The sequence below is a fragment of the Caenispirillum bisanense genome (genome assembly GCF_039523075.1).
Classification (GTDB): Bacteria; Pseudomonadota; Alphaproteobacteria; order Rhodospirillales; family Rhodospirillaceae; genus Caenispirillum; species Caenispirillum bisanense.
Window position 1 is genome coordinate 1 of record NZ_BAAAEP010000008.1, and the last position, 52,665, is coordinate 52,665.

Below are 52,665 nucleotides of genomic sequence, written 5' to 3' on the forward strand. Positions count from 1 at the left end.
CGGGCGCGGGCCGGCCGGCGGCGGCGGTGGCGGCGCCGAGCCGGACTCGCCGCCCAGGCGCTGGGCCGCACGCTCCACCAGCGAGGCACGCCGCGGCGGGCGATTGTCGCCGGGGCCCGAGGAGGTCGGTTCGATCAGAGAAGTCATGCCAATCCCCTGGAGGTCTGCGGCCTGGGCCGGGTGATCACTGGATGCGGTCGACAATGGTCTTCACCTTGCCGGCGACGCCTTCCTTGACGACGGTGGGCATGGCGTTGGGCAGGCCGACGCGCATTTCCACCACCATCAGGCCGACGAACACCGCGACCAGCGCCCCGGCGACACCGCCGAAGGAGCCCAGCCGCAACATGCGCTGGTGGGCCGTCTCGTGCCGCACCAGCGACACGCTGCCGAGCACCGGCAGCCCGACCACCTGGGCCAGGCGGGTGGTGCTGACGAAGTTGGACTGCAGGCTGGCCAGCAGCACCGCCAGACCAAGCGCCAGGCCAAGGCCGAGCACGAAGACCACGCCCAGCAGCATGGGGCGCTTGATGCCGGTCGGCAGCACCGGCACCTGCGGCGCGTCGATGACGCGGAACTGCACCTTGTCGGCGTTGACCTCGCGGCTTTCGGAAATGTTGGCGGTCTCGCGGCGCTTGAGGAATTCCTCGTAGCTGGCGCGGGCGATGCCGTAGTCGCGGTTCAGGCGGTCGAGCTGGGCCTGGATCTCCGGCATGCGGTTGACCTCGGCGCGCAGGGTCTCAAGCTCGCCGCGCTTGCGCTCCACGGCGCTGCGCAGGGCCGCCACCTGGGATTCCACATCCACCAGCGCCACCTTGACGCTGTGGTAGATCTGGTTGGGCACCCGGTTGCCGACCGGCGGCTCCATGGGACCGGCGGAGGCCGGCTGGATCTCGGGATCGTCGCCGCCGAGCGGGCCGCCACCGGCGGGGCCGGCAATGGCCGGACCGCCGCCGGCGACCGGCGGACCACCGGGGCCGCCGAGGGAGCGGGCCATCTCGGCCTGCACCGACTCCAGCAGCTGCTTGGTGGCCACCACGTCCGGGTGACGCTCGGTATAGCGCAGCAGCAGGTCGTCCAGGCGCTGCTGCAGCTCCAGCAGGCGCACTTCCGACATGGACGGCGGGCCGCCGGCGGTGCCGGCCACTTCCACCCACTGCGGCAGGTCGGCCAGCTGGCGCCGCATCTCGTTGGCGCGGGCGTCGGCCTCGGCCAGCTGGTTCTCCAGCGCCGACAGGTCGGCGCGGGTGCGGTTCATGTGGTCGACGAAGGTGGTGTTGCCGGGCAGGTAACCGAGGTTGTCCTGCTTGAAGGCGCTGAGGCGCGCCTCGGCATCCCGCATCTGGCGCTCGTAGTGGCGCACCTGGTCGTCGAGGAAGGCGCGGGCGCTGTCGAACTCGCGGCGCTTGGTGCCGGCGTTGCTCTCCATGTAGATGCTGAGCAGCGCCTGGACCACCTTGTAGGCGACCTGCGGGTTCCGGTCCTCATAGGAAATGGTGAAGATGTTGTTCTTGTCCGCCTGCAGCGAGATGTTCTTCTGCAGGCCGGCAATCAGCTTCGCCATGTCCTCGTCGGAGCGGGCGTTGAGGTCGAGGTCGGTCATGCGCGCCACCCGCTCCAGGTTGGAGCGGCTGGCCAGCGTGCGCTGCATCATGTCGACCTGCTGCATGGGGTCGACATCCACCGCCAGACCGCGCAGCAGGGGCCGCAGCAGGCTTTCGGTGTCGATGTGGACCTTCGACGACACCTTGTACTGATCGGGGATGAAGGCCACCGCCGCCCACCCGGCCGCGCACACCAGCCAGGCGACCCCCAGGATCTGCCAGCGCCGGCGCCATAGGGCCGGGATGTACCACATGAGCTGCGAGAGAGCGTCTTTCATTCGCGTCCCGTCCGGTTGGGGTTGCTCGGGTCAGAGGGCGCGCTCAGCCCCGTGGGGACGCGCATGGCGAAGGCGCCGATGGATCAGCGCGCCCCGGCGCTATGTAAAGCGCGCTGACACGGATCTGCCAATTCACCCGGCGGCGTAGTCCGGTCAACGCGGATGATCACCAATACTTTTAATCTGAGAGACTACGTCTTTCGGCTCCGGTTGCGCCCCATGAAATCGTCGTGGATAATGGCCGCGAAATTTACAACGGAACGGTGCGATGACACGACATTCCTCTATCTTCAAGGCCGCTGCGACCGCTCTTGTCCTGGCGGTTTCCGGCTGTTCGTCTTCCTATGTCGATGCGCCCGACGTTCCGCCCGCCACCGACCGGCCGACCTATGTGATCGGGCCTGGCGACGGGCTGCAGATCTTCGTGTGGCGGAACCCGGACCTTTCCACCTCGGTCCCGGTGCGCCCCGACGGCCGCATCTCCATCCCGCTGGTCTCGGAAATGACGGCGGCCGGCAAAACGCCGCCCGAACTGGCGGCCGACCTGGAAGAGGTGCTGGGAGAATACGTGCAGAGCCCGAGCGTGACGGTCATCGTCACCACCTTCAGCGGCCCGTTCGACCAGCAGGTGCGCATCGTCGGCGAGGCGACGCAGCCGCAGGCCCTGCCCTACCGCGACAAGATGACGGTGCTCGACGCCATGATCTCGGTCGGCGGGCTCACCGACTATGCCGCCGGAAATCGTGCCGTGCTGGTGCGCGAGATGCCGGGCGGCGGTCGCCAGCAATACCGGGTGCGAATCGACGATCTGCTTGAACGCGGCGACATATCGGCGAACGTCGACCTGCTGCCGGGTGACATAATCATCGTTCCCCAGAGCTGGTTCTGACAGTAGAGTGTCGACAGGTTCAAGACACTCGGGGGTTTCATTTATGACCGTGAGTCGTGATTGTGCCGTGCTTTGGCGCGGCCGGTCGGGGGGCTGCTGATCGTGGTCCGCACCTTCACCACCCTGCCGGCGGCCGCCACGGCCACATCGCTCACCGTTCTCGCCCTGGCGGCCGGCCTTCCCGTGCCGGCCGCGCAGGCGCAGGAAGTCCGCATCACCCCGTCCGCGTCCATTTCCGAGGAATGGACGGACAACGTCGGCGGCGTCGGCCGTGGCGGCGGCGGCGGCGGCTCGGACCTCATCACCACCCTGAATGCCGGCGCCGGCATCACCGTCGATGGTGCCCGCACCGACCTGAACGCCCGCTACCGCCTCAGCTACGACCAGTACATCTCCAACAATGAACTGAGCGGCATGCGGCACAATCTGGCCGGCAACGGGTCCTATGAACTGGTGGACGACCATCTGTTCATCGACGGCCGCACTACCATCAGCCAGCGCAACGTCGGCCTGGGCGCCCTGACGGCCAGCGAGCGCACGGCCTCCTCCGGCCAGACCGGCATCTGGACCTATGCCCTTGGCCCCACCTGGCGGCAGCGGTTCAGCGACTTTGCCGATGCGAGCCTCGGCTACCGCCTCAGCGGCTCCACCTTCTTTGCCGCCGATGTGGGCGACGCCGGCGATTCGTCGCGGCCGTCGGACAGCATCGGGCACGAGGTGAACGCCGGCCTGGCCAGCGGCGACACCTTCGGCCGGCTGAGCTGGAACCTCACCAGCCTGCTCGGCAACTACTACAACGACGGCGACCTCCGGCAGGAACGCCGCACCGTCGACCTGGGCACCGAGTACCGCATCAGCCCGGAAGTGGGCGTGATCCTGCGCGGCGGCTACGACGACATCCAGTTCTACGAGACCGAGGGCATCAGCCGCCGCGACGCCAACGAGGAGAACGTCAGCGCCCCCTTCTGGACCGTCGGCCTGCGCTACAACCCGTCGCCCAACCTCAACACCCGGGTGGAGGTCGGCCGCCGGTTCGAAGACCCCTACTACTCCGGCGAGATCGGCTGGGACATCACCTCGCGCACCAACCTGACCGCCAGCTACACCATGGACGTGGTGACGCAGCAGCAGGCGCTGATCGAAAGCCAGTGCGCCGACCCGGATGATCCGCTGTGCCTCCCCCTGGAGGAGGCCCTGACCAACGATTCGTTCCGCCGCAAGACTCTTTCGGTGAGGTTCACGCATCGGTACGAGCGCACCACCTACGGCCTGTCGGGCTCGTGGGTCGAGCGCGAGTTCAACCTGGACCGTGGAACCGATGACAGCACCCTGCAGTTCCTTGCGTCGGTCAACCACAACCTGACGCCCAGCACCAGCGGCGTCCTGCAGATCGGGTACACCCTGGGCGACACCACCACCTCGCGCACCGCCGCCGCCACCAGCGACGACGTGCAGAGCCTGCGGGGGAACGTGGGGGTCACCCACCAGTTCACGGAGAAGCTGACCGGCTCCCTCTCCTACAGCCACCTCCGGCGCGAGGAAGGGGACGACGACACCTCCAGCGAAAACTCCATCATCGCGAGGCTGTCGGCTACTTTCTGAACCCGACGCGCAGGACACCGGTCCACCCCCTCGACACGGAGAGGTGTTACCGATGTTCGTCGAGCATTATGGCCTGACCGGCCATCCGTTCCAGCTTACCCCGGACCCGAGCTTCTTCTTCGGCTCGACCGTCCACAACCGGGTCAAGAGCTATCTGACCTACGGCATCGCCCAGGGCGAGGGATTCGTCATCGTCACGGGCGATGTGGGGGCTGGCAAGACCACGCTGGTCGGCCATCTGCTGGCGACGCTTGATCCCGGCCGCTTCCGGTCGGCCAAGATCGTCACCTCGCAGCTTGGCGCCGACGACACCCTGCGCATGGTCGCCAACGCCTTCGGCATCGCCTACGAACGCGATGCCAGCAAGGCGGAACTGCTGACCATCATCGGCGACTTCCTGGCCGAGCGGCAGCACGCCGGCCAGCGCTGCCTGCTGGTCGCCGACGAATGCCAGAACCTGCCGTTCGATGCGCTGGAAGAACTGCGCATGCTGTCCAACCTGTCGGTGGACGGCGCCCCGGCGCTGCAGACCCTGCTGGTCGGGCAGCCGCAGTTCCGCACCACCCTCGCCAGCCCCAACCTGGAGCAGCTACGCCAGAGGGTCATCGCCTCCTGCCACTTGGGGCCAATCGAAGCGGGCGAGATTGAGGGTTACATTCTCTACCGTATGAAGGCCGTGGGCTGGGACGGTACGCCGGAGTTCGCCCCCGATGTCTTCGACGCCATCCACCGCCAGACCGGCGGCGTGCCGCGGCGGGTGAACGTGCTGTGTTCCCGCCTGCTGCTGTTCGGCTGCCTGGAGGACCGCCGCGTCCTGGATGCCCAGGCGGTGGACGAGGTGGCCGAGGACATGGAGGCGGAAGGCGAGTCGGTGCTCGACCGCGAGGGCGCGGCGCGGGCCCTGGTGCCGCGCAACGGCGCCCTGGCCGGTGCCGCCGGCGCCGGCCTCGCGCTGCCGTCGGACCTTGCCGCCCTGCTGGATTCCTTCGAGGACCGCCTGAGCGCCCTTGAGGAACGCGGCCGCCGCCACGACCGGGTGTTCCGCCGCACGCTGACCACCCTGTCGGAACACCTGGAAGATTTCATTGATGGCATGAGGCCCCGAACCCCGTCATGACCCACCTCGCCCGCACCGTCGCCGCCCCGGACTCCTCCCTCGCCGCCAAGGCCGACCGTCCGGGACGGCGGCGGGCGGGCGGCAATGGTGGTGGTGGCGGCCGACAGCCGACCGTCGTCAACGCCATGACCGTCGATGTGGAGGACTGGTTCCAGGTGCAGGCCTTCGCCGGCCGCATTGACCGCGCCACCTGGGACGGCCAGGAACGGCGGGTGGAGGCCAATACCCACCGCATGCTGGACCTGTTCGCCGACCATGGCGTAAAGGCCACCTTCTTCACCCTCGGCTGGGTGGCGGAGCGGGCGCCGGCGCTGGTCCGCCGCATCGTCGCCGAGGGCCATGAACTGGCCAGCCACGGCCTCAGCCACCGGCTGGTGCGCGAGCAGACGCCGCTGGAATTCCGCGCCGACGTCACCCGCGCCAAGGCGATCCTGGAGGATGTCGGCGGTGTTACGGTGCGCGGCTACCGCGCCGCCACCTTCTCGGTCGGCCTCGACACCCCCTGGGCGTGGGAGGAACTGGCGGCCGCCGGCTATGCCTATTCCTCCAGCATCAACCCCATCCGCCACGACCTCTACGGCATGCCCGATGCGCCCCGCTTCGCCCATCGGCCGCAGGCCGAGGTGCCGGTGGTGGAGGTGCCGATGACCACCGTCCGCCTGGGCGGACGCAACCTGCCGTGCGCCGGCGGCGGCTTCTTCCGCCTTCTGCCCTACGCCGTTTTCCGTGCCGGCGTGCGCCGGGTGAACCACCGCGACGGGCAGCCGGCCGTGTTCTACTGCCACCCGTGGGAGGTCGATCCCGGCCAGCCCCGCGTTTCCGGCCTGTCGCGCAAGTCGGCGTTCCGGCACTACCTCAACCTGTCGCGCACCGAAGGGCGGCTCGCCCGGCTGCTGCGCGACTTCGCGTGGGACCGCATGGATCGCGTCTACGCGGAGTGTGCCGCCCCCGCGTGACCGGCCGCCGGCCAGCCATCCACGGAGGAGCACCGCGATGCTGTCGTACACGGTCACGGAGCTGGCAGGGGATGCCCCTGCCGGGCCCTGGGACACGTTCGTCGCCGCCTGCCCGGACGCCACCTTCTTCCACCGCGCCGGCTGGCGCCGCGTCATCGAACGCAGCTTCGGCCAGCGCTGCCACTTCCTGCTGGCCGAGCGGGCCGGCGAGATCCGCGGCGTGCTGCCGCTGGTCCACGTCAAAAGCCGCCTGTTCGGCTCCCGCCTGGTCTCCACCGGCTGGTGTGTCGGCGGCGGCGCGGTGGTCAGCGAGGACGGCGGCATCGCCGCCATCGATGCCGCCGCCGAGGCGCTGCTGCGCAAGACCGGCGCCGCCTACATCGAAATCCGCGATCCCGCCCGCCCCCATGCCGCCTGGCCGCGGAAGGAGGGGCTCTACGCCACCTTCGACCGCCCCATCGAGGCCGACGAGGACGCCTGCCTCAAGCAGATCCCGCGCAAGCAGCGGGCGGTGGTGCGCAAGGCGCTGGAGAACCCGGCCCTGACCTGGCGCCGTGACGACGACGTCGACCTGTGCTGGCGGCTGTTCGCCATCGGCATGCGCAACCTCGGCACCCCGGTGTTCGGCCGCGGCTACTTCCGCGCCCTGAAGGACACCTTCGGCGCCGACTGCGACGTGCTGACGGTGTTCGACAACGGCCGCCCGGTCAGTTCGGTGCTCAACTTCTACCACGGCGACCGGGTGATGCCCTTCTACACCGGCGCCGACCCCGCCGCCCGCGGCACCGGCGCCGCCGACCTGATGTACTGGCGGCTGATGCGCGATGCCCGGTCGCGCGGCTACTCCATCTTCGACTTCGGCCGCAGCAAGGTCGGCACCGGCCCTTATGCGTTCAAGAAGAACTGGGGCTTCGAGCCGCGCCCGGTGATCCACGAGTTCCGCCTTGCCGACGGGGAGGCCATGCCCGACGTCAACCCCAACAACCCCAAGTACCAGCGCATGATCGCCGTGTGGAAGCGCCTGCCGCTGCCGGTCGCCAACCTGATCGGGCCGTGGATCGGCCGTCAGGTGGGCTGAGGCCATGGCACTGGACGATTTCGCCGCCGACCTGCGCGCCGCCCTCGAACCCGAGGCGGTGATCGCCGACGAGGCGGCGCTGGCCGCCTACCGCACCTCGGCCAGCGGCCATGCCCGCGCCGTGCCGCTGGCGGTGCGGCCGACCGGCACCGAGCAGGTGCAGGCGGTGGTGCGCGCCGCCGGCCGCCATGGCGTGCCGCTCTATTCCGTCAGCCGCGGCCGCAACTGGGGCCTCGGCTCCCGCCTGCCGGTGAACGAGGGCGGCGTGGTGCTCGACCTGTCGGGTATGGACCGCATCCTCGAACTCGACGACACCTTCGGCACCGCCACCATCGAACCGGGAGTGACCCAGGGGCAGCTGTCGCAGGCCCTGGCCGACGCCGGCAGCCGGTTCTTCCTCGACGTCACCGGCTCCGGCGCCGGCACGTCGGTGGTGGGCAACACGCTGGAGCGCGGCGTCGCCTACAACACCACCCGCGCCGACACCCTCATCGCCCTGGAGGTGGTGCTGGCCGACGGCGACATCCTGCGCACCGGCTTCGGCCACGACGGGCGCAGCCGGGTCGGCCGGCTGTTCCCCCATGGCATCGGGCCCGACCTGCGCGAGCTGTTCGTGCAGTCCAACCTGGGCATCGTCACCGCCGCCACCGTCGCCCTGCTGCGCCGGCCGGAGGCGCTGTCGACGCTGATCCTGTCGGTGCGCGACGAGGCCGCCCTGCCCGGCCTGTTCGACGCCATGCGCGAGCTGCGCCAGGAAGGGGCGCTGGAAAGCGTCGTCCATGTGGGCAACCGCCGCCGCAGCGAGATCACCCTGACGCCGCTGGTCCACCGCCAGCTTGCCCCGCTCGGCCTGCCGGCGACGCGGCAGGAGGCGCAGGCCATCGTCAACGGCCAGCTGCGCGGCCCGTGGAGCGCCATCGGCGCCATCATGGGCACCGCCGGCCATGTCGCCGCCGCCCGCCGCCACGTGCGCGCCCGGCTGGCCCCCTTCGGCCGCCTGCGCTTCATGACGCCGGGCCTGCGCCGCACCGCCAATTCCGTCGCCGCCGCCCTGCACCTGAAGCGCATGCAGGCCTTCCTGCGCGGCATCGAGCCGCTGATGGGCCTGACCGAGGGCATCCCCACCGATGCCGCCCTGCATTCCACCTGGTGGCCGGCGGGCGGCGACGAGCCGGCGGTGCTCGATCCCGACTCCGGCGAGGGCGGCATCGTCTTCGCCGCCCCCATCGTGCCGCTGCACGGCGAGGCGGTGGCCGCCATGCTGGCCGCGACTCGCGAGGTCGGCGAGGCGCACGGCTTCCAGCCGGCGGTCACCCTGAACCTGATGAGCGGCCGGACGTTGGAGGGCGTGGTGAGCATCGACTTCCGCCGCGCCGATCCGGCCGACGTGGCACGGGCCCATGCCTGTCTGCGGGCGCTCAACACCCGCTACCGCGACGACGGCTTTTCGCCCTACCGGATCGACATCGGCAACATGGACCTGATGATGGACGCGGGCGACCCGTTCTGGCGCACCGTGGCGCGCCTGAAGGACGCCCTCGACCCGCAGGGGATCATCGCCCCCGGCCGGTATGGGCCGGGCGGACAAAAGGTGTAAGGCGACAACCCGAACCGGCGGCGGCACCTCCCAACCCGTTAAGCCGGAAGCGTTCTTGGGTCTTGCGGCGGCTGCCGCTAGCCTTGTGGGCATCGAAGGGTGCGGTGGATTGTTGCGCGCCTGCCCTTCGCGCCCCGTCACGCGCCCAGCGCGGTCGAACCCGCGTCCGGACCTGCAACGATCACTTCTGATGGTGTGACCATGGACCTGAACGAGCAGCATCCGACCCCTGACGTGCCGCGCGGCGGACTTCCGGGGACCGATCCGAAAACGGAGAACCCCTATTCCGCCTCGCGCCGTGCCATGCTGCGGGCCGGCCTCATCGGCGTGCCGGTGGTGACGACCCTGATGGCCCGCCCGGCCTGGGCGCAGACGGTGTGCTTCTCGGTCGCCACGGCGGCCTCGGTGTCGGCCGCCGGCTTCCAGGGCTCGCCGTTCCAGCGGGCGATGGAAAAGGGCCAGACCGCCTGCGAGCCGGGCCCGCGCCCGGAGGACTGGCAGGCGGCCTACTACGCCGCCATCGAAACCTACCGCGCCGCCCGTCTGGAGCAGCTGCAGGCCGAGGCCCAGATGGCCGCCATCGTCAACGGCCAGGTGCCCGAGTCGGCCTATACCACCGCCTCCATGATGATGCCGACGCCGAGCGCCGAGGCCGGTGCGGTGCCGGAGGTGCACGTCACCCTCGCCAGCATGATCGCCGAGACCAACCGCCTCGACTACGTGCTGCCCGACGGCACCATGGTGTTCCTCGGCACCTTCCACCAGGCCTTCGGCCGCGGCCCGATCATCTTCTTCGACGAAATCCTGACCGAAGGCTATTCGAGCGAGCGGATCTATGCCGCGGCGTTCCTGAACGCCCTCAACAGGGAAATGGGCAGCCCCAACTTCCGCAACTATCCGCTGTCCATCGACGAGGTGCGGGCGTTCTATGCCGGCGACCCGGTCGGCGGCCGCCAGTGGAGCCCGTCGGAAGCCATCGGCTACCTCCTCACCACCCTGCGCGCCTGACGCCATGGTCGCCGACGACGCCGCCCTGCGACTGGCCGGCGACGACCAGATCGTCTGGCGGCGGTGGCAGCACGAGGTGATCGTCTACCACCTGGCCAGCGGCGCCATCCACCACCTGCAGGGGGTCGCGGCCGCCGTCTTCGCCGAACTGGCGGACGGCGGACCGCGACCGCCCTCCGGCCTCGCCCGCTGGCTGGCCGCCGAAACCGACCTGCCGGTGGCGCAGGTGGAAGGCCCCCTTGCCGTCTCGCTGGAGTCCCTGTCCCGGTGCCAGCTGATCGTTCCGCAGACCACACCGTGACCGTCGGCAGCCTGGACCCGCAGGCGCTGCGCCAGCGCCTGGCCGGGCCGGGCCTGCAGATCGACCTTGGCCCCATGGTGACGCGCGTGCGCTCCACCCTGCCCGAGTTCGCGGCCCTGTTCCCGCTGCTCTATGGCGACTGGCCGCTGGCGCCCGCCGACACCTTCACCGACTTCACCTGCGAACTGCGCCCCACCCTGTCGCTGCGGCACGCGCCGCACCGGCGGGTGCTGTGCCTGATCGACGGCCAGCCCGCCTTCGCGCCGCAGGGCCGCGGCATGTGCGGCCTGCTGTTCGAGTGGGCGCTGAACTGGAGCCTCGCCAACCACGGCCTCGGCCACCTGATGTTCCACGCCGCCGTGGTCGCCCATGGCGACGATGCCCTGATCCTGCCGGCCCCGTCCGGCTCGGGCAAGAGCACCCTGGCGGCCGCCCTGGTGGCAACCGGCCGCTGGCGCCTGCTGTCGGACGAATTCGCCGTGCTGGGGGTGGAGGACGGCCTGCTGCATCCCCTGCCCCGGCCGGTGAGCCTGAAGAACGACATGCCGCGCGCCATCGCCGCCCTGGCCCCCGACGCCCGCTTCGCCCCCACCGTGCCGACGGCGCACAAGGGGCCGATCACCCTCATGCGGCCGCCGGCGGCCAGCGTCGCCGCCCGCGCCCGCCCTGCCCGGCCGCGCTGGCTGGTCACCCCGCACTACACGCCGGAGGGCGACACCCTGCTGCACCCGCAGTCGCGCGGCCACGCCATGATGGGCATCCTGGAGCAGTGTTTCGAGTGGGGCCGACGCGGCCGCCGCGACTTTGATCTGGTCGCCGACCTTGTAGAGGCGGTGACGCCCCATACCCTCGCCCATGCCGACCTGGGCCGGGCGGTGGCGGTGCTCGACGGTCTCGCCTCCTCATCGGCAACGGCGGCGGAGGCGGCGGCATGAGCGACGTGCGCGCCCTCATCTGCGGCCTGCTGGCCCGGCCGCAGGAAACCGTCGGCCGCCTCTCCCTGGCCGAGTGGGAAGCGGTGATCCCCGCCGCCCGCGCCACCCGCCTGCTGCCGCGCGTCGGCCTGTGCCTGCAGGAAGCCGGCTGCCTTGAAGCCGTGCCGGCCGGGCCGCGCCGCCACCTGGATGCCGCCCTGCTGCTGGCCGCCCGCCACCGCATCGACGTGCTGGCGGAGGTGGAGCGCATGCTCGACGCCCTCGCCCCCACCGGCGTCACGCCCATGCTGCTGAAGGGCGCCGCCTATGCCGCTGGCGGCATGGCCTCGGCCGACGGGCGGCTGTTCGGCGACATCGACCTGCTGGTGCCGCGCGACCGCCTGGGCGAGGTGGAACAGGCCCTGCGCGCCGGCGGCTGGGTGGCGAGCCACCTCGACCCCTACGATTTCCTCTATTATCACCGCTGGATGCACCAGCTGCCGCCGCTGGTCCACGCCAGCCGCGAGTCGGTGCTCGACGTCCATCACACCCTGTCGCCGCCGGTGTCGCGCCTGAAGGTGGACGAAGGCATGGTGCTGGCCGCCGGCCGCACGGTGCTCGGCGGCCGGGCGCTGGTGCCGATGCCGGCCGACATGGTGCTGCACAGCGCCGCCCACCTGTTCACCGACACCGAGTTCCCCAACGGCCTGCGCGACCTGTCGGACATGGACCGGCTGATGCGCAGCTTCGGCCACGATCCGGCATGGTGGGAACTGCTGGCGCTGCGGGCCCGTCACCTCGGCCTCAGCGTGCCGCTGCTGATGGCCTTCGGCCACTGCCGGCGGCTGTTCGGGACGCCGGTGCCGGAGTATGTGGTCGCCCGCACCGCCAAGGATGCCGGCCGTCGCCGCCGCACCGTCACCGACGTGCTGTTCGACCATGCCCTGCGGCCCGCCCTGCCCGGCTGCCGCACCGCCTTCAGCGGCTCGGCGGAAACGCTGCTGCTGCTGCGCGGCCATCTGCTGCGCATGCCGCCGGCGCTGCTGGTGCCGCATCTGGCGCGCAAGGGCCTGCGCTCTGTCACCGGCTGGCTGCGGCCGGAGCCGCCGGGCCGCACCGCCTGATCTCAGCCGCCGCGCGCGGTGCCCAGCACCCGCCGCGCCGCCAGCGCCCCGACGACGATCCCCGCCAGGTTGGCCAGGGCATCGGCCACCGAGGCGGTGCGGCCGGGAATGGTGCCCTGCATCACCTCGATCACCACCCCGAACAGAAACAGCGCCGCCCCGCCGCCCCACTGCCAGCGGCGGCCGTGCGGCGCCATGGCCGTCACCAGCGCCATGAAGCCGGCGTAGACGATGGCGTGAACCAGCTTGTCCCACGGATGGTCCGGCGTGCGCAGGCTCCACCAGCCGGACGCGGCGACGGCCGGCGACGCTTCGCCGCCGGCCGTCAGGGAAAGCCACGCCACGCCCGCCAGCCCCGCCAGCAGGGCAAGGGCGGCAGCGGTCCGCATCACGATGTCAGCACCGCGCCGAAGCGGCGTTCGCGGCGGCCGAACTGGGCGACGCAGTGCTCCAGCTCGGCGCGGTCGAAGGCCGGCCACAGGGTGTCGCGGAAGACGAACTCGGCATAGGCGCACTGCCACAGCAGGAAATTGCTGACCCGCTGCTCGCCGCCGGTGCGGATGAGCAGGTCGGGGTCGGGCATGGTGCCGGTCCACAGGGCGGCGGCCACACGGTCCTCGTCGATGTCCTCCGGCGCCAGGGTGCCTGCCGCCGCCTGGCGGGCGAGGCCCTGCATCGCCTGCACGATGTCGCGGCTGCCGCCGTAATCCACGGCGACGGCCACATGCAGGCCCTCGTTGCCGGCCGTATCCGCCTCCGCCCGCGCCATCAGGTCGACGATGTCGGCCGGCAGGCGGTCGCGGCCGCCGAGGAAGCTGAGCCGCACGCCGCGCCCGGCCAGTTCCTGCACCTCGCTTTCCAGGTGGCTGCGCAGCAGGGTCATCAGCACCGACACTTCCGCCCGCGGGCGGCGCCAGTTCTCGGTGGAGAAGGCGAACAGCGTCAGGTGGGTGATGCCGAGGTCAGGCGCGGTGCGGATGATTTCCTTGGCGCTTTCGACCCCGCGCACATGGCCGGCGGTGCGCGGCAGGCTGCGGGCGGTCGCCCAGCGGCCGTTGCCGTCCATGATGACGGCAACGTGGAACGGCCGCCGGGACGCCGGCGGCGCGGGCACGGGGCCCGGATGGCGGTGAAGCATGAAGGTGTCTCCTGTCCCCCCTTGCGCGGACCGTCGCGCCGCCTCCGCCCCCGCGGATGACGACGCCGTCCGCCGAAACGCCGACGGGCATCGCCGCGCCCTTGGGTGGGAGCGGCGATGCCCGCCGGTCGCTGCGGTCGCCTGGCGACAGACGTCAGGCCGGAGCGCCGGCCGCGGCCGCGGCGCCCGTGCTGGCGAAGCCGTGATGCAGCGCCCAGATGGCCGCCTGGGTGCGGTTGGCGGCGTTGATCTTCTTGAGCAGGCTGCGCAGGTGAACCTTCACCGTCGCCTCGGTGATGCTCAGGCGGCGGGCGATGACCTTGTTGGGCTCGCCGGCCACCAGCAGGTGGAGGATGTCCATCTCGCGGGCGGTGAGGTTGTACTGTTCCTGGCTGCCCGGCATCATGACCATCGACTGCGCACCGCCGCGCAGCAGGCGGGCCACCAGGTTAGCGGGGTACACCCGTTCACCTTCGGCGATCAGCGCCAGCGACTGCAGCAGCACGTTGGGCTTCATGGTCTTGATGAGGAAGCCGTCGATGTCCTGCATCAGGCAGTCCGTCATCAGCATCGGGCACTGCTGGCCGACCAGGGCGACGATGCGGGCTTCCGGCACCGCCTCGCGGATGGCGTGGAAGGCTTCCGGCACCGCCTCGGCGCCGACCGGCAGCTCGACGATCACCAGATCCGGCTTCTCGGCCTGCAGATAAGCCAGAGCATCCTCGGGCTTCTCGGACTCGAAACCGATGTCGAAACGGCTGTCGCGGAGGATGCTCTTAAGTCCTTCGCGGAAGAAGGAATTGCTTTCAACGATTACAGTTTTGATCGTGTCTTTTTCCATCGTGACCCCCAAAGTCAGAAAAGGATTATCCCCAAGTCGCGATTTATGTCTCAAGGTTCCCGACTGGCCGAATGTTATGGAACATCCGGCAAAAGGGAACAGGCATTCTTGTGTCTTATCTGTGTCCTCAAACGGCTTACCGTTCGCAACACGGACACAGGAAACATCCGCTAGGAACCAACCCTTCTGGCTGATCCCGGAACCCGGGAGGGACGCTTCCAGTGGTGGCACGGTGACCTGCGGCTTCCCCGAATGATCTGCCGCCGGCCGGCCCTGCCGATGTGCCTTCCTGCAGTCGCCGACCACGCCCGATGAGTCGGGGCTTCTCCGGCCGGTCGTCCTGCATGTCGGTTGACACACGACGCAGGGAACGCCCGAAGCCTGTGCCGTGGCAATTTTCACAAGATCATTCACACCCCAAATCCTGTCGACAGTCGCCGCGACACCGCCGCCAAGCCTTACTCAGCACCTCAACTATTATGCGTCCACAGCGCACCCGCCGTCGGAGCGGCCGATATTCCTTTCGGCATGACTACCCTAGACCAAGGTCTTATATCCCGCAACCCTCGACATATCCATGTGGCGACCCCGCGCTTACGACCCGCATCAAAAGGTCGCACTGGCACCAACTGGTTCATACTGCTGTCATGTGGATCAGCTGCGCCAGAACCGCCCCCGGAGGCGGTCCGGCCGAGGGGAGAAGCTTCCCCACCCTCGGGAGGGCTGGTCTACGCCCCTTGCGCGGTGGCGCGGGATGGCCGCCGCGCCCTACGATCATCCCCAGGGCCCCATAGCCCTGCGCCCGTCGCGGTGGAGTCTTTCCCCCTCACCATTCCCCCCTGCGACACCGCGACGGGCGCCCCCCCTCTCCTCTCCTCCTCGCCCGCTCCGCCGCCGCCCGCGACCCTCGCCGGCGGCGTTTTCGTGCCGGCATGGCGGGCGCTACGCCGGTTGTGCGGCGGCGCCAACTTTCGGCGGCAGCCGTTTCCGCCGCCCGTTCTAGCCGCCCGGCGAATAGGAAAGCCTGCCCGCCGCCCGGAAACTTTCCCGACACCCGCCCGCCCGCCGCCCGAGGCGTCGGCGGAGCTTCACCGGAGGGAAAGGAAACACCGTGTCGCACAGCAAACCCGCCGTGCTGGTCACCGGCTGCGCCGGCTACATCGGCTCCCATGCCGTGCTGGCCCTGCAGGACGCCGGCTGGCAGCCCATCGGCCTCGACAACCTGAGCAACGGCAGCCGCGAGGCGGTGCCGGCCGGGGTGCCGTTCCATGTGGCCGATGCCGGCGACACCGCCGAGGTGCAGGCCATCCTGGAGCGCCACCGCGTTCAGGCGGTGCTGCATTTCGCCGGCTCCACCAGCGTGCCGGAGAGCATGGAAAAGCCGCTGCTCTACTATCACAACAACACCACCGTCTCGCGCTGCCTGATCGAGGCCTGCGCCGCCGCCGGCGTGGCGCACTTCGTGTTTTCCTCCACCGCCGCCGTCTACGGCGAGCCCGGCATCGTGCAGGTGGATGAAAGCGTGCCGCCCAACCCCATCAGCCCCTACGGCCAGTCCAAGCTGATGGTGGAGCGCATCCTGGCCGACAGCGCCGGGCCGGCGGGCATGACCTATGCCGCCCTGCGCTACTTCAACGTGGCCGGCGCCGATCCGCAGGGGCGCACCGGCCAGCGCAACCCGCGCGCCTGCCATCTCATCAAGGTGGCGTGCGAGGCGGTGCTCGGCCTGCGCGACGGGCTCGACATCTTCGGCACCGACTACGACACCCGCGACGGCACCGGCGTGCGCGACTTCATCCACGTCACCGATCTGGTCGACGCCCATGTGCTGGCGCTCGACTACCTGTTCGCCGGCGGCGCCAGCACGGTGATGAACTGCGGCTACGGCCGCGGCTACACGGTGCGCGAGGTGGCCGACGCCATCGCCCGCGTCGCCGGCCGCCCGCTGACGGTGCGGGAGAAGCCGCGCCGGGCCGGCGACATCGGCGCCCTCATCGCCGAGTCGTCGCGCCTCAAGCAGACCCTCGCCTGGCAGCCCCGGCACGACGACCTCGACACCGTGCTGCGCCACACCCTGGCCTGGGAGCGCCGTTTGACCCTGCAGGCGGCGTCCTGAGCCACCTTCTCCTCCTGCCGGTTTGACAAGCGGGGACGCGCCGGGATACGCCGGGCGTCCCCGCAAGTGTGCAAGAGGTCGCCGTGCCGTCCGCTGCCTGGCGCGGTGAACTGAAGGAAACCCTTCGTCTCGGGCTGCCGCTGGCGCTGACGCAGCTGGCGCAGATCGGCCTGGAGACCACCGACGTCATGATGATGGGTCACCTGGGACCGGAGGCGCTGGCCGCCGGCTCCCTCGGGCTCAACCTGTTCCTGGCCGTGCTGCTGTTCGGCATCGGCGTCACCGCCGCGACCTCGCCGCTGATCGCCCAGGCGCTCGGCCGGCGCAACGCGCGCGATGCCCGTCGGGCCTATCGCCAGGGCCTGTGGATGGCGGCGGTGATCGGCGTGCCCGGCATGGCGGTGCTGTGGAATGCTGAGTCCATCCTGCTCGCCCTCGGCCAGCCGCCGCAGGCGTCGGCGGACGCCGGCATCTACCTGTTCTGGGCCAGCTGGGCGCTGGTGCCGGCGCTGATGTTCATGGTCAGCCGCGCCCTGCTGGCGGCCTTCACCCTCACCCGCGTGGTGCTGGGGCTGAGCATCGCCGCCATCGGCGTCAACGCGACCCTGAACTATGCCCTGATGTTCGGCAACTGGGGCTTCCCGGCGCTGGGGCTGGCGGGGGCGGGCATCGCCACCTCGATCGTGGCGACCCTGCAGGCGGCGGCGCTGTTCCTCTATGTCACCCGCGCCCGGCGGGTGCGGCGGCTGCATGTGCTGGCGCGGCTGTGGCGGCCGGACTGGCCGACCTTCGGCGCCATCCTGCGCATCGGCCTGCCCATCGGCCTGACCATGGTCATGGAGATGGGCATGTTCGCCGCCGCCGTGTTCCTGATGGGGTTGATCTCGCTGGACGCCCTGGCCGCCAACCAGATCGCCATCCAGATCGCCTCCATCACCTTCATGGTGCCCATGGGGCTGTCGCAGGCGGCGACGGTGCGGGTCGGGCTGGCGGTGGGGCGCGGCGATCCGGCCGGCGCCCTGCGCGCCTGGCAGGCGGCGCTGGCCGGCGGCCTTGCCTTCATGTCGCTGGCGGCGCTGACCTTCTGGTTCGCGCCGCTGTGGCTGGTGGTGCTGTACCTGGGCTGGGAAGCGGCGGACCAGCCGGTGGCCGGGCTGGCGGTGGCATTCCTGGCGGTGGCGGCCGGCTTCCAGCTGGCCGACGCGACGCAGGTGATTTCCTCCGGCGCCCTGCGCGGCCTGAAGGACACCCGCGGCCCCATGGTCATCGCCGCCACCGGCTTCTGGGTGATCGGCGTGCCGCTGGGCGCGCTGCTGGCCTTCGGGGTCGGACTGGGCGGCGTCGGCATCTGGTGGGGCCTGCTGGCCGGGCTGGTGACGGCGGCGGTGCTGCTGTCGCTGCGCTTCCTGGACCGGGTGCGACGACTGAAGTACACTGACAGCCGTCAGGGTTAACCGCTCCAGCTCGTCAGGGGAAGGCCGATGCAGGAGGAGGAAGCGCCGCTGCACGGCCCGCGCTCCCGCCGGCCGCTGCTGTCGCCGGTGCGCATCGCTGCGGTCTACGTGACCCTGGCGGCGCTGTGGATCGTGTTCTCCGACCGCGTGCTGCACGCCGTGTTCCCGGATGCGGCGGCGCTGGCGCAGGCCCAGACGGTGAAGGGGCTGGCCTTCATCACCATCACCGGGCTGGTGATCTGGGCCCTGTCCCGCCACATGGCGCGGCAGATGGAGGGCATCCGCCGTGCCCAGATGGACGCCCTGGCCGAGCGCGAGGAACGCTTCCGCGCCGCCTTCGAGCAGGCGGCCGTCGGCATGGCCCTGGTGACGCCGGAGGGCTCCTTCCGCCGCGTCAACGACCGCTACGGCCAGCTGGCCGGCCGCAGTGCCGCCGAACTGGCGACGCTGTCGTGGGCCGACGTGGTCCACGCCGACGACCTGCCGCCGCTGCTGGAGGCCGCCGCCGCCGTCGCCACCGGCGCCCGCCCCCATGCCCAGGTGGAGGTCCGCTACCTGCTGCCCGACGGCACCCCCGTGTGGGGCCGCACCACCCTGTCGCCGGTACACCGCAACAGCCACGTCCGCCTGATCGCCGCCCTGTGCGAGGACATCACCGCCCGCAAGCGCATGGAACAGGACCTGGTGCACACGGTGGAGGAACTGACCCGCTCCAACACCGAGCTGGAGCGATTCGCCCATCTCGCCTCCCACGACCTGAAGGAACCGACCCGCACCCAGGTCTCCTTCGCGCAGCTGCTGGAGCGGCACCTGGGCGACCGGCTGGACGCCGACACCCGCGTCTACCTCACCCACATCGTCACCGGCGCCCGCCGCATGCGGCAGATCGTCGACGACCTGATGCTCTACGCCAGCGCCGACACCCGGCAGGAGCCCTTTCGCAGCGTCGACCTCAACCGGGCGCTGACCGTCGCCCTGGAGTCCCTGCACGCCAGCATCGAGTCGCAGGACGCCGTGGTGACGGTGGAGGCGCCGCTGCCGACGGTGAGCGGCCTGGATGCCCAGATCGTCCAGCTGTTCCGGGCCATCCTGGGCAACGCGCTGAAGTTCCGCCACCCCGACCGGCCGCCGCGCATCACCGTCACCGCCGCGCCCGACGGCGAGATGTGGCGGGTGACCATCGCCGACAACGGCCTCGGCTTCGACCAGGAGCGGGCGGAGGAAGCCTTCCAGATGTTCCGCCGCCTGCACGGGCCGGGGGTGACGCCGGGCTCCGGCATCGGCCTGTCGCTGGCCCGCCGCATCGTCGAACGCCACGGCGGCCGCATCGGCCTCGCCACCCGCCGCGACGCCGGCACCACCGTCTGCTTCACCCTGCCCATGGTAACGAGCCAGAGCGATGCCCGCGCCGCGCAATGACGCCGGCCTGTGCGAAGGGATGAAATCGCCCTTAATATGGAGAGCAGAAGAAGGCGGTTATCTGGTCAACTGGCTGCACCAGCTGCGCCAATGGGTGAAGCAGGCCACCTGATCCGGTTGCCGTGACCGATGGAAAAGGCGATGTCCGTGCGGGCATCGCCTTTTTTCATGGCCGCCGCCCCTACCGTCCGCCGGCAATGTCGATGAGGGCGCCGGTGGTGTAGGAGGCGCCGTCGCCCAGCAGCCACAGGATGCCGTCGGCCACTTCCTCCGCCCGTCCGGCGCGGCCGAGCGGCGTGCCGGCGCCGAGGCGATGGGCGCGGTCGGGCTGGCCGCCGCTGGCGTGGATGTCGGTGTCGATCAGCCCCGGCCGCACCGCATTCACCCGCACGCCATGGGGCCCGAGTTCGCGCGCCAGCCCGCGGGTGAGCGAGTCGACGGCGCCCTTGGTGCCGGCATAGTCGACGTATTCGTTGGCGGCGCCCAGGGTGGCGGCGATGGACGACAGGAAGACGATGCTGCCGCCCCGGCCGCCGCGGTCGGTGCACAGCCGCCGCGCCGCCTCCCGCCCGCACAGGTAGGCGCCGAGCACGTTGACGTCGATCATGCGGCGCAGGCGGTCGAGGTCCATGTCGGCCAGCGGCTTCGGCGGCGCCACGATGCCGGCGTTGACCACCACCCCGTCCAGCGGCCCCAAGGCGGCCTCGGCGCCGTCGAACAGCGCCAGCACGTCGGCTTCCACGGCGACATCGCCGCGCACCGCCACCGCCCGGCCGCCGGCGGCCTGGACGGCGGCCACCGTCTCTTCCGCCGCCGCCTGGTTGCCGGCATAACCCACCGCCACCGCCCAGCCGAGCCGCCCGGCGCCGATGGCGACGGCGCGGCCGATGCCGCGGCTGCCGCCGGTGACGAGGATGGTCTTCGCTGTCATGACGCCGCCATCCTCCGCCGTCCGGTCAGTACAGGTGCTGGCCGCCGGTGACGAAGATCTCCGTCCCGGTGACGTAGTTGAATTCCTCGGTGCACAGGCGGAACACCGCCGCCGCCACGTCCTCGGGCTTGCCCATGCGGTCGAGCGGGATGCGCGGGATCAGCGCCTCGTACTCCGGGCTGATCATCTCCGTCTGGATTTCGCCCGGCGCCACCGCGTTGACGCGGATGCCGAGCTGCGCCATCTCCGCCGCCATCTCGCGCGTCAGCCCCGACAGCGCCGCCTTGGAGGTGGAGTAAGCCGAGCCGGCGAAGGGATGCACGTAGTGGCCGGCGATGGAGGTGATGTTGACGATCGCCCCTTTCGCCTTGGCCAGGTCGCCGGCAAAACCGCGGCCGAGCCGCAGCGGGGCGAAGAAGTTCAGCTCGAACACGTCGCGCCAGCCGTCGATGGAGCCGTTGAGGATGCCCAGGCGCTCCTTGAACGGGGTCTTCGGCGACACGCCGGCGTTGTTCACCAGCGCGTGCAGCGGCGCCCCGGCCAGAATGCCCTTCACCTCGCGCAGGAAGGTCTCCACCGCCTCCCGCCCCGTAAGGTCGAGCTGGAAGTGGTGACTCCAGTTGTCGGCGCGGCGCAGGTCGTCGGGCAGCGGCCCGCGGGCGCAGGTGATGACCCGCCATCCTTCCTGCATGAAGCGCAGGGCGGTGGTCTGGCCGATGCCCCGGCTGGTGCCGGAGATGACGACGGTGTTCTGGTCGGTGCTCATGCCGTCAGATAAGCTGATCCGGCGCCGTCCGGCAACAGAGGAAAGACAAGCAGCCGCAATGTGTTCGCGTTACTCCCTGACCTGCGCGCCGATCGACCTGGTGAACCGCTACGGCCTGACCGCGCCGCCGCGCGCACCGCTGCCGATTCCCGAGATCCGGCCGACCGACCCGGCCCCGGTGAAGGGGCGCAAGGGGGTGCTGCTGCGCAAGCATTTCGGCATCCCCTCGCCGCGCGACGGCAAGCCGCTCCTCAACGCCCGCGCCGAGACGCTGACCGAGAAGCCCACCTTCCGCCGCCTGCTGGGCAGCCGCGTGCTGGTGCCGGCGACGGCGTATTATGAATGGCGCAAGGACGGCAAGGCGCGCCACCGCAACACCATCATCCCCGGCAGTGGCAACGGCGACGGCGACGGCACCGCCCTGTTCAGCTTCGCGGGGCTGGTGGACGGGGACTACTTCGCCATCATCACCTGCGCCCCGGCGCCGTCCATCGCCGGGATTCACGACCGCATGCCGGTCATCCTGCCGCGCGAGGCGGAGGACGCCTGGATCTCCGACCTGCCGTTCGAGGCGGTGGCCGACCTGCTGCGGCCGTGGGCCGGCACCATCGCGGCGGCGGAGGATGCCCCTGCCGCCCCTGCCGCCCCGCCCGCGCCGCCCGACCTGTTCAGCTGAACGCCTCGCCCGGCTTCACGCCCAGCTTCTTCAGCACGATGGCGAGCGGGCAGAAGCCGGTGAAGGCCGCCTGCAGCATGTTCAGGCCGACGAAGCCGGTGATCCACAGCGCCCAGGTGATGCCGGCGAACAGGGCGGCGGCGACGGTCAGCAGCACCACGGTGCCGGCGAAGGCAAGAACCACACGATCAATGGACATCACGTTACCTCCCTGAGGATGCGGGCGGCCGGCAGTACAGGCCGGCCAGGGTTTCGATCACCTGCAACGCCGCCGGGCTGGCGACGCGGTAGAAGATGTGCTGGGCCTCCCGCCGGGTGGCCACCAGCCCGTCGTGGCGCAGCCGCGCCAGATGCTGCGACAGCGCCGACTGGCTGAGGCCGACGGCGGCCTCCAGCGCGCCCACCGTCTTCTCGCCGGCGGACAGTTCGCACAGGATCAGCAGCCGCCGGTCGTTGCCGAGCGCCCGCAGAAGGGCGGCGGCAGCCTTGGCGTTGGCGGGGAATGCTGTCGTATCCATACTTGCTAATTTAGCTATGACGAATATATTGGTCAACAGATCATGCGGCGCCCGCCCCTGCCGGGCGTGCGTGCCGCGCCCTCCGACCAGAAGGGACTCTGTTCATGACCTTCCGCCCCCTGCTGGCCGCTGCCGTCGTGGCGGCGGCGTTCGGCACTGCGGCCGTCGCCGTTCCCCCCGCTCCGGCGGCTGCCGCCTCCGGCCTGACCGTCGAGCCGGTGCAGATCCAGGATCGCAAGGCCGTCTTCGCCACCGTCGAGAGCATCAAGGAACTGGCCGCCCGCGCCCGCATCGGCGGCACCGTCGCCGACCTGATCGTCGACGAGGGCGACATGGTGGAGGCCGGCCAGGTGCTGGCGGTGGTGGGCGACGTCAAGCTGGCGCTGCAGATGCAGGCGCTGGATGCCCGCATCGCCAGCCTGCAGGCCCAGCTCGCCCAGGCCCGCACCGAGTTCAGCCGCGCCACCGAACTGCGCCGCCAGGGCGTCATCGCCCAGACGCGGCTGGACGAGGCCCGCACCGAGATGCAGGTGCTGGAACGCACCGTCGACTCCGTGCGCGCCGAACGCTCGGTCATTGCCGAGCAGGCCGGTCAGGGCGCCGTGCTGGCCCCGGCGCCGGGGCGGGTGCTGGACGTGCCGGTGCAGAACGGCAGCGTCGTCCTGCCCGGCGAGACGGTGGCGGTGATCGCCGCCGACAGCTACGTCCTGCGCCTGGAACTGCCGGAACGCCACGCCCGCTTCCTGGCCCGCGGCGACCGGGTGCTGGTCGGCCCGCGCGGCCTGGCGGAGAACGCCACCGGCACCGCCCGCGACGGCGAGATCGTGCAGGTCTACCCGCGCCTGACCAACGGCCGGGTGGTGGCCGACGTGCAGGTGGACGGGCTCGGCGACTTCTTCGTCGGCGAGCGGGCGCTGGTGCATGTGGCGACCGGCACCCGCAGCGCCATCGTGGTGCCGGACGACTACCTGACCCGCCGCTGGGGCCTCACCTTCGCCACCCTGGCCGACGGGACCGAGGTGGTGGTGCAGCCCGGCCAGCCCGCCGCCGGCGGCCGCGAGGTGCTCTCCGGCCTGCGCCCCGGCGACGTGCTGCTGCCGCCGGCCGCCTCGGCCTCGGCCTCGGCGCCGGAGGCGGCCCGATGAAGCTCGGCATTTCGGGGCACATCACCCAGGCCTTCATCCGCTCGCCGCTGACGCCGCTCCTGCTGCTGGCCTCGCTGGTGGTCGGGCTGGTGGCGCTGATCCAGCTGCCGCGCGAGGAAGAGCCGCAGATCAGCGTGCCCATGGTCGACATCATGGTCACCGCCAACGGCCTGCGCGCCGTCGATGCCGCCGAACTGGTGACCAAGCCGCTGGAGGACATCGTCAAGGGCATCGACGATGTGGAGCACGTCTATTCCCAGACCGTGGACGACCACGTCACCGTCACCGCCCGCTTCGACGTCGGCACCAGCGAGGACGCCGCCATCCTGCGGGTGCATGAAACCATCCGCGCCAACATCGCCCGCATCCCCATCGGCATCCCCGAGCCGCTAATCGTCGGGCGCGGCATCAACGACGTGCCCATCGTCGTCCTCACCCTGTTCGCCGAGGACGGCCCGCAGGCGGCGCGGTGGGACGACAACGCCCTGTTCAACATCGCCGACACCCTGCTGCCCGAACTGATGAAGGTGGACAATGTCGGCCTCACCTTCATTGCCGGCGGCCGCGCCGACCAGATCCGCGTCGAGCCCGACCCGGAGAAACTGGCGCTCTACGGCGTCACCCTGAAGGACGTGGTCGACAAGGTGGAGAACGCCAACCGCTCCTTCACCGTCGGCCGGGTGCGCGACGGCGGCCTGTCGCTGCCGGTGGTGGCGGGGCAGACCCTGCAGGGGGTGCCCGACATCGGCCAGCTGTTGGTCACCACCCAGGACGGCCGCCCGGTCTACCTGCAGGACGTGGCCGAGGTGGTGGTCGGCGCCGCCCCCGGCGATGCCCGCGTGTGGCAGGTCCAGGCGGGCGGCAACGGCACGGCGGCCGAGGTTTCCGCCCGGCCGGCCGTCTCCATCGCGCTGGCCAAGCGGTCCGGCGCCAACGCAGTGACGGTGGCCGACGCGGTGCTGACGCGGCTGGAGGGGCTGAAGGGCGACCTCATCCCCGCCGGCATCGCCGTCGAGGTCACCCGCAACTACGGCGCCACGGCGCTGGAAAAGGCCGACGAACTGCTGTTCCACTTGGGCCTTGCCACGGTGTCCATCGTCGTCCTCATCACCGTCGCCATCGGCTGGCGGGAAGGCGTAGTGGTGGCGGTGGTGATCCCCACCACCATCCTGCTCACCCTATTCGCCAGCTGGCTGATGGGCTACACCATCAACCGCGTCAGCCTGTTCGCGCTCATCTTCTCCATCGGCATCCTGGTCGACGACGCCATCGTGGTGGTGGAGAACATCGTCCGCCACTGGCAGATGAAGGACGGCCGCTCCATCCTGCGCAAGTCCATCGAGGGCGTGGCGGAGGTGGGCAACCCGACCATCATCGCCACCCTGACCATCGTCGCCGCCCTGCTGCCGATGATGTTCGTCTCCGGCCTCATGGGGCCATACATGAGCCCCATTCCCGCCAATGCCTCGGCGGCCATGGTGTTCTCGTTCTTCGTCGCCGTCATCATCACCCCCTGGCTGCTGCTGAAGCTGGCCGGCGGCCGGGCGGCGCAGATCGCCGAGGCGCACGGGCATGAAGGCTCCGACAGCGCCATGGGCCGCTTCTACCGCCGCATCGCCGCACCGCTGCTGGTCGGGCGGCGGCGGTCGAAGGTGTTCCTGCTGGCCGTCGGGGCGGCGACGGTGGCCGTCTGCCTGCTGTTCTACACCAAGGACGTGACCGTCAAGCTGCTGCCCTTCGACAATAAGTCGGAGCTGCAGGTGGTGGTCGACCTGCCGGAAGGCTCCACGGTGGAGGATACCGAGCGGGTGCTGATGGCCGCCGCGCGGGCGCTGGCCGACCTGCCGGAACTGCGCGACATGCAGGCCTATGCCGGCACCGCCGCGCCGTTCAACTTCAACGGCCTGGTGCGCCACTACTACCTGCGCGAAAGCCCGGAACTGGGCGACCTGCAGGTCAACCTGGCCGCCAAGGACGCCCGCGACCGCTCCAGCCACGACATCGCGCTGGAGGTCCGCCGCCGCCTCGCCGACCTGCCGGTGCCGGCCGGCACCAGCCTCAAGGTGGTGGAAGTGCCCCCCGGCCCGCCGGTGATGGCGACCCTGCTGGCGGAAGTCTACGGCCCGACGCCGGAAGTGCGGCGGGCGGCGGCGGAGCGCATCAAGCAGGCCTTCCGCGACGTGCCCTTCGTGGTCGATGTCGACGACAGCTACGGCACCCCGGCGGAACGGCTGCGCATCGCCATCAACCAGCAGGCGCTGGAGTATCACGGCGTCGAGGAAGAAGCGGTCTACGACACCATCGCCGCGCTGATGGGCGGCGTGCCGGTGGGCTATTCCCACCGCGGCCACGGCCAGAACCCCATCGAGATCAGCGTCCGCCTGCCCAACGCCGGCCTCACCCCCGGCGAGCGCCTGCTCAGCACCCCGGTGCCCGGCCGTACCGGCATCGTGGAACTGGGCGACGTGGTGACCCTGACCCGCGAACCGGCCAGCCACGTCATCTTCCGCCGCGACGGCCACTATGCCGAGATGATCATGGCCGACCTGGCGGGCGACTTCGAAGCCCCCATCTACGGCATGTTCGCGGTGGAGGAGCGCATCGCCGCCATGGACTGGAGCGACCTCGGCGGCGCCCCGGTCATCGGCTACCACGGCCAGCCGCAGAGCGAGCGCCACGTCACCATGCTGTGGGACGGCGAGTGGGAAATCACCTACGTCACCTTCCGCGACATGGGCGCGGCCTTCGCCGTTGCCATCCTCGGCATCTACCTGCTGGTGGTGGGGCAGTTCGGCAGCTTCAAGCTGCCGCTGGTGATCCTGGTGCCGGTGCCGCTGACGCTGATCGGCATCGTGCTCGGCCACTGGCTGTTCTCGGCGCCGTTCACGGCGACCTCGATGATCGGCTTCATCGCGCTCGCCGGCATCATCGTGCGCAACTCCATCCTGCTGGTGGACTTCATCCGCCACCTGCAGGCCCGCGGCGACCTGCCCCTGCGCGAGGTGCTGCTGGAGGCCGGCGCCATCCGCTTCAAGCCGATCTTCCTGACCGCCGTGGCGGCCATGATCGGCGCCGCCTTCATCCTGGCCGACCCCATCTTCCAGGGGCTGGCGATCAGCCTGGTGTTCGGCCTTGCCAGTTCGACGGCCCTGACCCTGCTGGTGATCCCCGCCATTTACGTATGGCTGCGGGATGATTGCCGCGAGACTTCGTCATGAGCCGTTAATACTTACGGTAATCGTTCCCTCGAAAGATCATGGGATGTACCATCCCGGGTGCCGGGCCTTACCGCCGGCCGGCGAGCCCCTCGCCGCCCGCCCGCACCTCAGGAGGGAACCATGAGCTTCGAAGCAGACTGGAAGCAGGCCAAGAAGGCCTTTGAGGCCGCCACCAACAAGAAGAAGCCCTCGGCCAAGTTCCTGGGGTTCTTCCACAAGTCGGGGGTGGAGGACGCCTTCAAGGCGTATGACAAGGCGCTCGACAAGGGCGACAAGAAGGCGCTGGACGCCGCCCTGGTGGCGGTGGGCAAGGCCGCCTCCGCCTACCATTCCACCTTGGAGAAGGCCGCCAAGGCGGAAACCGACGCCCTTTACGCCAAGGAAGTGAAGAAGCTCGGCGACAAGCTGGACGCCATCGTCCGCGAGGCCGGAGTCGCCGCCAATGCGCGGGCGGAGGATCTGCGCGGGGCCGATGTCGCCGCCGCCAAGACCCTCGCCGAGAAGACCCTGGCGGAAGTCGACAAGGTGTTCAAGGCCGCCCAGGGGGAGTTGCGCACGCTGAACCGCACCTCCGACATCGCCGACGCCCGCCTGCGGGCGGTGATCGAGGCCCAGGGGCGCGGTGACTCCAAGACCGCCAAGGCCGAGGGCAAGGTGGTGCAGGATGCGGTGAAGGCCGCCCAGGGCTCGGAAAAGAAGATCATCGCCGCCCGCGCCAAGGCCGCCTCGGTGTTCACCGCCGGCAAGGCGGCCATCGCCAAGCTGGAGATTCCCAAGGGCCGCCACCCGCACCAGACCATCCTCGACAACACCGACGCCTTCGTCATGAAGCTGGACGATCTGGTGTCCGAAGCCGCCGGCGAGCGCAAGTCGGTGGAAGACGCCCTGGCCGCCGCCGTGGCTGCCGTCAAGGGTGCCCAGAACTCCGAGGCGATCTATGCCGCCAGTTGCGAGAAGCTGGCCAAGCGGGCGGCCAGCATGTCGGACTACTACGACGCCATCGACCGCGAGGCCGGCGGCCTTGCCGACCGCGCCGGCCAGGAAGCCATGACCGCCAGCGAGACCGACGACCCCACCGCCCGCGCCAAGGCGCTGAAGGCGGCGGAAAACTATGTCCGCCGTGCCACCGAGCAGGCCGGCCAGGGCCTGAAGGAAGTGCGCGCCGTCATCCAGGAAATCACCCGCACCCGCGACGGCCTGCCGCCGGCGGTGCTGGAGAACCCCAAGCTGGTGGCCCAGCTGAAGGAAGTGAACGGCTGCCTGGGCGACCTCGCCCGCTCCGAGGCCGGCTTCCAGAAGACGCTGACCAAGGCCGACAAGGTCGCCAAGTCCCTCCCCGCGCTGGCGACCTGACGATCCCGGCCCGGCCGCCGCCCCCCAGGATCGGAGGGCCCGGCGGCCGGGGTGGCGCCCCTGAACCTTCCCCCGCCGCCGCATCCGCGCTACCCTCCGCCGCGTCGCTGCCGTCAACGCCGGAGATCGTGCCGTGTCGCAAGCCCCTGATGCCCAGGCCGCGGTTGTCGCGCTGCTGGCCGATCCCGCCACCCACGGCGGCGAGCGGCCGGAGCGCATAGACACCCACATCTCCACCGTCTTCCTGGCCGGCGACCGGGCGCTGAAGCTGAAGAAGGCGGTCACCCTGCCCTTCCTCGACTTCGCGCCGCTCGCCGCCCGCAAGACCGCCTGCGAAGCCGAGGCCCGCGTCAATGCCCGCGGCGCCCCCGGCGTTTACCAGGGCGTGCTGGCCGTCACCCGCGGCAGTGACGGGCAGCTGTCGCTCGGCGGCGAGGGGGAGGCGGTCGACTACGTCGTCGTCATGCGCCGGTTCGGGCAGGAGACCCTGTTCGACCGTCTGGCCGGGGCCGGCAAGCTCGACCGCCGGGTGATGATGGACCTGGCGGAAGCGGTCGCCGCCTACCACGACGGCGGCGAGCCCGACGACCGCCTGGGCGGGTCCGCCGCCATCCTCGCCACCATCCGCGGCAACCGCCTCAGCTTCCTCGCCAATGCCCCGGCGGTGTTCGACCCGGCGGCGGTGGAGGCGCTTACCGACCGCAGTCTGGCGCTTGGCGAGTCGCTGGCGGCGCTGATGGACGCGCGCCGCGCCGCCGGCTGCGTGCGGCGCTGCCATGGCGACCTGCACCTGCGCAACATCGCCCTGTACGACGGCCACCCGATCCTGTTCGACGCCATCGAGTTCAACGACGATTTCGCCGTCATCGACACCCTTTACGACCTCGCCTTCCTGCTCATGGACCTGGAGGACCGCGATCTGCGCCGGTTCGCCAACATCGTCCTCAACACCTACCGCGAGCGCCGGCCGGAGGTGGAAGGGCTGGCGCTGCTGCCGCTCTACCTCGCCATGCGCGCCGCCATCCGCAGCCATGTGGCCGCCGCCGCTGCCGCCCACCAGCAGGACGACAGCCGCCGGCAGGCCATGCGGGCGGAGGCGCTGCGGCTGTTCGCCCGGGCGGAGGACTATCTGGCGCCGCAGCCGGCGCGGCTGGTGGCGGTGGGCGGGCTGTCCGGCTCCGGCAAGAGCCGCATGGGGCGGGAACTGGCGCCCTTCGTCGGCCGCAGCCCCGGCGCCGTCACCCTGCGCACCGACGTGATCCGCAAGCAGCTGGCCGGCATCGACCCCTATGCCAAGCTGCCGCGCGAGGCCTATACCGCCGACATGTCGGCGCGGACCTATGCAGCCCTCATGGATCAGGCGAAGCGTATACTGTCGACCGGCCAGTCGGTCATCGCCGATGCCGTCTTCGCCCGGCCGGAGGAGCGCGAGGCCATCGCCGCCGTCGCCCGCGAGGCCGGCGTGGCGTTCACCGGCCTGTGGCTGGAAGCCCCGCCCGAGGTGGCGGCGGAACGCATCACCAGCCGCCGGCGCAACGTCTCCGACGCCACGCCGGGGGTGCTGGAACAGCAGCTTTCCTGGGATCTCGGCCCCATGACCTGGACCCGCATCGACTCCGGCGGCCCCAAGGAAGACACCCTGGCGGCCGGACGGAGGACCTGCGGTCTTTAGTGGAACGGCCCTTTCACCCTTCGCCGCAAGGGCGCATACTCGCAGGAAATACAGGCGCTTGTGCCTGAACCGGCAGTTTCTTCAGGAGGGTCGTACCATGCCCGGGATCAAGAACATCCTCGCCGTCGTCGCCGATGCCGAGAGCGGCCGGGTCCCCATGGAGACCGCCTTCGTGCTCGGTCGCGGCCTGCAGTGCCATGTGCAGGTGCTGCACGTGCGCCCCGATCCGGCCCAGGCCGTGCCGCTGGTCGGCGAGGCCATGTCGGGCGCCATGGTCGACGAAATGATGCAGGTGGCCGAGCGCGAGGGCAAGCAGCGGGCCGAGGCCTGCCGCGCCCTGTTCGAGGACTTCTGCGGCCGCTATGCCATCCCGGTGGCGGTGGAGCCGCCGGGCCTCGGCGAGCTGACCGCCGAGTACCGTGTCGAGACCGGCGCCGAGGATGAAGTGGTCGCCACCCAGGGCCGGGTCGCCGATCTGGTGGTGCTCGGCCGTGGCAATGCCGAGACCGAGGCTTCGGCCATGGTCACCCTGCACACCGCCCTGATGGAAAGCGGCCGCCCGGTGCTGGTGGCACCGCCGGAGGCGCCGACTGCTATCGGCGGCACCGTCGCCATCGCCTGGAACGGCAGCGCCGAGGCGGCGCGCGCCGTCACCGGCGCCATGGCGCTGCTGGTGCAGGCCCGCCAGGTGGTGCTGCTGATCGCCAACGAGGACGACGGCGGCGCCAGCGCCACCGATCTGGTCACTCATCTGGCGTGGCACAAGGTGATCTGCCAGACCCGGCAGGTGCCGGCCGACGGCAACACCGGCGCCGCCCTGCTGAAGGCGGCGGGAGAGGTGGGCGCCGACCTGCTGGTGATGGGCGCCTACACCCATTCGCGGCTGCGCCAGCTCATCATCGGCGGCGTCACCCGCCATGTGCTGGAACACGCCCGCCTGCCGGTGCTGCTGTCGCACTGACGGGCGGCACCCGCCGCCACCGCCGAAACACCGCCAAGGGAAGGCCGCCGCCCCATGGACCTGTTGCCCGTCGCGCCGGCCACCCTGGCGCTGTTCCTCGCCGCCACCCTGGCCCTCAACCTGACGCCGGGCCCGGACATGATGTACGTGCTCGCCAACGCCCTGCGCGCCGGATTCCGCGGCGGGCTGGCGGCGGCGGGCGGCATCGTGCTGGGCGCCGTCGGCCATGTGGCGCTGGCCGCCGCCGGCCTCACCGCCCTGCTGGCGGCGCTGCCGTGGGCGCTGGATGCGGTGCGGATCGCCGGCGGGCTCTACCTGCTGTGGCTGGGGTGGAAGGCGCTGACCGGCCCCTCCCCCCTCGGTGCCGCCATGGCCGATACCGCCGTCGCCGCCAGCGCGCAGCGAGGCCGCAGCACGGCGGCAGTGGTGCGCGACGGGTTCGTCACCTGCATCCTCAACCCCAAGGTCGGGCTGTTCTTCCTCGCCTTCCTGCCGCAGTTCGTCGACCGCTCCGCCGCGGCGGCGCCGGTGACGGCGCAGATCCTGTTCCTCGGCGCCGTCTTCTTGCTGTCGAGCTTCGTCACCCTGCTGCCGGTGGCGGCGGCCGGCGGCGGCCTCACCCGCCTGCTGCGCCGCCTGCCGCGGGCCGGTGTGGTGCTCGGCAGGCTGTCGGGGGTGATCTTCATCGCGCTCGCGGTGCGGCTGCTGCTGATGGGCGGCTCGGCGCAGAAGCCCGCCGGCTGAGGCCGCCGGCGATCCGTTCACGTTCGCGTCAGAACGCCGGTCGGGGCTCGCACCCGCCGGTTGCGGGGCGTTAGGCTGCGGCACGTCATCCCGCCGGCCGCCGCCAGGAGAGCCCCATGCCGCACCGATCCCCCCTGCCCGTCGTCGTCGGCCTCGGCCTGTCGCTGGCTGCGGCGGTGTCAACGGTGACGTGGATCGCCTGCGCCCCGGCGGAGGCGCAAGGGGTGATCGTGCAGTCGACGCCGCCGCTCACCCCCGCCACCGTGGCCGCCAGCGACAGCGGCATCGTCACCGGCAACCCGCAGGGCGACGTCACCCTGGTGGAGGTGTTCGACTACCAGTGCCCGGTGTGCCGGCAGGTGCATCCCGACGTCATGCGGCTGGTGACCGAGGACGGCAACATCCGCCTCGTCCACAAGCACTGGCCGATCCTCGGCGCCGCCTCGGTCCATGCCGCCGAACTGGCCCTGGCGGCCCGCTGGCAGGATCGCTACGACGCCGTCCACACCGCCCTGATGGGCCAGCGCGGCAAGCTGACGCGGCAATCGGTGCGCGAGGCGGCAGCCGCCGCCGGCCTCGACCTCGCCCGCGCCGATGCCGACCTGACCGCCCGGCGGGACGAGATCGACACCATCCTGGCCGGTGCGGCGCGCGAGGCCACCATCATGGGCCTGCGGGGGACGCCGGCCTTCCTGGTCGGCAACTACGTGGTGCCCGGCGGCCTCGCCCACGACGACCTGGCGGAGCTGGTGCGGCTGGTGCGCGCCGGGGCCGACGGCGGCTGACCCCCGCCGCCCCGCCCCCTCACCTCACTGCTGCAACAGCAGGTTCTTCAGCGTGTCGCGCAGCACCTTTTCCGGCTTCGGGGCCGGCTGGTCCTGCTGCTGCGGCTGCTCCGTCCCGCCGCCATCGGCGGGCGGCGGGGCGGCGCCGGGAAGGGCCTGCCGCAGGGTGTCGCGCAGGATGTCCTCCGGCCGCGCCGGTGCCGCCGTGTCGCCCTGGCGGCCGGTGCCGACCTTGACGTTGGGCCGGTCGAGCGGGCCCGACAGCGCCACCGGCATCACCTCCGGCAGCCGCACCTGCGTGCCGAGCAGCGCCGTCAGCGCGTTCTGCGCCAGCCGCACCTCGCCGGCCGCCTCCACCGTCCAGTCGGGCAGCGACGCCCGTCCGGCCATGCTGCCGTTGTAGAGGTTGGAACTGATGGTCAGCGGCCGTTCCGGGAAGAACTGGACGATGCCGTCCGCCACCACGAAGTCGGCCCGCACGTCGACGCCGTAGCTGTCGCCGCCCACCGCCCCGGCCAGCCGGTCGAGCGCCCGCAAGGGCGCCAGCACCGCCGCCAGGGCGGAGCCGCCGCCGCTGTCGGCGCGCCGCATGTCCACCTTGGCGAGCGACAGGCTGCCGTCGCCGGTGAGGCTGGAGACCAGCGCCCGCTCGCTGGCGCCGCTGGCCTTCACCGCCGTGCGGAAGTCGAGCCGGCCGCGGGCGGCGCGGTCGCCCTGCAGCGCCTCCAGGGCGGCGCCGATGTCCATCTGCTGCACCGCCGCCGTCAGGTCGAGGGCGGGCGTGCCGCTGCGGCCGCCGGCCAGCGCCGCCTGCAGCGAGAACGGGCCGCCGAACAGGGCGCCGGTCAGCTGCGGCACGGTCAGGGCGCCATCGGCGATGCGGGCGCTGAGGTCGGCATCGGTGAGGCGCCAGCGGTCATAGCTGAGGTCGCGGGCGGTCAGGGCGAGGTCCAGGCGCAGGGCGCTCAGGGCCGCAAGGTCCATGGGCTCCGACGACCACCGCGGCGCGCCGCCGGCGGCCTGGGCCGGCTCCACGGCCGCGCCGGGCGCCGCCGGCAGGCCGGGCGCGGCGGCGAAGGCGGCGGGCACGATGGCCTCCACCAGCCGGTCCACCGCCGCCCGCCGTTCCGCCGGCAGGAAGGTGGTGACCGGCAGGCGGTCGGCCGGCAGCCGCGCCACCACCGCCGGCACCTCGCCGGTGGTGTCGACCGCCATCTGGCCGGACAGGGTGCTCGGCCCCGCCCGCAGGGTCATGTCCGACAGGGTGAAGGCGGCGGTGCTGCCGGTCAGCTTGCCGGCGAGGGCGAAGGGACCGATGTCGCGTCCGCCCTGCGGCTCGTAAGTCAGACCGAAGCGGCGCAGCAGCGCCACCATGTTCTCGTGGTTCACCGCCAGCGTCAGATCGAGCGCCGGGGTGCCGAGCGGATCGGCCACCGCCCCCTCCGCCGTCAGCGTGCCGCCGGCCAGCCGGCTGGCGGTGGTGATGCCGAGGCGGGTGAGGTCGCCGGTCAGGGTCGCCGACAGGCCCAGCGGCGCCGCCTGCGCCACCGCCTCCGGCAGGTCGAGGTCGAACAGGCGCGCCAGCGGCGCCGGGTCCTGGCTGTCGAGGGTGAGCGTCAGCCCCTCGAACCGCGGCGCGCCGCCGAAGCCGGTGAGGGTGCCGCCGAGGCCGAGGCGCGATCCGGCGAGGTTTTCCACCACCGTCTCGCCGAAGGTCGCCTTGCCGTCCTGCACCGTGACGTCCAGGCGGGCGCCGCGCACCTCCCGCCCCTGCCACGTCAGGGTGCCGGCGGAGGCCTTGATGTTGGCGTCGAAGGTGTTGAGAACGGCCAGATCCTGCAGCAGCGGCGGCGCCCCGGCAGGCTGACCGCCGCCCCCGCCCTGGCCGGCCGGCGCGGCGGGAGCCTGGCCGCCGGGCGCCGGCGTCGGCGCGGTGCCGCCACCGGCAGCGGCGGCCTGGCGCGGCAGGTAGGCATCGACGTTCAGCGCATCCACCGACAGGCTGAGGCCGAAGGTGGGCCGCGCCTGCATCGGCCGCACGGCGGCGGCACCCTGGAAGCGGGTGGTGTCAAGCATGCCCTCCAGGCTCGGCACCGCCAGATCGGCGGCGGTGCCCAGCAGGGCGGCGGTGATGGCGAAGTCGCGCAGGCGGGCCGCCGGCACCTCGCCGGCCTCCACCCCCACCCAGTCCAGCAGGCCGCGCAGGTTGTTCGACCGCACCTCCAGCGTGCCGTCCAGGCGGGCGGGGTCGCTGCGGGTGTCGATGAAGCCGAAGGCGTGAACCTCGGAACTGCCGGGCAGCAGCGCATCGGCCTGGTTGACCGTCACCTCGCCATTGGCCAGCGAGGCGCTGACCGCCGCCGCCCGCACCACGCCGCCGCGCCAGGTGATGACGTCGGCGGTGATGTCGACGCTGCCGGTGAGGGACGGCGGCAGGGCGGGGATCAGCGGCTGCTGCGCCACCGCCGGGGCCGCCGCGCCGGGCACCGTCACCGGCGGCGGTTCGGCCGCCACCGCCTGACCGGGGCTGACGGCGGCAGGCGCCGCCGCCACGTCGGTGGCGGCCGGGGCGCGGGCTTCACGCAGCAGGGCATCCAGGTCGATGCGGGTGAAGGCCAGCGCCGCGTCCACCCGCGGCGGATCGGCCAGGGTCAGCGAGGCGCCGCCGGAGCCTTCGGTCTCGCCCAGGCGCAGCGTCATGCCGTCCAGCGCCACCCGCTCCGGCCCCGCCGCCACGGTCGCCGCCAGCCGGAACGGCCGGTCGAGCGGCGCCGTCGGCTCCACCCCCTGCACCGCCGCCAGGGTGCGGGCGAGCGAGGGACTGTCGGCCGTCACCGTGCCCTCGAAGGCGGGAGTGCCGCCGGCGGTCAGGCCGCCGATGCGGCCCTGCAGCACCGCCGAGCCGCCAGCATCGGGCACGCCGAGGGTCAGGGTGAGCGGCGTCGTCCCCTCCCCGGCCGGCAGACGGCCGGTGCGCAGGGCGGCGGTGATGCGGCTGCCGCGCAGGGTGGTGGCAAGATCGCCCTCGAACGGCCCCTGCAGGCTGCCGGCGGCGATGTCGCCGTCGATGGCATCGAGGTGCAGTTCCTCGGCGGCGGCATCGCCCCACAGCAGCGAGCCGTCCTCGATCGTCACCCGGTCGAGCGCCACCGCCAGCCCGTCGCCGGTACCGCCGCCCGCCCCGGAGCCGGGAGCGGGCTGCGGTGCCTCGCTGCCGGGGGGCGGCGGCATTGGTCCGCCGGCGGCCGGAGCCTCGGCCGGCGGCTGGTCGAACACCCAGTTGCCGCGGCCGTCGGGCAGGATCTCCAGCACCACCTGCGGCCGCACCAGGCGCACGGACTCCACCTGCACCCGGCCGCCCAGCAGCGGCCCGAAGGCCACCCGCACCGCCAGTTCCTCCATCCGCACCATGGGCTGGTCGGAGCCTTCCGGGGCATTGGCGAAGGTGACGTCGCGGGCCGCCAGGGTGGGCGCCGGCAGCAGGCGCAGCGACAGGTCGCCGGCGATGTCCAGCCGGCGGCCGGTGGCCTGCTCCACATAGGCCGCCAGGTCGGTCTTGTAGCGGTTCCAGTCGATGAACGACGGCGCCACCAGCACCACCGCCACGATCAGGACCAGCACCGCCGCGACCCCGATCAACACCTTCTTCACGCGCCGTCTCCCGCACCGTCAGCCGGATGAAACTCAGTCAGGCCAGTCTAGCCGCCATCGCCGCTGCCTGAAACCATGGGGAAACGCCTTACGAAAAAAGAGGGGCGGTTCTATGGCGAACCGCCCCACAAGATGATCAAGGAGTCTTGCTCTCTCGATGTCGAAGGCCGGCCGTGACAGATTTGGGGCCTCCGGTGCAGCCGGCCTTCCGCGTCCCGCCGCCGCCCGTGGGCCGGACGCCGTCGGTACGCTCCTGCAGCCACGGCACCCGGTGAGGGAGGCCGCGGCAATCTCGTCAGGACAGGGAAGAGGCGCATCCGGCTGCCGCCGCAAAAACGGCTGCGGCGCCCGCTCCGCCCGCCGGGAGTCCGGCAGCGGCGGCGCTGGCAGCGCGGCGGCGGCATGCGTCGCAAACCACAGGCCGCCGCGTCCGACACCCTGGGCATCGCACGGCGCCCGCTGCGGCGCAGGCCAAGACATGTTCCCCCCTGTCGGGATGCGGCCCGGTTTTCTGTTTATTGCCCAGGTCCGCGCATTCTTTTTATCTTTTTGTCCTGCATCATGTGCAGGACGACAGGATCATGCCATGCGCGCATCGCATGGGCCAGGAAAATCGGCAGCCGCTGACGCATTATCGGGATGTCGGACAGCGGAACGGGCCGCCCCCGAGCGGAGGCGGCCCGCGCTGCGCCGCCAGGGCGGCGGCGTGATCGGTCGGCCGGATCAGTCGAACAGGCGGCCGTCGTCCTCGGTGGCGCGGCCGATGGCGTAACCGCCCGCCGCACCGGCCAGGCCGCCCAGGGCGGCAGACCCGGCGCTGCCGCCAAGCAGCGCACCGGCGGCGGCACCGGCGGCGGCACCGCCGGCGGTGTACTGCTCGTTGCGGCTCATATTGTCGCAGGCGGTCAGCCCGAGGGCACCCAGGGAGACGACGGACACGGCCAACATCTTGCGCATGGAAACCTCCTTCGCTCTGCTGTCTGGCGGGAGGCATGGCCGCTGCCGGCCTGCGCTCCCCTCATGCAAGGCGAACGAGGGTGCCCCCGCAAGGGTTCACCGATTCCGCGAGGTGCTATGGCCGCGGCTGGGGGCTCCCGTCGTCGCCGCGCCCGCCCGCCACCTCGGCCGGCGGCGCCTCGGCCACCGGCGGCACCACGGCGTCGTCGTCGCGGGCGGCGGCCTCGGCGCGGGGATCAAGCTCGAACACCTGCGGCGTGGTCAGCGGCGGCGTCGGGGTGAAGCGGCCCTGTTCCTCCGGCGGCGGCGGCGGCCGGCGGGTGGAGCGCCACAGGCCGAACAGCACCAGCAGCACATGCACGGCGGCGGTATAAGCGAACAGCAGCCACGCCGGCCGGTCCTGCATCACCCACGACGCCAGCATGGGGCCGATGACGGCGCCGATGCCGTAGACCAGCAGCAGCCCGCCGCTGGCCTGGACGAACTCGCCGGGCTCCAGGAAGTCGTTGGTGTGGGCGATCAGCAGGGCGTAGAGCGGCATGGTCAGGGCGCCGAACAGCACCGCCACCGTCAGCAGCGCCGGCACCGACCCCATCTGCGCCACCGCCGCCATGGCCGCCCCGCCCACCGCCGCCAGGGCGGCGACGGCGATGACCACGGTGCGGCGGTCGAAGCGGTCGGACAGCCAGCCGATGGGGTACTGCGCCACCGCGCCGCCCACCAGCAGAGCCGCCATCACCAGCGACACCTCGGCGACGCCATGGCCCAGCCGCTGCACGAACACCGGCGTCAGGCCCCAGTAGGCGGAATTGGCCAGCGCCACCATGAAGATGCCGATGACGCCCAGGGGCGACGCCCGGTACAGCCGGCCCGGCCGCAGCCGCGCCGCCGCCACCGGCGCCGGCGCCACCGCCCGCGTCACCGCCACCGGCACCAGGCACAGGGCGATCAGCAGCGAGGCGATGCTGAACAGCTCGAACCCCTCCGGCGCCGCCGCATTGAGCAGCAGCAGGCCGGCGGTGGAGGCCGACAGTTCCACCACGCGGTAGACGCTGAACAGGGCGCCGCGATTGCGGTTGCTGGCGCGGTCGTTGAGCCAGCTCTCGACCACCGTGTAAAGCCCGGCGAAGGCGAAGCCGGCCAGCGCCCGCAGCAGCCACCACACCCACGCCTCCACCACCATGGGGTAGATGAGCGCCGTCGCCGCCGCCAGCGCCGCCAGGGCGGCGAAGGTGCGGATATGCCCCACCCGCGCCACCAGATAGGGGTTGGTCAGGCAGCCGACGGCAAAACCGGCGTAATAGCTCGACACCAGCAGGCCGATATGGGCGGCATCGAAGCCTTCGATGTTGGCGCGGATGGTGATGAGGGTGGTTTGCAGCCCGTTGCCGGTGACCATGATGGCGACGGACAGAAGCAGGGCGCCGATGGCGGCGACGGCGGCGACCATGGAAGCTCCGGTGGTGGCGGTCTCGGTTGCGCCAGACTAACGCGCGGAAGCGGACGGCGTCACCCCCGGTTGAGCATCCCGCCGGACGGGATCACCCCTCTGCCGCGCCGCAGCATGCTTCTGTCTCTCGAATTTTTCCGATGCTTGTTATTCAAGTTGAAGATGATTCATGTTTTCCGCGCACTTGCGCAACGGCCTGCGGCTGCGGCTCCGGGAGATATCGTTTGATGAAGTTGATCTTATTGCGGTAGATCATTGGCGACGTGCGTCACCTCGTTCATGCGGCGGCGCACCATGACCCTGTTTTCGGATGCCGGTTCCCATGGACATCGATCTCGCACGGACGTTCCTCACCATCCTCGACACCGGCAACTTCGGCCGGGCGGCGGAACGCCTGAACGTCACCCAGTCCACCGTCTCCACCCGCATCAAGACGCTGGAGGAACTGCTGGGGCGGCCCATGTTCATCCGCTCCAAGGCCGGCGTGCAGGTCACCCAGGCCGGGCAGCAGTTCAAGCGCTCGGCCGAGACCATGGTGCGGGCGTGGTACCAGGCGAAGCAGGAAGTGGGCCTGCCCGACAACTTCCAGACCATGATCACCATCGGCGGCCAGTTCACCCTGTGGGACCGGCTGCTGCTGAAGTGGCTGCCGTGGATGCGCACCTCCATGCCCGACGTCGCCATCCATGCCGAGGTCGGCCTGTCCGACGGACTGATGCGCCAGCTGGCGGAAGGGCTGCTCGACATCGGCGTCATGTACACGCCCAGCCACCGCATCGGCCTGGTGACCGAGGAACTGATGGAGGAACAGCTGGTGCTGGTCTCCACCGAAACCACCACCAACGCGCCGTTCACGCCGGACTACGTGTTCGTGAACTGGGGGCCGGAGTTCGCCATTTCCCACTCCAACGCCTTCCCGACCCTGAACACCCCGCCGCTCTACGTCAGCCACGGGCCGCTCGGCCTGCAGTACATCCTGGAGAACGGCGGCGCCGGGTACTTCCCCATGCGCCTGGTGCGCCAGCACCTGTCGGAGGGGCGCCTGCACATCAAGGAAGACGCCCCCCGCTTCCGCCGCCCGGTCTACATGGTCTATGCCGCCGGCTCCACCGACGCCCGCTTCAAGACCGCCCTGCAGGGCCTGCGCTACGTCGCCTCGCAGGAGAGCGAGGAGTAGTCAGGAGAGGGCGGCAATGCCGGTGACGACCGCGACACCCAGCGCCTGACGCAGCTATCCTCGCTCCTTCCCCACCTCATCAGAACCTCGGCGGACCCAGCGTGGTCAGCCGCCGCCGGTTCTCCGCCGCCGAGCGCAGCGCCTGCCCGAACGGCCGTCGCCGCGCCGGCAGGGCGGCGGCCGCCGGCTCCGCCCCGGCGCCGATGTAGACCGGGCCGGTGACGACGATCAGCCGGTTGATGGTGATGGCCGGCGCCGGAGCCGCCCCGGTGGGGGCCGCCCCGGCGGCGGGCGTTCCGCCGTTGTCGTTGCTGCCGAGCGCCCGGCGCAGGATGTCGTCTATGATCGCCTGCCGGTCCATGCCCCTCTCCCGCCGCCGGTTCCCCGCCGGCCGTTGCCGGTGCGATCAGGATGCCAGCCGCACGAAGCGGGCGACAAGATCCTCCGACGGCACCCGCCCGCCCTCGCCGGCAGCCTCGCGCTCCAGGGTGAGCATGTAGATTTCCTTCACCAGCAGCGCCTTCTTGCCGGCCTCCAGCGCGCTTGCGCGCGAGGCCAGCGCCTGTTCCACCCGCTCCAGGCAGAGTCGCAGCAGGTCTTCGTCGAGTCCGCCGCTGGGCTGGCGCTGCATGCTGCCCTGGCCGAGCAGCAGCCAGTGCAGGTCCACCCCCTGCTCCGCCAGCGCCGCCAGCACGCCGGCCCCCGGCAGGGTGCGGCCGCCCTCGTAATCGGCCCAGGCCCGCTGCGAGGCGCCCACGGTGGCCGCCATCTCCTTCTGGCTGACCTTGCGCGATTCGCGCAGGCTGCGCAGGCGGTCGGGCACCCCGGCCAGGGCGATCATGGCCGCCTCTCCGCCGGGCAAGGCCGCAGCGCCGGCCGCATCGGGCCGGGATCGGGACGCGGGCTTTTCCGCTTGCCGCCAGCGCAAATCTGCATCACAGTCGTCCGCCACGGGTGCCAGTAACGGCAGGAGTCCCCGGCGGCGCCACACGCGCGGGTACTTGCCGAACCCGACTATAGTCTCACAGGCGGCCCAGGTCACCGCCGAAGGAGGTGTTTCTTGCTTCGGCACACGCTGCGGTGCCCGCCACCCCACCCGCTGCGGAGCGTCGCTGCGGCAGAACGGGGGGTTGCGGCCTCACGCCTGCGGGACGTCGCGGCCTTACGCCTCCGGCGGTGGGTCGTCGCGGCCTTACGCCTCCGGCGGTGGGTCGTCGCGGCCTTCCGCCACCTCCAGCAGGCGCTCCAGGCTGGCTTCCATCATCCGCTGGCCGCCGCACATGGGGCGGAAGAAGCGCGCGTCCACCGCCTGCACCAGGGGCACCGCCTCGGCCACCAGCCGCGCGCCCTCCGGCGTCAGCGACGGGGTCTTGGCACGGGGGTCATTGCCCTTGACGCGGGCGATGAGGCCGCGCTTTTCCAGCCCGCGCAGGATCTGCGACATGGTGTTGGGGTCCAGCCGCACATGGCGGCCAAGCGCCGCCTGGCTGAGCGGGCTGCCGTCACGGCCGAGCCAGCCGATGCCGGCCATGGTCACGAACTGCGGATGGGTCAGGCCGAGGGGGGCCAGCGCCGCCTCCACCTGTCGCCGCCAGGTGGTGCTGACCAGCCACAGCAGGAAGCCGGGGCTGTCCTCCGGCGCCGCGTAGCTGGCAGCCGGGTCGACCTGGGCGGAAGTCTGTATGTCGTTGGTCATGGCGCGCACGATACACGGTTCCTGGGCGAAAATGTGACGAATTCGCGCCCCTGCACCACCCGGAGGAGGACCGTCACCCCCGGTCCCGAGGCCGCGGCACCCCGTCAACTATCCCGCGCGTCCATGGCAGCGCGACAACCTTTGTCACAGGCGGCGATTGCACCATAAGTAAATCTTCCACCTGAAGCTACTTTTTCTTGCATGTTCCTGCACGCACTGAATGTAAATGAAGTCATTCGGGCTTCCACACAAGTCTAAACGACGCTATTCCCTTGCTCATTCCCGCTGCCAACGGCTAGACTCTGCATAAACAATCCTGAGGTGAACGGAGCATCATGTACGACGCCTTCGAGTGGGATGCCGGACGCAGCCGCGCCAACGCCGCTGCCCATGGCATTGACCTGGAAAGCGCGGCGACGATCTTCGACGGCCCCGTGCTGGCCCGGCCGGACGACCGGGCGGCCTATGGCGAGCGGCGTTTCATCGGCGTGGGCGCCAGCCACGGGGTCGAGCTGACCATCGTCTTCACGGTCCGCTCGCCTCGGCTCTGCAGGATCGTCTCGGCACGGAGGGCCCATGGCCGCGAGCGGGAAGCGTATCACCAGGCTGTCGCGCACAGCGTTGCGCGCTGACGGAAACCGGCTGCAGGCCCTCACCGGCCGCAGCGATGCCGACATCGAGGCGGAGGTGGCCGGCGACCCCATGGCCGCCCCCATCACCGGCGGCGACAGCTGGCGCGGCGCCGAACTGATCCAGCCGGATGAAACGGTGGTGGTGTCGCTGCGGGTGGAACGCGCCGTCGCCGACCACTTCAAGGGCCAGGGCACCAGCATGGAGGCCGCCATGGCCGCCGCCCTGAAGGCCTGGGCGGAAGGGCGCCGCTGACGGCCGGCAGCAGCGATGACGACACCGGGTGCCGGGGGCTCCTCCGGCCGCCCTTGTCGGACATTCGGATGTTGCGTCAAGCGGGGCTTCCGAGTTCTTAAAATTTCACGTTTTTGCGGCGTTGTCCCCCTCTTTATGGTTTGCCCCTGCGCGGCTTTGGGGTATGTGGTCGTTTGCGCAGGCCCGGCCCCGGCTGATACACTCACGGGACCCGAATGCCTGCATCCTCGGCGGAGGCCCCCGCCCCATTCGGGGGGCTCCCGCCGCCGTCGACGGCGCGCCGGCTCGCGGCCGCGCCACGGAGCAACGTCAGGCAGGAACGGTCGGACACGAGGATGAGCGACGACACTCTCACCCTGGCGGGTGACTTCCCCGCCACCAAGGACTTGTGGCTCGCGGCTGTCGAGAAGGTGCTGAAGGGCGCCCCCTTCGACAAGAAGATGCTCACCAAGACCTATGAGGGCATCACGCTGCAGCCGCTCTACACCGGGGCGGACTGGGCGGCGGAGGGTGATCCCTCGGGCCTGCCGGGCTTCGCGCCCTTCACCCGCGGCGCCACCGCCGCCGGCACCCGCGCCGCCGGCTGGGACATCCGCCAGCTGCACACCCACCCGGACCCGGCCGCCGTCAACAAGGCGGTGCTGACCGACCTGGAGCGCGGCGCCTCGTCCGTCACCCTGCGCCTGGACGAAGCCGCCCGCCGCGGCGACGATGCCGACGCCGCCACCAACCTGGCCGGCCTCGGCGGGCTGATGGCCTATACCGCCGCCGACTTCGACGTCGCCCTGACCGGCGTCTATGAAGACCTCGCCACCGTCGCCCTGGAGGCCGGCGCCGCCTTCCTGCCGGCCGCCGCCCTGCTGGCCGCCCACTGGCAGGTGAAGGGCCTCGACCGCGCCGCCGTGCGCGCCGCCTTCAACGCCGACCCGCTCGGCTGGCTGGCCGCCACCGGCGAGCTGCCGGGCGGTGCCGAGGTGCAGCTGAAGGCCCTGGCCGACCTCGCCGCCTGGACCGCCGCCAACTGCCCCAACGCCACCGCCGTGGCCGTCGACACCGGCGCCTACCACCTGGCCGGCGCCACCGAGACCCAGGACCTCGCCATCGCCATGGCGACCGCCGTCGCCTACCTGCGGGCCATGACCGCGGCCGGGATGAGCGTCGAGGCGGCGGCGCAGCAGATCGTGTTCTCGCTGCCCGTCGGCACCGAACAGTTCCTCGCCATCGCCAAGCTGCGCGCCGCCCGCCGGCTGTGGGGCCAGGTGATGGAGGCCTGCGGCGTCAGCGGCGATGCCGCCCGCATGCGGCTGGCCGCCGCCACCGCCGAGCGCGTGGTCAGCCAGCGCGATCCGTGGGTCAACATGCTGCGCACCACCGTCACCACCTTCGCCGCCGCCGTCGGCGGGGCGGACAGCGTGACCGTGCTGCCGTTCGACGCCATGCTCGGCCTGCCGACCGATTTCGCCCGCCGCATCGCCCGCAACACCCAGCTGGTGCTGATGGAGGAGAGCAACCTCGACAAGGTGGTCGATCCTGCCGGCGGCTCCTGGTACGTGGAGACGCTGACCGGCCAGATGGCCGACGAGGCCTGGACCCTGTTCCAGGACATCGAGAAGCACGGCGGCCTGCTCGCCTGCCTGGAAAGCGGCCACGTGCCGGCGAAGATCGAGGCCGCCCATGCCGCCCGCGCCAAGGCGCTGGCGACCCGCAAGGACCCCATCACCGGCGTGTCGGAATTCCCCAACATCCACGAAAAGCCGGTGGATGTGGTGACGCCGGACCTGGACGCCCTGCGCCGCGCCGCCGTCGCCCGCGTGCGTGACGGCCGCCGCAGCGCCGCCCTGCCGCTGTCCGACCTCGGCTCGGGCGCCGTCACCGCCGCCGCCGTCGAGGCCGCGGCCGCCGGTGCCACCCTCGCCGCCCTGGCCGCCGCCCTGGCGGCCGCCGGCGAGGCGAGCGTCGTCAAGGCCCTGCCGCAGCGCCGTCTGGCGGCGGAGTACGAGGACCTGCGCGACGCCGCCGACGAGTTCATGGTCACCACCGGCGCCCGCCCGCGCATCTTCCTGGCCAGCCTCGGCCCGGTTGCCGTCCACACCGCCCGCGCCACCTACGCCAAGAACTTCTTCGAGGCGGGCGGCATCGAAGCGGTGGGCACCGCCGGATACGACAGCGCCGAAGCCTGCGTGGCGGCGTTCAAGGAGTCGGGGGCGCCCATCGCCGTCCTGTGCTCCAGCGACGACGTCTACGCCGAGCTGGCGGAAAAGACCGCCGCCGGCCTGAAGACCGCCGGCTGCCGCAAGCTGTTCCTGGCCGGCGCCCCCGGCGAGCGCAAGGACGCCTATACCGCCGCCGGCATTGACGGCTTCGTCTTCCTCGGGTGCGACGCGCTGGACACGCTGCGCTCCACCCTCGCCCTCATGGGAGTGATCGACCGATGAGCGCCAAGATCCCCGATTTCTCCACGGTCGCCCTCGGCAAGGCCGCCGCCGGCACTGCCTCGGTGGCCGACTGGCGGGCCAAGGTCGAGCAGGCGACGGGCAAGAGCCTGGACGAGCTGACCTGGACGACGCCGGAACAGATTCCGGTGAAGCCGCTGTTCACCGCCGCCGACCTGGACGGCATCGACTTCCTGAACACCTGGCCGGGCCTGCCGCCGTTCCTGCGCGGCCCCTACCCGACCATGTACGTCAACCAGCCGTGGACGATCCGCCAGTACGCCGGCTTCTCCACCGCGGAAGAATCCAACGCCTTCTACCGCCGCAACCTGGCGGCCGGTCAGAAGGGCCTGTCGGTGGCCTTCGACCTTGCCACCCATCGCGGCTACGACAGCGACCATCCGCGCGTGGCCGGCGACGTCGGCATGGCCGGCGTGGCGATCGACAGCATCTATGACATGCGCACGCTGTTCGACCGCATCCCGCTCGACAAGATGAGCGTGTCCATGACCATGAACGGCGCTGTGCTGCCGGTTATGGCGCTGTACATCGTGGCGGCGGAAGAACAGGGCGTCAAACCGGAACTCCTCAGCGGCACCATTCAGAATGACATTCTGAAGGAGTTCATGGTCCGCAACACCTACATCTACCCGCCCAAGCCGTCCATGCGGATCATTTCGGACATCTTCGGGTTCACCTCGAAGAACATGCCGAAGTTCAACTCCATCTCCATTTCCGGCTACCACATGCAGGAAGCCGGCGCCACCGCCGACCTGGAGCTGGCCTATACGCTGGCCGACGGCGTCGAATACGCCCGCGCCGGCATGGCCGCCGGGCTGGACATCGATTCCTTCGCGCCGCGGCTGTCGTTCTTCTGGGCCATCGGCATGAACTTCTTCATGGAAGTCGCCAAGATGCGCGCCGCCCGCATGATCTGGGCCAAGCTCATCAAGGACTTCGACCCGAAGAACACCAAGTCGCTGGCGCTGCGCACCCACAGCCAGACCTCCGGCTGGTCACTGACGGCGCAGGACGTGTTCAACAACGTGGTGCGCACCTGCATCGAGGCCATGGCCGCCACCCAGGGCCACACCCAGTCGCTGCACACCAATGCGCTGGACGAGGCGCTGGCCCTGCCGACCGACTTCTCGGCCCGCATCGCCCGCAACACCCAGCTGTTCATCCAGCAGGAAACCCAGACCACCCGCGTCATCGACCCGTGGGGCGGCAGCTATTACGTCGAGCGCCTGACCGCCGAACTGGCCGCCCGCGCCTGGGGTCACATCCAGGAAGTGGAAGCCCAGGGCGGCATGGCCAAGGCCATCGAGGCCGGCATCCCCAAGATGCGCATCGAGGAAGCCGCCGCCCGCACCCAGGCCCGCATCGACGCCGGCCGCCAGTCGGTCATCGGCGTCAACAAGTTCCGCCTGGACGAGCGCGAGAACGTCGAGGTGCTGAAGGTGGAGAACGCCCAGGTCCGCGCCCAGCAGCTCGACAAGCTGAAGCGCCTGCGGGCCGAGCGCGACCAGACCGCCGTCGACCAGCACCTGCACGCCCTGACCCGCAGTGCCGAAAGCGGCGAGGGCAACCTGCTGGAACTGGCGGTCAACGCCGCCCGCGCCAAGGCCACCGTCGGCGAGATCAGCCTGGCGCTGGAAAAGGTGTGGGGCCGTCACAAGGCGGACATCAAGGCCATCTCCGGCGTCTATTCCTCGGAAGTGGGCAAGGACTCGCGCGCCATGAAGCAGGTTCACGAACTGGTGGAGCGCTTCGCCGAGCGGGAAGGCCGGCGTCCGCGCATCCTCATCGCCAAGATGGGCCAGGACGGGCACGACCGCGGCCAGAAGGTGATCGCCACCGCCTTCGCCGACCTCGGCTTCGACGTCGACATCGGGCCGCTGTTCCAGACGCCGGAAGAAACCGCCCGCCAGGCGGTGGAAAACGACGTCCACGTCATCGGCGTCAGCTCCCTGGCCGCCGGCCACCTGACGCTGGTGCCGGAACTGCGGGCCGAACTGCAGAAGCTGGGGCGCGAGGACATCATGATCGTGGTCGGCGGCGTCATCCCGCCGCAGGATTTCGACGCCCTGTTCGAAGCCGGCGCCTCGGCCATCTTCCCGCCCGGCACCATCATCGCCGACGCCGCCATCGGCCTGCTGAAGGAGCTGTTCCAGCGCCTCGGCTACACCGACGAAGCCGCCTGACGGCATGGCGGCTCCGGGCGTTTCCGACTACGGGGGCTTCGCGCCGAAGCGCGCGGCCCCCGCACGTCGTCAGCTGACCGTCGACGACTACGTCGCCGGTGTGCTGAAGGGCGACCGCACGGTCATGGGCCGCGCCATCACCCTGGTGGAAAGCCGCAACGCCGAGCATCGCAAGCTGGCGCAGCAGATTCTGGTGAAGCTGCTGCCCCACGCCGGCCGCGCCCACCGCGTCGGCATCACCGGCGTGCCGGGCGTCGGCAAGTCCACCTTCATCGAAGCCCTCGGCAAGCACCTGACCGGCCAGGGCAAGAAGGTGGCGGTGCTGGCCGTCGACCCCACCAGCGCCCGCACCGGCGGCTCCATCCTCGGCGACAAGACGCGGATGAACGAGCTGGCCATCGACCCCGACGCCTTCATCCGGCCGTCGCCGTCGTCCTGCACCCTCGGCGGCGTCACCCGCACGACGCGCGAAACCATGGTCATCGTCGAGGCCGCCGGCTACGACGTGGTGCTGGTGGAGACGGTGGGCGTCGGCCAGTCGGAGACCATGGTGTCCGAGATGGTCGACTTCTTCCTGGTGCTCATGCTGCCGGGGGCCGGCGACGAGCTGCAGGGCATCAAGAAGGGCGTGCTGGAAATCGCCGACATGATCGCCGTCAACAAGGCCGACAGCGATCCGCAGAAGGCCCGGCTGGCGGCCCGCGAATACCGCACCGCCCTGCACATCATGACCCCCGCCAGCCCCAACTGGCAGCCGCCGGTGGTGACCATCTCCGCCCTCGGCAAGCAGGGGCTGGACGAGCTGTGGACCCATGTGGCCGATCACCGCAGCAAGCTCACCGCCTCCGGCGAACTGCCGGCCAAGCGGCAGGAGCAGCAGTTGCAGTGGATGTGGCAGATGGTGCGCGACCAGCTGATGGACGCCCTCACCGGCCACCCGCAGGTGCGCGAGCAGCTGCCGGAGGTCGAGCGCGCCGTCGCCGCCGGCGACCTGACGCCCGCCCTCGCCGCCCACCGCATCCTGGAGACCTTCGGCATCCGGTTCGATCTGTGACCGTCGCGCGGCTGGCCGTCATCGCCCTGCCGCGCTGGTCCGATCCCGTCGACGGTGCCCGCGTACAGGCCCTGCGGCAGCGCCACGATCCGCAGGCGACGCTGGTGCCGCCGCATGTGACCCTGGTATTCCCCACCGAGGCCGACAGCGACGCCGTGGCGGCGGAGGTGGCGGCGGCCGCTGCGGCGACGCCCGCTCTGCCGCTGCGCTTCACCGCCATCGCGCCCTGCGCCGATCCGCTGTCGGGCGACACCTATGCCTTCCTGCTGCCGGAGGACGGCGCGGCGGTGACACGGCTGCATGACCGCCTTTACGCCGGCGTGCTGGCACCACACCTGCGCCGCGACATCCCCTACCGCCCGCATCTCACCGTCGGCCGCTTCCGCGCGGCGGCGGAGGCCGAGGCACTGCCGCAGACGGTCGACATGGCGGCGGCCCTGGACCGGCTGGCGCTGCTCCACCTGACGCCCTCCGGCGTGGCGGAGGTGGCGGCCTTTCCCCTGGCCCCCTCGCCGCTTTCCTCCGTCACAGGCACATGAACAGCGGCGCCGGGCCGAAGCCGGCGACGATCACTGCCGGCGGCGGCGACGGCGGCGGGGCGAAGGCAGCATCCAGAGTAGAGACGGCGCCGTAAGCCGTGAGCGCGATGCCGGCCACGCCCGCCGCCATACGCCCTGCCACCGGCCGCAGCCGGTTCACCACCGCCAGCGCCGCCACACCGGCGGCCAGGGCCGTGGCGTTGAGGATCAGGGTGGACAGAACCATGGCCGCCTCCGCTGCATCTGTGGGTCGGGCTTGCGGGTCGCGTTGAACACCGCCGCACCCTGCCAGCCCGGCCGCGGCGCGGCCAGCAGCCATTCCGTGGCAATGGCGAGTCACGGAGGTGGCAGTGGCAGTGGCCGGCGCCCCCACCTTGCCGCCGCTCAGCGACCGTTGCCGTCGGCGTGGCGCAGGATGCTGTCGGCCAGGGCCGGGTAGTTCTTGTCAAAGTGATGGCCGCCCGGCCGCGACTCCACGGTGGCGACATCGGCCAGCAGCGGGCAGACCGACTTCGCCGTCTCGTCGGTGCCGTAGATGCACAGCAACGGCATGGGCAGGGCGCGGGCCTCCGGCAGTACGTCGGTGGCGTGGTCGTCGGGCTCGTCGCGGAACCAGCCGCCGACGTGGATCTCCCAGTTGGCCCAGGTGTAGCTGGTGAGCAGCGCGGCCGACACCACCTTGCCCTTCAGGTCCGGCGGCAGGCGGTTGGCGATGGCCGGCAGCACCGAGGCACCGAAGGAAAAGCCGATCAGGATCACCTCGTCCCGCCCCCAGCGGGTCATGGCGCTGTCGACCACGGCGGCGATGTCGGCGGCGGTCTGATCCGGCGTGCGGCGGGTCCAGAAGTAATGCAGGGCGTCGATGCCGACCACCGCCACGCCGCGCGCCTGCAGCAGCGCCGCCAGGTCGCGGTCGAGGTCGGCCCAGCCGCCGTCACCGGAAACGATCACCGCCAGCCGCCGCGCCTGCGGCCCGTCCGCCGCCCCCGGTTCCTCCACCACCCAGCCGGGCGGATCGTCGGCCCGCGCCGTGGCCGGCGCCAGGGTGAGCGCGGCCACCACCGTCAGCAGCAGCGCCAGCAACATCCGCGGCAGAGGCACGTGCCTCATTTCGTGATCACTCCCCTGAAACCGCCGCCGATCAGGCCGGCGACGTCCATGGCCACCTTCAGCAGCACCGGCCCGCCGGGCGCGGCCAGGAAACGCGGCCGCCACTGCGGCTGGAACTTCTCCTTGTACCGGCGGATGCCCTGGAAATTGTAGAAGCCCTCGCCGCGCTCGAAGATCATGGCGCCCACCCGGCCCCACACCGGCGCCAGCGGGTTGTCGGGCAGGCCGGCCAGCGGCGCCATGCCGAGGGAGAACGTCTCCCACCCCTCCGCTTTCGCCCACAGCATGATCTCGACGAACAGGAAATCCATGATGCCATAGCCGCCGCCGGGCAGGTGGCGCATCAGGTCGACGGTGAGTTCGCGGCGGTCGCCGGCGGGCCACAGGTTGGCGAAGGCCACCACCTGCCCGTCGCGTCGGGCGACGGCGATGGGGAAGCGGGCGAGGTAGTCGGGGTCGAAGCGGCCGAGGGAGAAGCGCTTCTCGCGTGCCCGCCGTTCTTCCAGCCACGCCTGCGACACCCGCGCCAGATCGTCCATCAGCGCCCCGGCGGCGCCGGGCGGCACGACCTCGAACGTCGCCCCCTCCTTCACCGCCCGCCGGTGGCAGTAACGGAGGTCGGCGCGCGGCTTGCCCTCCAGGCTGAAGCCGGCGAGCGGCACCACCGCTTCCTCCCCCAGCTTGACGAAGCGCAGGCCGAGGTCGAGGTAGAGCGGCAGCGTCTCCGCCCGGATCTGGTAGAACACCGGCCACGAGGCGGTGCGGTCGCACAGCTCGCGGAACGACCACACCAGATCGGCGGCGGCGGCGGGGTTGCCGACCGGGTCGCCCATGGCCACCAGCGACCGGCCGCTGGCGCCGTACATGAGGAAGGCGTCGCGCTCCGGCGAGAACAGGAAGGACTTGTCGCCCAGCAGCGCCAGGCAGGCGGCGCTGTCACCGGCGCGGGCGACGATGGCGGCGGCCTCAGTCACCTCGGCGGCGGTGGCGACGGTCGGCCGCGGGGCCGCCGGGCCGGCGAAATGCATGGCCAGCAGCACCAGGGCCACGCCGGCCGCCAGCACGGTGGCGCGCAGGGCGCGCGGCGCCTCCGCCTCGAAGGCGAAGGTCCACAGGTCGTAGGCGGCGTATTCGCCGTGGCTCCAGGTGAACCAGCCCAGCCACAGGCTGGCTGCCAGCGCCACCCCCACCGCCGCCAGCCAGCCCGGCGTCAGCGGCTGGTGCAGCAGCGAGCCGTGGCGGTTGAACACCGGCCGCGCCAGCCACAGCAGCACGGCCAGCAGGGTCATCAGCGTCGCTTCCTCCCAGTCCCAGCCCTTCAGCAGCGACAGCACGGCGCTGCCCAGCGCCAGCGCCAGCACGCCCAGCCAGGCGCTGTCCAGCCGCCGCAGCAGGCCGCGGGCGAGCACCAGGCACAGCAGTCCGGCGATGCTGCCGAGAACGTGCGAGGCCTCCACCACCCCCAGCGGCAGCACAGTGGAGAGCATGTCGAGGCGGCCGGGCGCCGCTGGCGTGGCCGACGACACCAGCATCACCAGCCCGGCCACCACCGTCAGCACGGCGAAGGCCGGCGGCGTCAGGCGGCGGCTGACACCGGCGACGCGGCGCAGGGTGGACTGGGCGGCGGCGCGCTTCTGCGCCAGTTCGATGCCCACCAGCAGCGTCACCGCCACCACCAGCGGCAGCACGTTGTAGATCAGGCGGTAGAGGATCATCGCCGTCAGCACGTCGGCCGCCGGCACGCCGGGCAGGAAGACCAGCAGCAGCCCCTCGAACACCCCGACGCCGCCCGGCACATGGCTCACAACGCCCGCCATGATGGCGATGGCATAGAGGCCGAGGAAGCCGGCCAGCGACACCGGCAGGTTTTCGGGCAGCAGGATGTAGAGGACGCCGCCGGCCGCCATCCAGTCCAGCGTCGACAGCGCCACCTGGGCCAGCGTCACCCGCAGCGCCGGCAGCGGCAGGCGCCAGCCGCGCACCGCCACCGCCGTCCGCAGCGAGGCGGCCCCGATGTAGGCGCCGACGGCCAGCAGCAGCGCCACCCCGATCAGCTTCACCACCGGCAGCGGCAATTGCAGGGCGGCGGCCAGCCGCACCGGCTCCGCCACCGCCCCCGCCGCCCCGACCACGGCGGCGCCGAGGGCGATGCTGATGGTGCAGAACACCATCACGCGCGCCACGTCCAGCGGCCCGACCCCCAGGTTGGAATAGAACCGCAGCCGGATCGAGGTGCCGGTCAGCGCCGCGAAGCCGGCGGTATGGCTGATCGCCTGGGCGATGAAGGCGCCCGGCAGCACCTGCCGGTAGGGCAGCCGCATGCCGCAGTGGCGCAGGCCCATGTAGTCGAAGCCGGTGAGCGCGAGGTAGCTGCCGGCCGCCAGGGCGAGGCCGAACAGCACGTCGGTGCCGCCCACCCGCCGCAGGCCGGCATGGATCTCGTCCCAGGTGATGACCGAGGCCTCGCGGTGGATGACCCACAGGGCCAGCCCGAAGGCAAGCAGGCTCGCCACCGCCGCCAGCGGGCGGATCACGGTGGGAGACAACAGACGCTGCGGCAGCGGCGACTTGAACGGCATGGATGCGGAGACTCGGGGAGGGAGCGGGTGCTCCGGGCGACGCCTCTGGTACTCCGGTTGGCGGCGGCGGAAAAGTGAATTTTCGGCCAGCACCCGCGACGATGGCCGTCCTGCCGCAACGGCCAAATGGCCCTGTTGATTCCGGGGGCGAAGGGGGAAACTGTCAGTCCATTCATCTTGCGTGACTGTCACCGGCCATCATGACCCTGCATACGGCGCTCGTCCTGCTCGCTGCCACCTTCGTTGCCGCCCTGCTGCCCGGCCCCGGCAACATGGCGCTGTCGGCCCGCGCGCTGGCGCAGGGCGGGCGGCGGTCGCTGGTGTTCCTGGTGGGGATGCTGGCCGGCGATGCGGTGTGGATCGCGCTGGCGGTCGGCGGCCTGGCGGTGGTGGCCAAGGCGCTGGGGCCGCTGTTCGTGGCGGTGAAGATCGCCGGCGGGCTCTATCTCGTCTGGCTCGGCATCAAGCTCCTGCGCAGCCGCGGCGACGACCCCGAGGCCGCGCCGCCCGCCGCCGTCGAACAGGCGCCCTGGCGCACCGGCCTGTCGGGGCTGGCGCTGACGCTGGGCAACCCGAAGGTGATGCTGTTCTACATCTCGGTGCTGCCGACCCTCATCGACCTGCAGGCGCTGTCCGCCGCCGGGGTGGCGGCGACGCTGGCGGTCATCGTCGTCGGCGCATGCCGGCGTCCTGCCGCAGGATGTGGTCGACCAGCCAGCGCCGCAG

46 protein-coding genes are annotated in these 52,665 nt (G+C 71.3%); 29 read left to right on the forward strand and 17 right to left on the reverse strand.

Annotated features, from left to right (window positions below; all coding sequences use genetic code 11):
- Nucleotides 1-184: 184 nt before the first annotated feature.
- Nucleotides 185-1,882 (reverse strand): XrtA system polysaccharide chain length determinant, encoded by a 1,698-nt coding sequence (locus ABD056_RS05710; RefSeq protein WP_343865258.1) that lies wholly within the window; start codon nucleotides 1,880-1,882, stop codon nucleotides 185-187.
- Between the two features lie 268 nt (nucleotides 1,883-2,150).
- On the opposite strand from ABD056_RS05710, the gene ABD056_RS05715 reads away from it, so the two are divergent.
- The 10 genes from ABD056_RS05715 (at nucleotide 2,151) to ABD056_RS05760 (ending at nucleotide 12,468) form a co-directional block, all read left to right on the forward strand.
- Complete coding sequence (locus ABD056_RS05715) at nucleotides 2,151-2,771, forward strand: XrtA/PEP-CTERM system exopolysaccharide export protein (RefSeq protein WP_343865260.1); 621 nt, start codon at nucleotides 2,151-2,153, stop codon at nucleotides 2,769-2,771.
- Nucleotides 2,772-2,873: 102 nt separating this feature from the next.
- Nucleotides 2,874-4,373 carry a TIGR03016 family PEP-CTERM system-associated outer membrane protein gene (locus ABD056_RS05720; RefSeq protein WP_343865262.1) on the forward strand — a complete coding sequence of 500 codons (1,500 nt, stop codon included), beginning with the start codon at nucleotides 2,874-2,876 and terminating at the stop codon, nucleotides 4,371-4,373.
- A 52-nt stretch (nucleotides 4,374-4,425) separates the two neighbouring features.
- Nucleotides 4,426-5,490: an XrtA/PEP-CTERM system-associated ATPase gene (locus ABD056_RS05725; protein WP_343865264.1), complete on the forward strand. Its 1,065-nt coding sequence runs from the start codon at nucleotides 4,426-4,428 to the stop codon at nucleotides 5,488-5,490.
- Entirely contained in the window at nucleotides 5,487-6,446 is a 960-nt protein-coding gene (locus ABD056_RS05730) for an XrtA system polysaccharide deacetylase (protein WP_343865266.1), read from the forward strand. The genes ABD056_RS05725 and ABD056_RS05730 overlap by 4 nt, the downstream gene beginning before the upstream one ends.
- 37 nt (nucleotides 6,447-6,483) lie before the next feature.
- Complete coding sequence (locus tag ABD056_RS05735) at nucleotides 6,484-7,524, forward strand: FemAB family XrtA/PEP-CTERM system-associated protein (RefSeq protein WP_343865268.1); 1,041 nt, start codon at nucleotides 6,484-6,486, stop codon at nucleotides 7,522-7,524.
- Between the two features lie 4 nt (nucleotides 7,525-7,528).
- Nucleotides 7,529-9,121: an FAD-binding oxidoreductase gene (locus ABD056_RS05740; protein WP_343865270.1), complete on the forward strand. Its 1,593-nt coding sequence runs from the start codon at nucleotides 7,529-7,531 to the stop codon at nucleotides 9,119-9,121.
- A 201-nt stretch (nucleotides 9,122-9,322) separates the two neighbouring features.
- Entirely contained in the window at nucleotides 9,323-10,129 is an 807-nt protein-coding gene (locus tag ABD056_RS05745) for a hypothetical protein (RefSeq protein ID WP_343865272.1), read from the forward strand.
- Between the two features lie 4 nt (nucleotides 10,130-10,133).
- Nucleotides 10,134-10,430, forward strand: coding sequence for a PqqD family peptide modification chaperone (locus ABD056_RS05750; protein ID WP_343865274.1), 297 nt, complete (start codon nucleotides 10,134-10,136; stop codon nucleotides 10,428-10,430).
- Nucleotides 10,427-11,365, forward strand: coding sequence for an HprK-related kinase A (locus ABD056_RS05755; protein ID WP_343865275.1), 939 nt, complete (start codon nucleotides 10,427-10,429; stop codon nucleotides 11,363-11,365). Before ABD056_RS05750 ends, ABD056_RS05755 begins: the two co-directional genes overlap by 4 nt.
- Nucleotides 11,362-12,468, forward strand: a complete 1,107-nt coding sequence (locus tag ABD056_RS05760; RefSeq protein ID WP_343865277.1) for a nucleotidyltransferase domain-containing protein — start codon at nucleotides 11,362-11,364, stop codon at nucleotides 12,466-12,468. Before ABD056_RS05755 ends, ABD056_RS05760 begins: the two co-directional genes overlap by 4 nt.
- 2 nt (nucleotides 12,469-12,470) lie before the next feature.
- Here the strand turns inward: ABD056_RS05760 and ABD056_RS05765 are convergent, their stop codons facing one another.
- The 3 genes from ABD056_RS05765 to ABD056_RS05775 form a co-directional block, all read right to left on the reverse strand.
- Nucleotides 12,471-12,857, reverse strand: a complete 387-nt coding sequence (locus ABD056_RS05765; protein ID WP_343865279.1) for a VanZ family protein — start codon at nucleotides 12,855-12,857, stop codon at nucleotides 12,471-12,473.
- Entirely contained in the window at nucleotides 12,857-13,606 is a 750-nt protein-coding gene (gene uppS / locus ABD056_RS05770) for a polyprenyl diphosphate synthase (RefSeq protein WP_343865281.1), read from the reverse strand. Before uppS ends, ABD056_RS05765 begins: the two co-directional genes overlap by 1 nt.
- Before the next feature lie 154 nt (nucleotides 13,607-13,760).
- Nucleotides 13,761-14,447, reverse strand: coding sequence for a LuxR C-terminal-related transcriptional regulator (locus tag ABD056_RS05775; RefSeq protein ID WP_343865283.1), 687 nt, complete (start codon nucleotides 14,445-14,447; stop codon nucleotides 13,761-13,763).
- Between the two features lie 1,111 nt (nucleotides 14,448-15,558).
- Between ABD056_RS05775 and galE the strand changes: the two genes are divergently transcribed.
- The 3 genes from galE (at nucleotide 15,559) to ABD056_RS05790 (ending at nucleotide 19,436) form a co-directional block, all read left to right on the forward strand.
- Nucleotides 15,559-16,563 carry a UDP-glucose 4-epimerase GalE gene (gene galE / locus ABD056_RS05780; protein WP_343865285.1) on the forward strand — a complete coding sequence of 335 codons (1,005 nt, stop codon included), beginning with the start codon at nucleotides 15,559-15,561 and terminating at the stop codon, nucleotides 16,561-16,563.
- Between the two features lie 83 nt (nucleotides 16,564-16,646).
- A complete protein-coding gene (locus tag ABD056_RS05785; RefSeq protein WP_343865287.1) occupies nucleotides 16,647-18,017 on the forward strand; it encodes an MATE family efflux transporter in 1,371 nt (456 codons plus the stop codon).
- Nucleotides 18,018-18,044: 27 nt separating this feature from the next.
- Nucleotides 18,045-19,436: a sensor histidine kinase gene (locus ABD056_RS05790; RefSeq protein ID WP_343865289.1), complete on the forward strand. Its 1,392-nt coding sequence runs from the start codon at nucleotides 18,045-18,047 to the stop codon at nucleotides 19,434-19,436.
- A 181-nt stretch (nucleotides 19,437-19,617) separates the two neighbouring features.
- Here the strand turns inward: ABD056_RS05790 and ABD056_RS05795 are convergent, their stop codons facing one another.
- Nucleotides 19,618-20,367 (reverse strand): SDR family oxidoreductase, encoded by a 750-nt coding sequence (locus tag ABD056_RS05795; RefSeq protein ID WP_343865291.1) that lies wholly within the window; start codon nucleotides 20,365-20,367, stop codon nucleotides 19,618-19,620.
- Nucleotides 20,368-20,392: 25 nt separating this feature from the next.
- Nucleotides 20,393-21,133, reverse strand: coding sequence for an SDR family NAD(P)-dependent oxidoreductase (locus tag ABD056_RS05800; protein WP_343865293.1), 741 nt, complete (start codon nucleotides 21,131-21,133; stop codon nucleotides 20,393-20,395).
- 58 nt (nucleotides 21,134-21,191) lie between these two features.
- Here ABD056_RS05800 and ABD056_RS05805 point away from each other — a divergent pair, with 58 nt between their 5' ends.
- Nucleotides 21,192-21,809, forward strand: a complete 618-nt coding sequence (locus ABD056_RS05805) for an SOS response-associated peptidase (protein ID WP_343865295.1) — start codon at nucleotides 21,192-21,194, stop codon at nucleotides 21,807-21,809.
- On the opposite strand, the gene ABD056_RS05810 is transcribed toward ABD056_RS05805, so the two are convergent.
- Both ABD056_RS05810 and ABD056_RS05815 read right to left on the reverse strand, forming a co-directional pair.
- Nucleotides 21,802-22,008: a YgaP family membrane protein gene (locus tag ABD056_RS05810; RefSeq protein ID WP_343865297.1), complete on the reverse strand. Its 207-nt coding sequence runs from the start codon at nucleotides 22,006-22,008 to the stop codon at nucleotides 21,802-21,804. The genes ABD056_RS05805 and ABD056_RS05810 overlap by 8 nt on opposite strands.
- A gap of 4 nt (nucleotides 22,009-22,012) precedes the next feature.
- The gene (locus ABD056_RS05815; protein ID WP_343865299.1) at nucleotides 22,013-22,327 is read right to left on the reverse strand and encodes an ArsR/SmtB family transcription factor; all 315 of its coding nucleotides are present in this window, start codon (nucleotides 22,325-22,327) and stop codon (nucleotides 22,013-22,015) included.
- 104 nt (nucleotides 22,328-22,431) lie between these two features.
- Here ABD056_RS05815 and ABD056_RS05820 point away from each other — a divergent pair, with 104 nt between their 5' ends.
- From ABD056_RS05820 to ABD056_RS05850, 7 genes are all read left to right on the forward strand, one after another.
- Nucleotides 22,432-23,472: an efflux RND transporter periplasmic adaptor subunit gene (locus ABD056_RS05820; protein WP_343865300.1), complete on the forward strand. Its 1,041-nt coding sequence runs from the start codon at nucleotides 22,432-22,434 to the stop codon at nucleotides 23,470-23,472.
- Entirely contained in the window at nucleotides 23,469-26,690 is a 3,222-nt protein-coding gene (locus tag ABD056_RS05825) for an efflux RND transporter permease subunit (protein WP_343865302.1), read from the forward strand. The genes ABD056_RS05820 and ABD056_RS05825 overlap by 4 nt, the downstream gene beginning before the upstream one ends.
- Nucleotides 26,691-26,810: 120 nt before the next feature.
- Nucleotides 26,811-28,043 carry a hypothetical protein gene (locus tag ABD056_RS05830; RefSeq protein ID WP_343865304.1) on the forward strand — a complete coding sequence of 411 codons (1,233 nt, stop codon included), beginning with the start codon at nucleotides 26,811-26,813 and terminating at the stop codon, nucleotides 28,041-28,043.
- A 133-nt stretch (nucleotides 28,044-28,176) separates the two neighbouring features.
- Entirely contained in the window at nucleotides 28,177-29,715 is a 1,539-nt protein-coding gene (locus ABD056_RS05835; protein ID WP_343865305.1) for a bifunctional aminoglycoside phosphotransferase/ATP-binding protein, read from the forward strand.
- Between the two features lie 97 nt (nucleotides 29,716-29,812).
- The gene (locus ABD056_RS05840) at nucleotides 29,813-30,676 is read left to right on the forward strand and encodes a universal stress protein (protein ID WP_343865306.1); all 864 of its coding nucleotides are present in this window, start codon (nucleotides 29,813-29,815) and stop codon (nucleotides 30,674-30,676) included.
- 54 nt (nucleotides 30,677-30,730) lie between these two features.
- Nucleotides 30,731-31,420 carry a LysE family translocator gene (locus tag ABD056_RS05845; RefSeq protein ID WP_343865308.1) on the forward strand — a complete coding sequence of 230 codons (690 nt, stop codon included), beginning with the start codon at nucleotides 30,731-30,733 and terminating at the stop codon, nucleotides 31,418-31,420.
- A 116-nt stretch (nucleotides 31,421-31,536) separates the two neighbouring features.
- The gene (locus ABD056_RS05850) at nucleotides 31,537-32,205 is read left to right on the forward strand and encodes a DsbA family protein (protein WP_343865309.1); all 669 of its coding nucleotides are present in this window, start codon (nucleotides 31,537-31,539) and stop codon (nucleotides 32,203-32,205) included.
- Nucleotides 32,206-32,229: 24 nt separating this feature from the next.
- Here ABD056_RS05850 and ABD056_RS05855 read toward each other — a convergent pair whose 3' ends face one another.
- The 3 genes from ABD056_RS05855 to ABD056_RS05865 all read right to left on the reverse strand — a co-directional run bounded on the left by ABD056_RS05855 (nucleotide 32,230) and on the right by ABD056_RS05865 (nucleotide 38,263).
- Nucleotides 32,230-35,856, reverse strand: a complete 3,627-nt coding sequence (locus ABD056_RS05855; RefSeq protein WP_343865310.1) for an AsmA family protein — start codon at nucleotides 35,854-35,856, stop codon at nucleotides 32,230-32,232.
- Nucleotides 35,857-36,579: 723 nt separating this feature from the next.
- Nucleotides 36,580-36,813, reverse strand: a complete 234-nt coding sequence (locus tag ABD056_RS05860; RefSeq protein WP_343865312.1) for a hypothetical protein — start codon at nucleotides 36,811-36,813, stop codon at nucleotides 36,580-36,582.
- A 115-nt stretch (nucleotides 36,814-36,928) separates the two neighbouring features.
- A complete protein-coding gene (locus tag ABD056_RS05865) occupies nucleotides 36,929-38,263 on the reverse strand; it encodes an MFS transporter (RefSeq protein ID WP_343865314.1) in 1,335 nt (444 codons plus the stop codon).
- A 322-nt stretch (nucleotides 38,264-38,585) separates the two neighbouring features.
- Here ABD056_RS05865 and ABD056_RS05870 point away from each other — a divergent pair, with 322 nt between their 5' ends.
- The gene (locus ABD056_RS05870) at nucleotides 38,586-39,440 is read left to right on the forward strand and encodes a LysR family transcriptional regulator (protein WP_343865316.1); all 855 of its coding nucleotides are present in this window, start codon (nucleotides 38,586-38,588) and stop codon (nucleotides 39,438-39,440) included.
- Nucleotides 39,441-39,519: 79 nt separating this feature from the next.
- Here the strand turns inward: ABD056_RS05870 and ABD056_RS05875 are convergent, their stop codons facing one another.
- The 3 genes from ABD056_RS05875 to ABD056_RS05885 form a co-directional block, all read right to left on the reverse strand.
- Nucleotides 39,520-39,801: a hypothetical protein gene (locus tag ABD056_RS05875; protein ID WP_343865318.1), complete on the reverse strand. Its 282-nt coding sequence runs from the start codon at nucleotides 39,799-39,801 to the stop codon at nucleotides 39,520-39,522.
- A 45-nt stretch (nucleotides 39,802-39,846) separates the two neighbouring features.
- Nucleotides 39,847-40,281 carry a helix-turn-helix domain-containing protein gene (locus tag ABD056_RS05880; protein ID WP_343865320.1) on the reverse strand — a complete coding sequence of 145 codons (435 nt, stop codon included), beginning with the start codon at nucleotides 40,279-40,281 and terminating at the stop codon, nucleotides 39,847-39,849.
- 351 nt (nucleotides 40,282-40,632) lie between these two features.
- Nucleotides 40,633-41,136, reverse strand: a complete 504-nt coding sequence (locus ABD056_RS05885; protein WP_343865416.1) for a MarR family winged helix-turn-helix transcriptional regulator — start codon at nucleotides 41,134-41,136, stop codon at nucleotides 40,633-40,635.
- A 335-nt stretch (nucleotides 41,137-41,471) separates the two neighbouring features.
- Here ABD056_RS05885 and ABD056_RS05890 point away from each other — a divergent pair, with 335 nt between their 5' ends.
- The 6 genes from ABD056_RS05890 to ABD056_RS05915 all read left to right on the forward strand — a co-directional run bounded on the left by ABD056_RS05890 (nucleotide 41,472) and on the right by ABD056_RS05915 (nucleotide 48,250).
- Nucleotides 41,472-41,768 carry a BrnT family toxin gene (locus tag ABD056_RS05890; protein WP_343865322.1) on the forward strand — a complete coding sequence of 99 codons (297 nt, stop codon included), beginning with the start codon at nucleotides 41,472-41,474 and terminating at the stop codon, nucleotides 41,766-41,768.
- On the forward strand, nucleotides 41,758-42,021 hold the full coding sequence (locus ABD056_RS05895) for a hypothetical protein (protein ID WP_343865324.1): 264 nt from the start codon (nucleotides 41,758-41,760) through the stop codon (nucleotides 42,019-42,021). The genes ABD056_RS05890 and ABD056_RS05895 overlap by 11 nt, the downstream gene beginning before the upstream one ends.
- A gap of 335 nt (nucleotides 42,022-42,356) precedes the next feature.
- Nucleotides 42,357-44,456 carry a methylmalonyl-CoA mutase family protein gene (locus ABD056_RS05900; protein ID WP_343865326.1) on the forward strand — a complete coding sequence of 700 codons (2,100 nt, stop codon included), beginning with the start codon at nucleotides 42,357-42,359 and terminating at the stop codon, nucleotides 44,454-44,456.
- Entirely contained in the window at nucleotides 44,453-46,657 is a 2,205-nt protein-coding gene (gene scpA / locus ABD056_RS05905; RefSeq protein ID WP_343865328.1) for a methylmalonyl-CoA mutase, read from the forward strand. Before ABD056_RS05900 ends, scpA begins: the two co-directional genes overlap by 4 nt.
- 4 nt (nucleotides 46,658-46,661) lie before the next feature.
- Nucleotides 46,662-47,711: a methylmalonyl Co-A mutase-associated GTPase MeaB gene (gene meaB / locus ABD056_RS05910; protein WP_343865330.1), complete on the forward strand. Its 1,050-nt coding sequence runs from the start codon at nucleotides 46,662-46,664 to the stop codon at nucleotides 47,709-47,711.
- On the forward strand, nucleotides 47,708-48,250 hold the full coding sequence (locus tag ABD056_RS05915; protein ID WP_343865332.1) for a 2'-5' RNA ligase family protein: 543 nt from the start codon (nucleotides 47,708-47,710) through the stop codon (nucleotides 48,248-48,250). Before meaB ends, ABD056_RS05915 begins: the two co-directional genes overlap by 4 nt.
- On the opposite strand, the gene ABD056_RS05920 is transcribed toward ABD056_RS05915, so the two are convergent.
- The 3 genes from ABD056_RS05920 to mprF form a co-directional block, all read right to left on the reverse strand.
- Nucleotides 48,237-48,476 (reverse strand): hypothetical protein, encoded by a 240-nt coding sequence (locus ABD056_RS05920; protein WP_343865333.1) that lies wholly within the window; start codon nucleotides 48,474-48,476, stop codon nucleotides 48,237-48,239. The genes ABD056_RS05915 and ABD056_RS05920 overlap by 14 nt on opposite strands.
- Before the next feature lie 158 nt (nucleotides 48,477-48,634).
- Nucleotides 48,635-49,360, reverse strand: a complete 726-nt coding sequence (locus tag ABD056_RS05925) for an alpha/beta fold hydrolase (RefSeq protein WP_343865334.1) — start codon at nucleotides 49,358-49,360, stop codon at nucleotides 48,635-48,637.
- Nucleotides 49,357-51,939 (reverse strand): bifunctional lysylphosphatidylglycerol flippase/synthetase MprF, encoded by a 2,583-nt coding sequence (gene mprF / locus ABD056_RS05930; RefSeq protein WP_343865336.1) that lies wholly within the window; start codon nucleotides 51,937-51,939, stop codon nucleotides 49,357-49,359. The genes ABD056_RS05925 and mprF overlap by 4 nt, the downstream gene beginning before the upstream one ends.
- A gap of 200 nt (nucleotides 51,940-52,139) precedes the next feature.
- Here mprF and ABD056_RS05935 point away from each other — a divergent pair.
- A partial coding sequence (locus ABD056_RS05935; RefSeq protein WP_343865338.1) for a LysE family translocator occupies nucleotides 52,140-52,665 on the forward strand: 526 nt, incomplete at its 3' end.

What these genes read in the sequence shown, in the direction of transcription:
- ABD056_RS05710 (WP_343865258.1), bottom strand. Translation starts at nt 1,882, where the DNA reads ATGAAAGACGCTCTCTCGCAGCTCATGTGGTACATCCCGGCCCTATGG.
- ABD056_RS05715 (WP_343865260.1), top strand. Translation starts at nt 2,151, where the DNA reads ATGACACGACATTCCTCTATCTTCAAGGCCGCTGCGACCGCTCTTGTC.
- ABD056_RS05725 (WP_343865264.1), top strand. Translation starts at nt 4,426, where the DNA reads ATGTTCGTCGAGCATTATGGCCTGACCGGCCATCCGTTCCAGCTTACC.
- ABD056_RS05730 (WP_343865266.1), top strand. Translation starts at nt 5,487, where the DNA reads ATGACCCACCTCGCCCGCACCGTCGCCGCCCCGGACTCCTCCCTCGCC.
- ABD056_RS05735 (WP_343865268.1), top strand. Translation starts at nt 6,484, where the DNA reads ATGCTGTCGTACACGGTCACGGAGCTGGCAGGGGATGCCCCTGCCGGG.
- ABD056_RS05740 (WP_343865270.1), top strand. Translation starts at nt 7,529, where the DNA reads ATGGCACTGGACGATTTCGCCGCCGACCTGCGCGCCGCCCTCGAACCC.
- ABD056_RS05745 (WP_343865272.1), top strand. Translation starts at nt 9,323, where the DNA reads ATGGACCTGAACGAGCAGCATCCGACCCCTGACGTGCCGCGCGGCGGA.
- ABD056_RS05750 (WP_343865274.1), top strand. Translation starts at nt 10,134, where the DNA reads ATGGTCGCCGACGACGCCGCCCTGCGACTGGCCGGCGACGACCAGATC.
- ABD056_RS05760 (WP_343865277.1), top strand. Translation starts at nt 11,362, where the DNA reads ATGAGCGACGTGCGCGCCCTCATCTGCGGCCTGCTGGCCCGGCCGCAG.
- ABD056_RS05765 (WP_343865279.1), bottom strand. Translation starts at nt 12,857, where the DNA reads ATGCGGACCGCTGCCGCCCTTGCCCTGCTGGCGGGGCTGGCGGGCGTG.
- uppS (WP_343865281.1), bottom strand. Translation starts at nt 13,606, where the DNA reads ATGCTTCACCGCCATCCGGGCCCCGTGCCCGCGCCGCCGGCGTCCCGG.
- ABD056_RS05775 (WP_343865283.1), bottom strand. Translation starts at nt 14,447, where the DNA reads ATGGAAAAAGACACGATCAAAACTGTAATCGTTGAAAGCAATTCCTTC.
- ABD056_RS05790 (WP_343865289.1), top strand. Translation starts at nt 18,045, where the DNA reads ATGCAGGAGGAGGAAGCGCCGCTGCACGGCCCGCGCTCCCGCCGGCCG.
- ABD056_RS05795 (WP_343865291.1), bottom strand. Translation starts at nt 20,367, where the DNA reads ATGACAGCGAAGACCATCCTCGTCACCGGCGGCAGCCGCGGCATCGGC.
- ABD056_RS05800 (WP_343865293.1), bottom strand. Translation starts at nt 21,133, where the DNA reads ATGAGCACCGACCAGAACACCGTCGTCATCTCCGGCACCAGCCGGGGC.
- ABD056_RS05805 (WP_343865295.1), top strand. Translation starts at nt 21,192, where the DNA reads ATGTGTTCGCGTTACTCCCTGACCTGCGCGCCGATCGACCTGGTGAAC.
- ABD056_RS05810 (WP_343865297.1), bottom strand. Translation starts at nt 22,008, where the DNA reads ATGTCCATTGATCGTGTGGTTCTTGCCTTCGCCGGCACCGTGGTGCTG.
- ABD056_RS05815 (WP_343865299.1), bottom strand. Translation starts at nt 22,327, where the DNA reads ATGGATACGACAGCATTCCCCGCCAACGCCAAGGCTGCCGCCGCCCTT.
- ABD056_RS05820 (WP_343865300.1), top strand. Translation starts at nt 22,432, where the DNA reads ATGACCTTCCGCCCCCTGCTGGCCGCTGCCGTCGTGGCGGCGGCGTTC.
- ABD056_RS05825 (WP_343865302.1), top strand. Translation starts at nt 23,469, where the DNA reads ATGAAGCTCGGCATTTCGGGGCACATCACCCAGGCCTTCATCCGCTCG.
- ABD056_RS05830 (WP_343865304.1), top strand. Translation starts at nt 26,811, where the DNA reads ATGAGCTTCGAAGCAGACTGGAAGCAGGCCAAGAAGGCCTTTGAGGCC.
- ABD056_RS05840 (WP_343865306.1), top strand. Translation starts at nt 29,813, where the DNA reads ATGCCCGGGATCAAGAACATCCTCGCCGTCGTCGCCGATGCCGAGAGC.
- ABD056_RS05845 (WP_343865308.1), top strand. Translation starts at nt 30,731, where the DNA reads ATGGACCTGTTGCCCGTCGCGCCGGCCACCCTGGCGCTGTTCCTCGCC.
- ABD056_RS05850 (WP_343865309.1), top strand. Translation starts at nt 31,537, where the DNA reads ATGCCGCACCGATCCCCCCTGCCCGTCGTCGTCGGCCTCGGCCTGTCG.
- ABD056_RS05860 (WP_343865312.1), bottom strand. Translation starts at nt 36,813, where the DNA reads ATGCGCAAGATGTTGGCCGTGTCCGTCGTCTCCCTGGGTGCCCTCGGG.
- ABD056_RS05865 (WP_343865314.1), bottom strand. Translation starts at nt 38,263, where the DNA reads ATGGTCGCCGCCGTCGCCGCCATCGGCGCCCTGCTTCTGTCCGTCGCC.
- ABD056_RS05870 (WP_343865316.1), top strand. Translation starts at nt 38,586, where the DNA reads ATGGACATCGATCTCGCACGGACGTTCCTCACCATCCTCGACACCGGC.
- ABD056_RS05875 (WP_343865318.1), bottom strand. Translation starts at nt 39,801, where the DNA reads ATGGACCGGCAGGCGATCATAGACGACATCCTGCGCCGGGCGCTCGGC.
- ABD056_RS05880 (WP_343865320.1), bottom strand. Translation starts at nt 40,281, where the DNA reads ATGATCGCCCTGGCCGGGGTGCCCGACCGCCTGCGCAGCCTGCGCGAA.
- ABD056_RS05885 (WP_343865416.1), bottom strand. Translation starts at nt 41,136, where the DNA reads ATGACCAACGACATACAGACTTCCGCCCAGGTCGACCCGGCTGCCAGC.
- ABD056_RS05890 (WP_343865322.1), top strand. Translation starts at nt 41,472, where the DNA reads ATGTACGACGCCTTCGAGTGGGATGCCGGACGCAGCCGCGCCAACGCC.
- ABD056_RS05900 (WP_343865326.1), top strand. Translation starts at nt 42,357, where the DNA reads ATGAGCGACGACACTCTCACCCTGGCGGGTGACTTCCCCGCCACCAAG.
- scpA (WP_343865328.1), top strand. Translation starts at nt 44,453, where the DNA reads ATGAGCGCCAAGATCCCCGATTTCTCCACGGTCGCCCTCGGCAAGGCC.
- meaB (WP_343865330.1), top strand. Translation starts at nt 46,662, where the DNA reads ATGGCGGCTCCGGGCGTTTCCGACTACGGGGGCTTCGCGCCGAAGCGC.
- ABD056_RS05920 (WP_343865333.1), bottom strand. Translation starts at nt 48,476, where the DNA reads ATGGTTCTGTCCACCCTGATCCTCAACGCCACGGCCCTGGCCGCCGGT.
- ABD056_RS05925 (WP_343865334.1), bottom strand. Translation starts at nt 49,360, where the DNA reads ATGAGGCACGTGCCTCTGCCGCGGATGTTGCTGGCGCTGCTGCTGACG.
- mprF (WP_343865336.1), bottom strand. Translation starts at nt 51,939, where the DNA reads ATGCCGTTCAAGTCGCCGCTGCCGCAGCGTCTGTTGTCTCCCACCGTG.